The 55,845-nt window shown below is 71.6% G+C and carries 49 protein-coding genes, 3 tRNA genes, 2 other RNA genes and 6 pseudogenes (2 of these 60 cut by a window edge); 27 read left to right on the top strand and 33 right to left on the bottom strand.

The window, feature by feature from the left end; translation table 11 throughout:
• The 4 genes in view from DDW44_RS32785 to DDW44_RS14525 are tightly spaced (each overlapping or abutting the next) and all read right to left on the bottom strand, a layout consistent with a single transcriptional unit that may run on beyond the window.
• A protein-coding gene (locus tag DDW44_RS32785) for a hypothetical protein (protein ID WP_240800389.1) crosses the window boundary here: on the bottom strand, nt 1–100 show its 5' portion. It extends 74 nt beyond the left edge of the window; 100 of the gene's 174 nt are visible here — the first part of the coding sequence; its start codon is at nt 98–100; its stop codon lies beyond the left edge, outside the window.
• Entirely contained in the window at nt 97–240 is a 144-nt protein-coding gene (locus tag DDW44_RS32780) for a site-specific integrase (protein ID WP_244224038.1), read from the bottom strand. Before DDW44_RS32780 ends, DDW44_RS32785 begins: the two co-directional genes overlap by 4 nt.
• On the bottom strand, nt 228–557 hold the full coding sequence (locus DDW44_RS14530; protein WP_108906708.1) for a hypothetical protein: 330 nt from the start codon (nt 555–557) through the stop codon (nt 228–230). The genes DDW44_RS32780 and DDW44_RS14530 overlap by 13 nt, the downstream gene beginning before the upstream one ends.
• Nucleotides 557–757, bottom strand: a complete 201-nt coding sequence (locus tag DDW44_RS14525; RefSeq protein ID WP_240800387.1) for a hypothetical protein — start codon at nt 755–757, stop codon at nt 557–559. The genes DDW44_RS14530 and DDW44_RS14525 overlap by 1 nt, the downstream gene beginning before the upstream one ends.
• 123 nt (nt 758–880) lie before the next feature.
• Between DDW44_RS14525 and DDW44_RS14520 the strand changes: the two genes are divergently transcribed.
• Nucleotides 881–2,227, top strand: a complete 1,347-nt coding sequence (locus tag DDW44_RS14520) for an NsdA family TPR-like regulatory protein (RefSeq protein ID WP_108906706.1) — start codon at nt 881–883, stop codon at nt 2,225–2,227.
• Here DDW44_RS14520 and DDW44_RS14515 read toward each other — a convergent pair.
• Entirely contained in the window at nt 2,205–2,738 is a 534-nt protein-coding gene (locus tag DDW44_RS14515) for an NUDIX hydrolase (RefSeq protein WP_108906705.1), read from the bottom strand. The two genes, DDW44_RS14520 and DDW44_RS14515, sit on opposite strands and share 23 nt — an antisense overlap.
• Before the next feature lie 235 nt (nt 2,739–2,973).
• Between DDW44_RS14515 and DDW44_RS14510 the strand changes: the two genes are divergently transcribed.
• The 7 genes from DDW44_RS14510 (at nt 2,974) to DDW44_RS14480 (ending at nt 12,413) form a co-directional block, all read left to right on the top strand.
• Nucleotides 2,974–3,234, top strand: coding sequence for a DUF5959 family protein (locus tag DDW44_RS14510; protein ID WP_279634829.1), 261 nt, complete (start codon nt 2,974–2,976; stop codon nt 3,232–3,234).
• 706 nt (nt 3,235–3,940) lie between these two features.
• Complete coding sequence (locus DDW44_RS14505) at nt 3,941–4,846, top strand: DUF2797 domain-containing protein (RefSeq protein ID WP_108906704.1); 906 nt, start codon at nt 3,941–3,943, stop codon at nt 4,844–4,846.
• A gap of 197 nt (nt 4,847–5,043) precedes the next feature.
• The gene (locus tag DDW44_RS14500) at nt 5,044–6,081 is read left to right on the top strand and encodes an amidohydrolase family protein (protein ID WP_108906703.1); all 1,038 of its coding nucleotides are present in this window, start codon (nt 5,044–5,046) and stop codon (nt 6,079–6,081) included.
• A gap of 155 nt (nt 6,082–6,236) precedes the next feature.
• Nucleotides 6,237–6,977, top strand: a complete 741-nt coding sequence (locus tag DDW44_RS14495; protein ID WP_244224037.1) for a response regulator transcription factor — start codon at nt 6,237–6,239, stop codon at nt 6,975–6,977.
• Between the two features lie 165 nt (nt 6,978–7,142).
• Nucleotides 7,143–8,660: a sensor histidine kinase gene (locus DDW44_RS14490; protein WP_108906701.1), complete on the top strand. Its 1,518-nt coding sequence runs from the start codon at nt 7,143–7,145 to the stop codon at nt 8,658–8,660.
• Between the two features lie 25 nt (nt 8,661–8,685).
• Nucleotides 8,686–10,158, top strand: coding sequence for a bifunctional glycosyltransferase family 2/GtrA family protein (locus DDW44_RS14485; protein ID WP_108906700.1), 1,473 nt, complete (start codon nt 8,686–8,688; stop codon nt 10,156–10,158).
• On the top strand, nt 10,155–12,413 hold the full coding sequence (locus tag DDW44_RS14480; protein ID WP_108906699.1) for an ArnT family glycosyltransferase: 2,259 nt from the start codon (nt 10,155–10,157) through the stop codon (nt 12,411–12,413). The genes DDW44_RS14485 and DDW44_RS14480 overlap by 4 nt, the downstream gene beginning before the upstream one ends.
• Nucleotides 12,414–12,676: 263 nt before the next feature.
• On the opposite strand, the gene DDW44_RS14475 is transcribed toward DDW44_RS14480, so the two are convergent.
• Nucleotides 12,677–15,106, bottom strand: a complete 2,430-nt coding sequence (locus tag DDW44_RS14475) for an MFS transporter (RefSeq protein WP_483027313.1) — start codon at nt 15,104–15,106, stop codon at nt 12,677–12,679.
• A gap of 104 nt (nt 15,107–15,210) precedes the next feature.
• Nucleotides 15,211–15,660 (bottom strand): MarR family winged helix-turn-helix transcriptional regulator, encoded by a 450-nt coding sequence (locus DDW44_RS14470; protein ID WP_017946194.1) that lies wholly within the window; start codon nt 15,658–15,660, stop codon nt 15,211–15,213.
• A 225-nt stretch (nt 15,661–15,885) separates the two neighbouring features.
• Between DDW44_RS14470 and DDW44_RS14465 the strand changes: the two genes are divergently transcribed.
• On the top strand, nt 15,886–16,101 hold the full coding sequence (locus DDW44_RS14465) for a hypothetical protein (RefSeq protein ID WP_026282078.1): 216 nt from the start codon (nt 15,886–15,888) through the stop codon (nt 16,099–16,101).
• A gap of 226 nt (nt 16,102–16,327) precedes the next feature.
• On the opposite strand, the gene DDW44_RS14460 is transcribed toward DDW44_RS14465, so the two are convergent.
• The 4 genes from DDW44_RS14460 to DDW44_RS32070 all read right to left on the bottom strand — a co-directional run bounded on the left by DDW44_RS14460 (nt 16,328) and on the right by DDW44_RS32070 (nt 19,749).
• Nucleotides 16,328–16,609: a hypothetical protein gene (locus DDW44_RS14460; RefSeq protein WP_240800737.1), complete on the bottom strand. Its 282-nt coding sequence runs from the start codon at nt 16,607–16,609 to the stop codon at nt 16,328–16,330.
• 631 nt (nt 16,610–17,240) lie between these two features.
• Nucleotides 17,241–18,197, bottom strand: coding sequence for an RNA polymerase sigma factor SigF (locus DDW44_RS14455; RefSeq protein ID WP_108906697.1), 957 nt, complete (start codon nt 18,195–18,197; stop codon nt 17,241–17,243).
• 234 nt (nt 18,198–18,431) lie between these two features.
• Nucleotides 18,432–19,259, bottom strand: a complete 828-nt coding sequence (locus tag DDW44_RS14450) for an RNA polymerase sigma factor SigF (protein WP_411354573.1) — start codon at nt 19,257–19,259, stop codon at nt 18,432–18,434.
• Between the two features lie 328 nt (nt 19,260–19,587).
• Complete coding sequence (locus DDW44_RS32070) at nt 19,588–19,749, bottom strand: hypothetical protein (RefSeq protein ID WP_167455453.1); 162 nt, start codon at nt 19,747–19,749, stop codon at nt 19,588–19,590.
• Between the two features lie 248 nt (nt 19,750–19,997).
• Here DDW44_RS32070 and DDW44_RS14445 point away from each other — a divergent pair, with 248 nt between their 5' ends.
• Nucleotides 19,998–20,534 carry a hypothetical protein gene (locus DDW44_RS14445; RefSeq protein WP_240800738.1) on the top strand — a complete coding sequence of 179 codons (537 nt, stop codon included), beginning with the start codon at nt 19,998–20,000 and terminating at the stop codon, nt 20,532–20,534.
• A 78-nt stretch (nt 20,535–20,612) separates the two neighbouring features.
• On the opposite strand, the gene DDW44_RS14440 is transcribed toward DDW44_RS14445, so the two are convergent.
• From DDW44_RS14440 to DDW44_RS14425, 4 genes and pseudogenes are all read right to left on the bottom strand, one after another.
• Nucleotides 20,613–20,697, bottom strand: a tRNA-Ser gene (locus tag DDW44_RS14440).
• Nucleotides 20,698–20,931: 234 nt separating this feature from the next.
• Nucleotides 20,932–21,351: pseudogene (gene tadA / locus DDW44_RS14435) on the bottom strand (tRNA adenosine(34) deaminase TadA); the annotation flags it as partial.
• A 35-nt stretch (nt 21,352–21,386) separates the two neighbouring features.
• Nucleotides 21,387–21,902 carry a tRNA adenosine deaminase-associated protein gene (locus DDW44_RS14430; protein ID WP_018892642.1) on the bottom strand — a complete coding sequence of 172 codons (516 nt, stop codon included), beginning with the start codon at nt 21,900–21,902 and terminating at the stop codon, nt 21,387–21,389.
• Nucleotides 21,903–22,084: 182 nt separating this feature from the next.
• The gene (locus DDW44_RS14425; RefSeq protein ID WP_018892641.1) at nt 22,085–22,291 is read right to left on the bottom strand and encodes a hypothetical protein; all 207 of its coding nucleotides are present in this window, start codon (nt 22,289–22,291) and stop codon (nt 22,085–22,087) included.
• Nucleotides 22,292–22,378: 87 nt separating this feature from the next.
• Here DDW44_RS14425 and upp point away from each other — a divergent pair, with 87 nt between their 5' ends.
• Complete coding sequence (gene upp / locus DDW44_RS14420; RefSeq protein WP_017946167.1) at nt 22,379–23,014, top strand: uracil phosphoribosyltransferase; 636 nt, start codon at nt 22,379–22,381, stop codon at nt 23,012–23,014.
• A 126-nt stretch (nt 23,015–23,140) separates the two neighbouring features.
• Here upp and DDW44_RS14415 read toward each other — a convergent pair whose 3' ends face one another.
• Nucleotides 23,141–23,764, bottom strand: coding sequence for a LytR C-terminal domain-containing protein (locus DDW44_RS14415; protein ID WP_240800739.1), 624 nt, complete (start codon nt 23,762–23,764; stop codon nt 23,141–23,143).
• A 153-nt stretch (nt 23,765–23,917) separates the two neighbouring features.
• Nucleotides 23,918–24,214 carry a type II toxin-antitoxin system VapB family antitoxin gene (locus DDW44_RS14410; RefSeq protein ID WP_003999914.1) on the bottom strand — a complete coding sequence of 99 codons (297 nt, stop codon included), beginning with the start codon at nt 24,212–24,214 and terminating at the stop codon, nt 23,918–23,920.
• Nucleotides 24,215–24,323: 109 nt separating this feature from the next.
• Here DDW44_RS14410 and DDW44_RS14405 point away from each other — a divergent pair, with 109 nt between their 5' ends.
• Nucleotides 24,324–25,961: a helicase HerA-like domain-containing protein gene (locus tag DDW44_RS14405; protein WP_108906694.1), complete on the top strand. Its 1,638-nt coding sequence runs from the start codon at nt 24,324–24,326 to the stop codon at nt 25,959–25,961.
• Between the two features lie 294 nt (nt 25,962–26,255).
• Here the strand turns inward: DDW44_RS14405 and DDW44_RS14400 are convergent, their stop codons facing one another.
• The 4 genes from DDW44_RS14400 to DDW44_RS14385 all read right to left on the bottom strand — a co-directional run bounded on the left by DDW44_RS14400 (nt 26,256) and on the right by DDW44_RS14385 (nt 31,241).
• Nucleotides 26,256–27,797, bottom strand: coding sequence for a M28 family metallopeptidase (locus DDW44_RS14400; RefSeq protein ID WP_017946164.1), 1,542 nt, complete (start codon nt 27,795–27,797; stop codon nt 26,256–26,258).
• Between the two features lie 160 nt (nt 27,798–27,957).
• Nucleotides 27,958–28,539 carry an HhH-GPD-type base excision DNA repair protein gene (locus DDW44_RS14395; RefSeq protein ID WP_108906693.1) on the bottom strand — a complete coding sequence of 194 codons (582 nt, stop codon included), beginning with the start codon at nt 28,537–28,539 and terminating at the stop codon, nt 27,958–27,960.
• A 221-nt stretch (nt 28,540–28,760) separates the two neighbouring features.
• The gene (locus DDW44_RS14390) at nt 28,761–29,522 is read right to left on the bottom strand and encodes a class I SAM-dependent methyltransferase (RefSeq protein ID WP_018892639.1); all 762 of its coding nucleotides are present in this window, start codon (nt 29,520–29,522) and stop codon (nt 28,761–28,763) included.
• Nucleotides 29,523–29,924: 402 nt separating this feature from the next.
• On the bottom strand, nt 29,925–31,241 hold the full coding sequence (locus tag DDW44_RS14385) for a YncE family protein (protein ID WP_108906692.1): 1,317 nt from the start codon (nt 31,239–31,241) through the stop codon (nt 29,925–29,927).
• A 666-nt stretch (nt 31,242–31,907) separates the two neighbouring features.
• Here DDW44_RS14385 and DDW44_RS14380 point away from each other — a divergent pair.
• Nucleotides 31,908–33,143, top strand: coding sequence for an IS30 family transposase (locus DDW44_RS14380; RefSeq protein WP_206307367.1), 1,236 nt, complete (start codon nt 31,908–31,910; stop codon nt 33,141–33,143).
• A gap of 105 nt (nt 33,144–33,248) precedes the next feature.
• Here the strand turns inward: DDW44_RS14380 and DDW44_RS14375 are convergent, their stop codons facing one another.
• The gene (locus DDW44_RS14375) at nt 33,249–34,049 is read right to left on the bottom strand and encodes a CAP domain-containing protein (protein ID WP_108906690.1); all 801 of its coding nucleotides are present in this window, start codon (nt 34,047–34,049) and stop codon (nt 33,249–33,251) included.
• Nucleotides 34,050–35,176: 1,127 nt separating this feature from the next.
• Here DDW44_RS14375 and DDW44_RS14365 point away from each other — a divergent pair.
• Nucleotides 35,177–36,685: a DUF6777 domain-containing protein gene (locus DDW44_RS14365; RefSeq protein ID WP_108906689.1), complete on the top strand. Its 1,509-nt coding sequence runs from the start codon at nt 35,177–35,179 to the stop codon at nt 36,683–36,685.
• A 115-nt stretch (nt 36,686–36,800) separates the two neighbouring features.
• Nucleotides 36,801–37,514 carry a DUF899 domain-containing protein gene (locus tag DDW44_RS14360; protein WP_108906688.1) on the top strand — a complete coding sequence of 238 codons (714 nt, stop codon included), beginning with the start codon at nt 36,801–36,803 and terminating at the stop codon, nt 37,512–37,514.
• Nucleotides 37,515–37,736: 222 nt separating this feature from the next.
• Here the strand turns inward: DDW44_RS14360 and DDW44_RS14355 are convergent, their stop codons facing one another.
• Complete coding sequence (locus tag DDW44_RS14355) at nt 37,737–38,630, bottom strand: phosphorothioated DNA-binding restriction endonuclease (RefSeq protein ID WP_108906687.1); 894 nt, start codon at nt 38,628–38,630, stop codon at nt 37,737–37,739.
• Nucleotides 38,631–39,209: 579 nt separating this feature from the next.
• Between DDW44_RS14355 and DDW44_RS14350 the strand changes: the two genes are divergently transcribed.
• Together DDW44_RS14350 and DDW44_RS14345 are read left to right on the top strand one after the other, a co-directional pair.
• A complete protein-coding gene (locus tag DDW44_RS14350; RefSeq protein WP_108906686.1) occupies nt 39,210–41,243 on the top strand; it encodes a TerD family protein in 2,034 nt (677 codons plus the stop codon).
• 201 nt (nt 41,244–41,444) lie between these two features.
• Nucleotides 41,445–42,647, top strand: a complete 1,203-nt coding sequence (locus DDW44_RS14345) for a hypothetical protein (RefSeq protein ID WP_108906685.1) — start codon at nt 41,445–41,447, stop codon at nt 42,645–42,647.
• Between the two features lie 182 nt (nt 42,648–42,829).
• Here DDW44_RS14345 and DDW44_RS14340 read toward each other — a convergent pair.
• Together DDW44_RS14340 and DDW44_RS14330 are read right to left on the bottom strand one after the other, a co-directional pair.
• Nucleotides 42,830–43,036, bottom strand: a pseudogene (locus DDW44_RS14340) (ATP-binding protein); the annotation flags it as partial.
• Nucleotides 43,037–43,220: 184 nt separating this feature from the next.
• Nucleotides 43,221–43,308: transfer RNA gene (locus DDW44_RS14330), tRNA-Ser, on the bottom strand.
• A 72-nt stretch (nt 43,309–43,380) separates the two neighbouring features.
• On the opposite strand from DDW44_RS14330, the gene ffs (DDW44_RS14325) reads away from it, so the two are divergent.
• An RNA gene (gene ffs, locus DDW44_RS14325) (signal recognition particle sRNA small type) lies at nt 43,381–43,479 on the top strand.
• A 5-nt stretch (nt 43,480–43,484) separates the two neighbouring features.
• Nucleotides 43,485–45,203, top strand: a pseudogene (locus DDW44_RS14320) (DNA polymerase III subunit gamma and tau); the annotation flags it as partial.
• On the opposite strand, the pseudogene DDW44_RS33545 reads toward DDW44_RS14320, so the two are convergent.
• The 5 genes and pseudogenes from DDW44_RS33545 to DDW44_RS31670 form a co-directional block, all read right to left on the bottom strand.
• Nucleotides 45,162–45,827 (bottom strand): annotated as a pseudogene (locus DDW44_RS33545) (IS1634 family transposase); the annotation flags it as partial. The pseudogenes DDW44_RS14320 and DDW44_RS33545 sit on opposite strands and share 42 nt — an antisense overlap.
• Nucleotides 45,722–46,135 carry a hypothetical protein gene (locus DDW44_RS32770; protein WP_167455496.1) on the bottom strand — a complete coding sequence of 138 codons (414 nt, stop codon included), beginning with the start codon at nt 46,133–46,135 and terminating at the stop codon, nt 45,722–45,724. The gene DDW44_RS32770 and the pseudogene DDW44_RS33545, both read right to left, overlap by 106 nt.
• A gap of 346 nt (nt 46,136–46,481) precedes the next feature.
• A complete protein-coding gene (locus DDW44_RS32065; RefSeq protein WP_167455495.1) occupies nt 46,482–46,628 on the bottom strand; it encodes a hypothetical protein in 147 nt (48 codons plus the stop codon).
• Between the two features lie 55 nt (nt 46,629–46,683).
• Complete coding sequence (locus tag DDW44_RS14305; protein ID WP_146207018.1) at nt 46,684–46,920, bottom strand: hypothetical protein; 237 nt, start codon at nt 46,918–46,920, stop codon at nt 46,684–46,686.
• A gap of 354 nt (nt 46,921–47,274) precedes the next feature.
• Entirely contained in the window at nt 47,275–47,646 is a 372-nt protein-coding gene (locus tag DDW44_RS31670; RefSeq protein WP_146207017.1) for a hypothetical protein, read from the bottom strand.
• Between the two features lie 84 nt (nt 47,647–47,730).
• Here DDW44_RS31670 and DDW44_RS14300 point away from each other — a divergent pair, with 84 nt between their 5' ends.
• Nucleotides 47,731–48,204: a helix-turn-helix domain-containing protein gene (locus tag DDW44_RS14300; RefSeq protein ID WP_108906682.1), complete on the top strand. Its 474-nt coding sequence runs from the start codon at nt 47,731–47,733 to the stop codon at nt 48,202–48,204.
• 1,286 nt (nt 48,205–49,490) lie between these two features.
• Here the strand turns inward: DDW44_RS14300 and DDW44_RS32765 are convergent.
• The 3 genes and pseudogenes from DDW44_RS32765 to DDW44_RS14280 all read right to left on the bottom strand — a co-directional run.
• A pseudogene (locus DDW44_RS32765) lies at nt 49,491–49,583 on the bottom strand (IS5 family transposase); the annotation flags it as partial.
• A gap of 28 nt (nt 49,584–49,611) precedes the next feature.
• Complete coding sequence (locus DDW44_RS32760; RefSeq protein WP_244224036.1) at nt 49,612–50,124, bottom strand: transposase; 513 nt, start codon at nt 50,122–50,124, stop codon at nt 49,612–49,614.
• A 703-nt stretch (nt 50,125–50,827) separates the two neighbouring features.
• Nucleotides 50,828–50,911, bottom strand: a tRNA-Ser gene (locus DDW44_RS14280).
• 72 nt (nt 50,912–50,983) lie between these two features.
• Here DDW44_RS14280 and ffs (DDW44_RS14275) point away from each other — a divergent pair.
• The 7 genes and pseudogenes from ffs (DDW44_RS14275) to DDW44_RS14255 all read left to right on the top strand — a co-directional run.
• Nucleotides 50,984–51,080: signal recognition particle sRNA small type (ffs, locus tag DDW44_RS14275), an RNA gene on the top strand.
• A gap of 237 nt (nt 51,081–51,317) precedes the next feature.
• A complete protein-coding gene (locus DDW44_RS32755; RefSeq protein WP_244224035.1) occupies nt 51,318–51,638 on the top strand; it encodes a hypothetical protein in 321 nt (106 codons plus the stop codon).
• Nucleotides 51,541–51,750 (top strand): annotated as a pseudogene (locus DDW44_RS33205) (hypothetical protein); the annotation flags it as partial. The gene DDW44_RS32755 and the pseudogene DDW44_RS33205, both read left to right, overlap by 98 nt.
• A gap of 101 nt (nt 51,751–51,851) precedes the next feature.
• The gene (locus tag DDW44_RS32750; RefSeq protein WP_244224034.1) at nt 51,852–52,199 is read left to right on the top strand and encodes a hypothetical protein; all 348 of its coding nucleotides are present in this window, start codon (nt 51,852–51,854) and stop codon (nt 52,197–52,199) included.
• Nucleotides 52,200–52,957: 758 nt separating this feature from the next.
• Nucleotides 52,958–53,620 carry a hypothetical protein gene (locus DDW44_RS32745; RefSeq protein WP_108906681.1) on the top strand — a complete coding sequence of 221 codons (663 nt, stop codon included), beginning with the start codon at nt 52,958–52,960 and terminating at the stop codon, nt 53,618–53,620.
• Nucleotides 53,621–53,681: 61 nt separating this feature from the next.
• Nucleotides 53,682–54,935 (top strand): phosphoribosylamine--glycine ligase, encoded by a 1,254-nt coding sequence (gene purD / locus DDW44_RS14260; RefSeq protein WP_108906680.1) that lies wholly within the window; start codon nt 53,682–53,684, stop codon nt 54,933–54,935.
• A 597-nt stretch (nt 54,936–55,532) separates the two neighbouring features.
• On the top strand, nt 55,533–55,845 hold the 5' portion of the coding sequence (locus tag DDW44_RS14255) for a M48 family metalloprotease (RefSeq protein ID WP_108908836.1). It continues 1,418 nt past the right edge of the window; 313 of the gene's 1,731 nt are visible here — the first part of the coding sequence; its start codon is at nt 55,533–55,535; its stop codon lies off the right edge, out of view.

The raw sequence follows: 55,845 nt of genomic DNA, 5'->3' as shown, positions 1-55,845 counted from the left end.
CGACGCGGTCGAAGGCGTACCGCTGGGAGTCGAGCCGTACGAAGGTGTAGATGTCCATGGTCACGCGGATGGAGCTGTGGCCGAGGACTTCCATGATCATGCGGGCGTCGGCGCCCTGTTGTGGAGCAGTGAGGCGCACGTGTGGCGCAGGTCGTGGAAGCGGACCCTGCGGACGCCGGCGCGGAGGCACAGCGCCTCGAAGGAGCGGCTCAGGTACGGGCTCGCGATCAGCTGGTGCACGAGACCTCCTCCAGGGCGTCTTCCCAGGTGTGCTGTGCGGTGTGGTCGGCGAACAGACAGCAGCCCTCGCCGTCGGGCCCCGGGGCGGTCACCGGGCAGTCCGGCAGCACGACAAGTTCCGTCTCGTCCGTCCCGTGCCAGCGGAGCCACAGCGCGGTCCCGTATGCGCCGGCGTCGGTGAGGAGACCGAAGTGCTCACCCTCGTCGTGCGCGGACAGCTGGCACTGCACTGCCCTGTCGATGTACGGGGCGGCCGACTTCTCCCGCGCTTCCTGTGCCAGGTCGAGGGGCACCCGGCGCCAGTGCACGCACCGCATCACGGCACCATCCGGAAGGACGTGACGGCATTCCCGGTCTGCTGCGAGCACCGGGGGCAGACGCACGGCGGGTAGCGGCCCGGGTTCTCCGGCACCACCGGGTCTTCGCCCACGCGTACCTCCGTGAGAGGTCCCCACGTCTGGCCGGAGTCGCGGGAGACCCGCAACGTCATCCGTACGTCGTCCTGTCCGTTCGCCATGGCCAGGAGCATCGCGATCCGCGGGCCCGACCAGAAAGGCCAAGCGGATTACCCAACTTGGGTAACATCACCCTCGGTTGGCCAAGTGCAGCGATCCGTAGTCCTCATGCCGGAGCGTGCCCGATGCCCGAGCCATCTCGCTCGAAGGAACTCCCGGTCAGCCTGCTCACGGACCCAGTGATGATCGAGGCATGCCAGGCCAGAGACTTCGGCCGCATCTTTCAGCTGCTCAAGGCACGAGCAGGCATCTATCCGTCGATGATTGCGCGCCGATGCGACCTGACCCCGAGCCGCGTGGGCGAGGTGATCGCCGGACGGCGGCAGTTGCTGCACATGGGCGTGATCGAACGGATCTCGGACGGATTGCGTATCCCCGGACACATGCTCGGTCTTGCCCGTCGCTCCTGGGAGACACCACCCAGCCTGACGGTCACGCCCTGCGAACCGGCCGAGGTACCGGCCTCAACCGTCGAACCGCCGGCCGCCGGACTGCCGGGGGCGGATGTCGACAGCATCCTCGCCCTGGCAGCCGAGCGGGACCTCAGCGCCTCGACACTGGACGCGCTGCATTCGTCGATCGCGGACTACTGGCGCCGGGACGACGAGCACGGCGGCGAGACCTTACGGCCGGCGGTCGTCGGCCAGCTCCGCTACGTCGTCGACCTCCTCAAGGAGCAGCGTCCGGCTCTTTTACGGGACGGCCTGCACAGCATCGCGGCCGAACTGGCCCGGCTCACCGGATGGACCTACTTCGATGCCCGCCAGTACAACCAGGCACGCGCCTACTTCACCGAATCCCTCGGCCTGGCCAAGGCCATCGACGACCGCCAGTTCATGGCCAACGTCCTCGCCTGCATGAGCCTCCAGGCCACCTACCAGGACAAGCCCGGCGACGCCCTCGCACTTGTCACGGCCGCCCAGGACCAGGCCCGAGCCGCCGCGGGGACGACACCACGCGTGCTGGCCATGCTCGCGATGCGCGAAGCCTTCGCCCACGCCACCCTCGGCAACCACGGCGCGACTCACACCGCGATCTCGGAAGCCCACACCCAGTTCGGGCGGATCAGCACTGGTGATCCGGACCCGGCCTGGGTCGCCTACTTCGACGAGCCGAAGCTGATCGTGGACACCGGCATCGCGCACGGCCGCCTGGGCGAAGCAGCCCTCGCCGAACCCCTCATCGCGGACGCTCTACGCCGCGAGCACGCATCGAACCACCGAGGCCGTGCCTTCCACGCCTTCTGGCTCGCCCGCACCCAGCTCCAGCGCGGCAAACTCGATGAGGCGTGCCACACGGCCATGGACGCCTTGGCCCCGGCAGCGGCCGTCAGCTCGCAACGAGTCGCCGGCCACCTCCGGGAGTTCTACGAGCAGCTGGAGCCCTTCCGCCGGGAACCGGCTGCGGTGGTGTTCGAGTCCCGGCTCCGGGAAGTGCTGCCCCGTCAGGTCAGCGGACTGCCTCGTCCATGAGCACATAGAGCAGCCCGACCAAAGAACCACTGCTGACGATCTCGCGCCGGTCGATCATGCCCCGCACGTCGGCCAGCGGGATCCACTCGATCCGCTCCGACTCGTTCTTCTCGGTCGGCGGACCCTCGTACGTCGCCCCGTCGGCCCGGAAGACGTGGTGCTGGGAGTCGGTGATGCCATTCGCCGGCTCAGCGTAGATCAGCGGCTTGATCGGGCCGGGCAGCCAGCCGGTCTCTTCCAGCACCTCACGGGCCGCCGCCTCGGCCGGCGTCTCGCCCTCCTCGACCAGACCCATGGGCAGCTCCCACGCCCAGGCGTCCGTGATGAAGCGATGCCGCCACATCATCAGCACCTCGCGCCGCTCGTTGACGACAGCGGCCACGGCCAGGTGCCGGAGCTTGACGACGTGGTGCTCCCACCGGTTCCCGTCCGGTGTCTCAACGTCGGTGAGCCACAGGTTCACCCAGCTGTTCTGGTAGATCGGACGTTCCCCGTGGATCTTCCACTGCATTGCTGCGGCCCCTCTCGATCGGCCTCCAGCATCGCAGAACGAACCCCGAGGGCAGCAGAGTTCGGCGACTTAGCGTCGATCTGACCAATAGTAGGGGTCATCCCAGGTTCGAATCCTGCCGAGTGCACACAGATCGCAGCCCCCTCGGGATCATCCCGGAGGGGGCTTCGTCGTACCGTACGGCAACGAAGTACAGCAACCGTGTCAGTCCTGGGGGGACCCGTGACCGAGAGACATCCGGGCGTGGGGCTCGCTGCTGGACGCCGTCGAGGAAGACGAGTACGACGAGGAAGACGACTCGGTGTTCGCCGGAGACTGGCCGCCGGAAGGCCGCACCGCGTACCTCACCTTCGTGGCCGACGACCCGTACGTTGTCGAGGTTCGCGATGCGCCCAGCACACGGATATGTGTGCGCGTGCCCTTGGATCTCGGCGATGACTGGATCACCGAGGCGCGAGAGCGGCACGCGGCCGCCCGGCAGGCGCTGGGCGTGTAGGCGTGCCGCATGCGTGCCCGACGGGTGGGCGGGCCGTGGTCGGCGGCGGGTGCGGGGGAGAGCGCGGCGGCTCACCGTGACGCCTGTTCGCACTGGTCGAGCGTCCAGCGACTGCCGGCGCGGCGGTGGCTGCCAAGCTCACTCGAAGGACCGGGACTTGAGCCGACGGCACCGGCCTCATCCCGCGCCACGTCCTGTGGCATCATCACACCGCCGTGCGGGGAAGCAGGGGGAGCAGGGAGAAGGGGACCGTCCATGACTCAGGACCGGAACCGATCCTCTGTCGAGAACCCCGTTTGGATGGTCTTGGGGCTCATCGGACCCGGATGGTCGGCCGCCAGCACCTCCCACGCCTGGTGGGTCCGCCTCGGATCGCTGGTGCTCTGCGCCGCCTGGGCTACGCTCCTGCTCCGGCACGTGATCAACCGGCGCAGGAGGCGCAGGCCCCCGCTTCCCGACGTCCACGGCTGACGTCCCGGCTGACATCCACCGCGGACGCCCACGGCTGACATCGACGTCGGCGGACGGCGCTGCCGGGATGGGCCTACCGGGCCGGCACGACCCGTCGCCGCCCCTGGTTCGGTGGAAGGTGGGACCCCGGGCCCCGCCCCCTCCGTCCCGGTTCCCGGGTGCGCACGGTCGAGGGGCCCTGCGGAAGGCTTGGGATCCGGGGCTTCGTGTCGGGCGGGCAGGAGGAGTGCGGGGCATGGACGGCGAACGGTGGCGGTGCGGGGGGCTGAGCTGGGGGCGAGGGGCTCCCGAACTGCGGTGGGCGCGCGGTACCGAGACGAGGACGAGCAGGCTCGCCCACGCGCAGGAGATCGCCTTCCGGGCCGCCGGGGTGCGCAGGTGCGCCGGGGCGCGGGGGCATGTGTGCCCGCTCGGGGCCGCGGTGCCCGGCAGGAGTACCGGGGGGCAGTGCCCGGAGTGCGCGCGGCTGGACCGGGCGCATTCGGTGGCGGCCGACACCGTCGCCGACGATCCGCGCCCGTTCCGGGTCTATCTGGCCTGGTTCGGGCCCGGACTGGTGAAGGTCGGGATCACCGCCGAGGAACGGGGCACGGCCCGTCTGCTGGAGCAGGGTGCGGTGGTGTTCTGCTGGCTGGGCCGCGGACCGCTGATGGCCGCCCGCCGCACGGAGGAACTGCTGCGTGCGGCGCTCGGTGTGCCGGACCGGATCCCCTACGCGCGGAAGCGGGCGGTGCGCCCCGCGCTTCCGGCAGCCGCGGACGAGCGGGCCGCCGAGGTCGTCGAGTCGTACGCGCGAGCGGTGGAGCTGCCGGGGTGGCCCGAGGCGCTGGAGCGGACCGCGCTCGAGGTGGTGGACCACGTCCGGGTGTTCGGGCTGGACCGCGCGGTGCCCCCGGGGCCGGCGGGCGGGGGCCCGTCCGCTCTGCGGGTGGTGCGGGAACTGGTGGACGGCGGCTGTGTGGCCGGGCGGCTCGTCGCGGCGGCGGGTCCCGATCTGCTTCTGGGCGGTCACGACCGCCGGATGACGGTCCTCGACACCCGACTGCTGTCCGGCTGGGAGCTGGTCGCGGCCGACCCCCGTACCGCGCCGACCGTGCCGGTGGAGGAACTGCCGACGGGTGTCCAGGACGGGCTGTTCTGACCGGTGCCGAACCCGGTGCGGTTCGGGGGCTCGGTCCCGGTGCCGGCCCCCGTCGGGTACCGGTGCGCCGCAGTCCCGCCCGTCCCCCACTCGTCCCCCGCCCGTCCCCCACCCGCCAGAGGCCGTGGCCGTGACGGTGACCGCGTCCGGAAGCCGGGCCCTGGACAGCCCCCCGGCGCACGCCTGAGGGTGTGGGCATGAGCGATCACCCCGAGACGGAAGCGAACCGGCCCACCGCCCCGTGCTGTTCGCCGGATACCGCGGAGGCGGCCCGAGAAGGAACGGCGGCACCCACCGGGAGCCCGGCCCAGGACGGTCCCGAGGGTTTCGAGGGTTCCGAGGGCCCCGACGGTTCCGAGGGCCCCGAGGCCGTGGCGGTACGCGCCTTCTGGACGCGGTTGGGGCTGCCCGGGCTGATCGACGTGCACACCCACTTCATGCCCGAACGGGTCCTGGAGAAGGTGTGGGCGTACTTCGACTCCGCCGGACCGCTGACGGGCATGGCGTGGCCCATCACCTACCGCGAGGAGGAGGGCAGGCGGGTCGCGCTGCTCCGGGAGTTCGGGGTCAGGAGCTTCACCTCCATGCTGTATCCCCATAAGCCCGGCATGGCGGAGTGGCTCAACGGATGGGCCGCGGACTTCGCGGCCCGGACGCCCGACTGCCTGCGGACGGCGACCCTGTTCCCGGAGGAGGGGGTCGAGCGCTACGTCCGTGCGGCCGTCGAGGGCGGCGCCCGGGTCTTCAAGTCGCATGTCCAGGTGGGTGCGTACGACCCCGGCGACGCCCTTCTCGACCCGGTGTGGGGCCTGCTGGCCGAGGCGCGCGTACCGGTCGTGATGCACTGCGGCTCCGGGCCGGCGCCCGGCAAGCACACGGGACCCGGGCCGGTGGGGAGCATCCTCGCCCGTCATCCCCGGCTACCGCTGATCGTCGCCCACATGGGGATGCCGGAGTACACGGACTTCCTGGACCTCGCCGAGCGCCACGAGGAGGTCCGCCTGGACACCACGATGGCGTTCACCGACTTCAGCGAGCGCCTCAGCCCGTTCCCGGCGGCCGAGCGGGCCCGCCTGGCGGACCTGGGTGACCGCGTGCTGCTCGGGACGGACTTCCCCAACATCCCCTACCCCTATCTCCACCAGCTTCGGGCGCTGGAGCGGCTGGACATGGGCGACGACTGGCTGCGAGCGGTCTGCCACGGCAACGCGGCCGCGCTGTTCTCCGTCCCGTGACGCCTCTCGGGTTCTCCGTCCCCTGACCCCGCCCCGTGCCGGTTCTCGTTCTCCGTCCCCTGACGGTTCCGAGGTTCCCCGTCCCGTGCCGGTTCTCAGCGAATTCACAGGGAAGCGCAAGGTCACTCTCACCGCGGCGGCCCACAGTGGGCGGCATGACGACGAGTACGTCCCGGGGACGGACCGAACTGCGCAGGACCGACGGCAGCCCCGTACGGGTGCTCGTCGTGGACGACGAGTCCTCCCTCACCGAGCTGCTGTCGATGGCCCTCCGCTACGAGGGCTGGGAGGCGCGTAGCGCCGGTGACGGGGCGGGCGCCGTGAGCGCGGCGCGCGCCTTCCGGCCGGACGCCGTGATCCTCGACGTGATGCTGCCCGACATGGACGGGCTGACGCTCCTCGGCAGGCTGCGCCGCGAACTTCCGGACGTGCCGGTGCTGTGCCTGACGGCCAGGGACGCCGTCGAGGACCGGATCGCCGGTCTCACTGCGGGCGGTGACGACTACGTCACCAAGCCGTTCAGCCTGGAGGAGGTCGTGGCACGGCTGCGCGGGCTCATCCGGCGCTCGGGGAGGGCGGCCGCCGCGCGCGACGAGTCGCTGCTCGTCGTCGGCGACCTGACGCTGGACGAGGACAGCCACGAGGTGACCCGGGGCGGCACGTCGATCCACCTCACGGCGACGGAGTTCGAGCTGCTGCGCTATCTGATGCGCAACCCCCGGCGGGTGCTGAGCAAGGCGCAGATCCTGGACCGGGTCTGGTCGTACGACTTCGGCGGGCAGGCCAATGTGGTCGAGCTCTACATCTCCTATCTGCGGCGCAAGATCGACGCCGGGCGCACCCCGATGATCCACACCCGGCGTGGCGCGGGATATCTGATCAAGCCCGGTGAGTAGCAGGCGAGCGGGGGCGGCGGCCGCCCGTCGAGGAGCGTCGTCAGGCCCGCGCGACCGCCGGGCGGCCCGGAGCCCGCGGGGCCGGGCCACCGGGGTTCCCGGCCGACGCGGCGAGGCCGGTGGGGTGCGCGGCGGCGGGGCGCGGCCTGCCGGGAGGTGCCTCGGGTGAGCGGCGGATGGTCCCTGCGGACCAGGCTGGTCGTGTCCGCGGTGGCGCTCATCGCGGTGGTCGCGGCGGTCATCGGCACCGTGACCACGCTCGCGCTGCGCACCTATCTCTACGGGCAGAAGGACGAGCAGCTGCAGGGCGTCGCGCAGCGGGCTGCCGGGCCGCCGCCGGGCGAGCCGGGCGGCGGGCCGCGGTCGCCGGGGTCGCTGCGGTTCGTCACGGGCGGTGGCGCACCGCTCGGGACGGTCGGCGTGCAGGTCATGGTGGACGGTTCGCTCGGCGACGGGGCCGTCTCGGTCCAGCAGGAGTCGGACGCGCTGGGTCCGCGGGTCATGGACCGGCCGCTGACCGGGGCGGAGCGGGCCGCGCTCACGGCCGTTCCACGCGACCTGGAGCCGCACACCGTGGAGGTGCCGGGCCTCGGCGACTACCGCGTGGAGTACCGGCTGGGCGCCAACGGCGCGTTCCTCGTCGGCGTCCCCCTCGCCGAGGTCCACAGCACCCTGGGCACCCTCGTCGTCGTCGAGGTCTGTGTGACCGCCGCCGGGCTGGCCGCCGCCGGGCTGGCGGGCGGCACCATTGTCGGGGTCGCGCTGCGCCCGCTGCGGAGGGTCGCGGCGACCGCCACCCGGGTCTCCGAACTGCCCCTGCACAGCGGTGAGGTGGCGCTGCACGAGCGGGTGCCGGAGGCGGAGGCCGACCCCGGCACCGAGGTGGGCCGGGTCGGCGCCGCGCTCAACCGGATGCTCGACCACGTCCACTCGGCCCTGCACGCGCGGCAGGAGAGCGAGACCCGGGTGCGGCAGTTCGTGGCGGACGCCGGCCATGAGCTGCGGACCCCGCTGGCGTCCATCCGCGGCTACGCCGAGCTGACCCGGCGCGGGCGGGAGCGGCCCGGCCCCGACACCCGGCACGCGCTGGCCCGGATCGAGTCGGAGGCCACCCGGATGACGGGGCTGGTGGAGGATCTGCTGCTGCTGGCCCGGCTCGACGCGGGACGGCCCCTGGCGTACCGGAGCACCGATCTGTCCCCGCTGGTCGTGGACGCGGTGAGCGACGCCCGGGCCGCGGGCCCGGACCACGTCTGGCGCCTGGACCTGCCGGACGACCCCGCCGTGGTGCGGGCCGATCCCGAGCGGCTGCACCAGGTGCTGGTCAACCTGCTGGCGAACGCCCGCACCCACACTCCGCCGGGCACCACCGTCACCGCGGCCGTGCGGACGTCTCAGTGCCGGAGCGCGGTCGTACTGGAGGTCCGGGACGACGGTCCCGGCATTCCCCCCGGGCTGCTGCCGTATGTCTTCGAGCGCTTCGCGCGCGGCGACGCCTCGCGGTCCCGCCATGCCGGAAGCACCGGCCTCGGGCTGGCGATCGTGCACGCCGTGGTCACGGCGCACGGCGGGACGGTGGACGTGGCGAGCACGCCGGGACACACGGTCTTCTCCGTGCGGCTGGCGCTGGTGCCGGAGCCGGGCGACTCACAGACGGCGCACAGCGCCGGCACACGGCCGTGACAGTGGGCCCGCCGAGAGTCGGACCATGCGAACCGACACCCCGGCGGGCACCACCGCCACGGGCACCCTGCCGGCACGGGAGCATCTGCCCGTGGGCGCGGCCGGCACGCCCGTGCTCGATGTGGTCATCCCCGTCTTCAACGAGGAGAAGGACCTGGAGCCGTGCGTGCGCCGGCTCCACGACCATCTCGCCCGCACCTTCCCGTACGGCTTCCGGATCACCGTCGCGGACAACGCCAGCACCGACCGCACGCCCCGGGTCGCGGCGGCACTCGCGGCCTCGGTGCCGGGGGTGCGGGTGCGCCGGCTGGAGCAGAAGGGGCGCGGCCGTGCGCTGCGCACCGTGTGGGCGGAGTCCGACGCGCCCGTGCTGGCGTACATGGACGTGGACCTGTCCACCGACCTCAAGGCGCTGCTGCCGCTGGTCGCCCCGCTGATCTCCGGGCACTCGGACCTGGCGATCGGCTCGCGGCTCACCCGGTCGTCGCGGGTGGTGCGCGGGGCGAAGCGGGAGTTCGTCTCCCGTACGTACAACCTGATCCTGCGCGGCTCACTCGCCGCGCGCTTCTCCGACGCGCAGTGCGGGTTCAAGGCGATACGGCGGGACGTGGCCGAGCGCCTGCTGCCGATGGTCGAGGACACCGGCTGGTTCTTCGACACCGAGCTGCTGGTGCTGGCCGAGCGCGCCGGGCTGCGGATCCACGAGGTCCCCGTGGACTGGGTCGACGACCCGGACTCCAGCGTGCACATCGTCCGCACGGCCGTCGACGACCTGAAGGGCGTGCTGCGGGTCGGGCGGGCGCTGGCGGTGGGGGCACTGCCGCTGGACCGGCTCGCGCGGCCGTTCGGCGACGACCCGAGGGACGGCCGGATCACCGGAGTCCCCGGCGGGCTGGCCCGGCAACTGGTCGGCTTCTGCGCGGTCGGGGCGCTGTCGACGCTTCTCTATCTGCTCCTCTACTCGGTGTTCCGCGCCGGGGTGGGGCCGCAGCCGGCGAACGCCGCCGCACTGCTGCTCTCGGCGGTCGCCAACACGGCCGCGAACCGCAGGCTGACCTTCGGGGTGCGCGGGCGCGAGCGGGCGGTGCGCCACCAGGCCCAGGGGCTGGTGGTCTTCGGTATCGGCCTCGCCCTCACCAGCGGTTCCCTCGCCGCGCTGGACGCCGCCGCGGGCAGCCCCTCCCGCGGTACCGAGCTGGCCGTCCTGGTCGTGGCCAATCTCGCGGCCACCGTGCTGCGCTTCCTGCTCTACCGCGCCTGGGTCTTCCCCGACCGCCGGGACCTGCCGCGATCCGGGGCCGGGACGGCACCTGGCGACGGTACGCACAGCGCGGCCGGCGCGACCGGCGCGCTCGGCATGACCGGTACGCGCGGGGCGGCCGGCGTGACTTCCGACCACCGTACGGCCGGTCCGCACGGCGCGGCCGGCGTTCACGGCGTGCCCGGCATGACTTCCGACGACCGTACGACCGGCATGACCACGGGGGACCGACGATGACGACCGCACCGCACGACGACCACGCGCCCGCCGGGAACGCGGCACCGGGACCGCTGGGAGCGCCCGGGCCGCCCGGACCGCCCGCATCGCACGACGACCACGCGCCCGCCGGGAACGCACCGCCGGAGACCGGGCCGCGCCGCGGCCGGCCAACCCGGCCGCGCCGTGCCCGGGCCGCGGACCCGGCGTGGGCGCGGCCCGCGCTGATCGCCCTGCTGGTGCTGACCGGGGCGCTGTACCTGTACGACCTCAGCGCCTCCGGCTACGCCAACTCCTTCTACTCCGCGGCCGTGCAGGCGGGTAGCGAGAGCTGGAAGGCGTTCTTCTTCGGCTCGTCCGACGCCGCGAACTCCATCACCGTCGACAAGCCGCCCGCCGCCCTCTGGCCGATGGCGCTGTCGGTCCGGTTGTTCGGGCTGGGGTCCTGGCAGATCCTGGTGCCCGAAGTGCTGATGGGGGTGGGGGCGGTGGCCGTCCTCCACGCGGCGGTCCGCAGGCGCTTCGGCGCCGCGGCGGGGCTGATCGCGGGCGCGGTGCTGGCGCTGACGCCGGTCGCCGCCCTGATGTTCCGCTTCAACAATCCTGACGCGCTGCTGGCGCTGCTGACGACGGTGGCCGTGTACTGCGTGCTGCGCGCCCTCGAAGGGGCCCGCACGGGCTGGCTGGTGGCGGCGGGCACCGCCATCGGTTTCGCCTTCCTGACCAAGACCCTCCAGGCGTTCCTCGTCCTGCCGCCGCTCGCGCTGGTGTACGCGGTGTGCGCGCCCGCGCCGGTGCGGCGGAGGATCGGCCAACTCGCCCTCGCGGGACTGGCGCTGATCGTCTCCGGTGGCTGGTGGGTGGCGATCGTCGAACTGTGGCCGGCGTCCTCGCGCCCGTACATCGGCGGATCCCAGAGCAACAGCTTCCTCGAGCTCACCTTCGGCTACAACGGCCTCGGCCGTATCAACGGCAACGAGACCGGCAGCGTCGGAGGCGGCGGGCCCCGGGGCGGCGGCTGGGGTGAGACCGGTATCGGGCGGATGTTCGGCGACAGCGTCGGAGGCCAGATCTCCTGGCTGCTGCCCGCCGCACTGGTCCTGCTCGTCGCCGGCCTCGTGGTGACCCGCCGCGCGGGCAGGACCGACACCGCGCGGGCGGCGTTCCTCGTCTGGGGCGGGGCGCTGCTGACGACGCTCCTGGTCTTCAGCTTCATGGCCGGCATCTTCCACGAGTACTACACGGTGGCGCTCGCCCCGTACATCGCGGCACTCGTCGGCATGGGCACCACCGTGCTGTGGGAGGAGCGTGCGCACCCGGCGGCCCGTGCGGTGCTGGCGGGTGCGGTCGCGGTGACGGCCGTCTGGGCCTGGGTCCTGCTCGGCCGCACTCCGGACTTCGTGCCGTGGCTGCGCTGGACGGTGCTGGTCGGCGGGCTCGCGGCCGCACTGGGGCTGCTGTTCGCCGGACGGCTCGGGCGCGGGCTCGCGCTGGGCGCGGCGGGCCTCGGGCTCGCGGCGTCGCTGGCCGGCCCCGTGGCGTACACCTTGACCACGGTGGGCACCGGGCACCAGGGCTCACTGGTGGTCGCCGGGCCCGCGTCCGCGCGTGGCGGGCCCGGTGGCGGCCCCGGCCCCCGCGGCGACGGCGGTCCCGCGGCGGAGGGCGGTCTCGCGGCGGGCGGCGGCGGGATGATGCCGCCCGGTGCGGGGGACGGCCAGGGCCAGGGGCCGGGGCAGGGCCAGGGTGCGGGTCAGGGTCAGGGACCCAGGCAGGGTATGGGCCAGGGCCAGGGCCAGGGCCAAGGCCAGGGCATGGGACCGGGTCAGGGTCAGGGCGGGCAGCCCGGCGGTGGCCAGGGCCGTCTGACAGGGGGCGAGGGCCCGGCCGGCGCCGGCCGGGCAGGGGGGCTGCTCGACGGTCCGGAGGTGGGTTCCGCCGTCGTCTCCCGGCTGACCGAGAACGCCTCCGCCTACACCTGGGTGGCCGCGGCCGTCGGCTCCCAGAACGCCGCCTCCTACCAACTCGCCACGGAGCTGCCCGTCATGCCGATCGGCGGATTCAACGGCAGCGACCCGTCCCCGACGCTCGCCCGCTTCCAGCAGTACGTGGCCGACGGGGAGATCCACTGGTTCATCGACGGCGGGGAGGGCGGCGGCCGGGGCCGGGGCCCCGGTGGTGGAAGCTCCGAGGAGATCCGGGAGTGGGTCACGGCGAACTTCACCCAGGTCACCGTGGGGGGTACCACCCTGTACGACCTCACCTCGCCGCAGTAGCGCCGTACGGAGCACCCCGGCGGTCCCACCGGGAGGCCGCCCATGGCGACCGCTTCACCGCAGGACGCGGAAGCCGGCTGCCGGACCGCAGGCCGGCGGCGGTGGCGGGCGGAGCGGGAGCCATCGGCCGGGGCGGGCGCCGGTCGCGCGAGCGGAAGCCGCAGGCCGGAACCGGAGCCGCTCGAAGGGGGCGGCGGGCCGTCCCCTGCCCGCCGCCCCGGCCCGGGCGCCGCCTCCGCTGGGAGCGCCGCCCGGGGGTCCGGTCACTCGTCCGCGTGGACGAGTGCGATGTCGTGGCCGTGCACACCGCCGCCGGTCACGGTGAGCGTGCCCGCCACCGGTGGGTAGCCGGTCGCGATGACCGTGTACGCGCCTGCGTCGAGGTCGGTGAAGGCGTACCCGCCGTCGTCGCCGGTGGCCGCGGTCGCGACCGTGTTCCCCGCCGCGTCGACGAGCGTCACCCGGGCGTCGGCCAGCGGGCTCCCGGCGTCCCCGGCCCGGACGGTGCCGCGGACCACGGCGCCGGTGCGCAGGGCCACCTCGAGCCGGGTGACGCCCCCGCCGATCTCCGCGGGGAGGGCCAGCGGCCGGAAGCCGGGGGCGCTCACGGTGACGGTCACCCCGCCGGGCGCCAGCCCAGTGAAGGCGAAGCCCCCGTCCGGGCCGGAGGTGCCGGTGGCCGGCACGTCCCCGCGTACATCGGTGACGACGACCATCGCGCCCTCGACCGCCGCGCCGTCCTCCGCCGCGACCACGGTGCCGTTCAGCCCGCTCGTACCGGCGAGGAGGATGTCGCGGTTCAGGGGCTCGTCCCCGACGACCACCGTGGACGCCTGCGGCTGCAGGCCGTCGGCCGAGGCGATCAGGACGTACGGGCCCGAGCCCGGCGTGTCCAGGGTGTACGAGCCGTCCGTCCGCGCCACCGCGTGGGCCGGTTCCCGGCCCTCGGGCGAGATCAGGGTGACGGCGGCCCGTCCGACGGGCGCTCCCTGCGAGCCGCGCACCACACCGCGCACGGCGGTCCCGCCGGCCATGGCGACCGGTGTCCCCGCAGGGGCGGTGCCACCGGATTCCGGTGAGGGCGCGGCTGGGGCGACTGCTGGGGCGACGGCCGGGGCGACGGCCGGAGCAGCGGACGAAGGGGTGGAGGGAGCAGCGGCCGGGGCGGCGGACGGGTTCGCGGGGGCGCCCTTGAGCGCGCTCCTGAGCGGCACCTCCCTGATGAACAGGGTCACCAGGAACGCCAGCAGCGCGAACGGGGCCGAGTACAGGAACACGTCCGCGACCCCGTGCCCGTACGCGCTCTCGATCACGGTGCGGACCGGGGCGGGCAGCGCGTCCAGGTCGGGGATGCCTCCGCCGCCGGTGCCGCCGTGGCCCATCGACGCGCCGCGCGGCCCGAGTTCGGCGAGGCCGTCCTCGACGTAGCGGGTGACGCGGTCGGCGAGCACCGCGCCCAGGGCGGAGACGCCCACGGCGCCGCCCAGCGACCGGAAGAAGGTGACGACCGACGAGGCGGCGCCCAGGTCCCGCGAGGCCACCTGGTTCTGGGTGCAGAGCACCAGGTTCTGCATCATCATCCCGAGGCCGAGACCCATGACGGCCATGGAGACGGCGATGCGCCAGTACTCGGTGTCGTAGCGGATCGTGCCCAGCAGTCCGAGTCCACCGGTGACCAGGACACCGCCGCTGACCAGCCATGCCTTCCACTTGCCGGTCTTGGTGATGACCAGGCCGCTGACCGTCGAGGAGACGAACAGCCCCGCGATCATGGGGATGGTCATGACGCCGGACATCGTGGGCGACTCACCCCGGGCCAGCTGGAAGTACTGGCTGAAGAAGACCGTGCCGGCGAACATCGCGACACCCACGAAGAGCGAGGCCAGCGAGGCCAGCGTGATGGTCCGGTTGCGGAACAGCCGCAGCGGGATGAGCGGCTCGCTCGCCCGGGACTCGACGATCAGGAAGACCAGGCCCAGGGCCACCGCCCCGCCGGTCATGGCGTACGTCTGCCAGGACAGCCAGGGGTACTTGTCACCCGCGAAGGTGACCCAGATCAGCAGCAGCGAGACCGCGGCACTGATGAACAGGGCGCCCGCCCAGTCGACCTTGACCTCGCGCTTCACCACGGGCAGCTTCAGGGTCTTCTGCAGCACGAGCAGCGCGATCAGCGCGAACGGCACACCGGCGTAGAAGCACCAGCGCCAGCCGAGCCACTCGGTGTCGGTGATGACGCCGCCCAGCAGCGGGCCGCCGACCGTGGCGACGGCGAACGTCGCCCCCAGGTAGCCGCTGTAGCGGCCGCGCTCCCGCGGGGAGATCATCGCCGCCATGATCACCTGCGCCAGGGCGGTGAGGCCGCCGACGCCGATGCCCTGCACCACGCGGCAGGCGATGAGCGTGCCGGTGTCCTGCGCGAGCCCGGCCACCACCGAACCCGCGACGTAGATGAGCAGGGCCGTCTGCACCAGCAGCTTCTTGCTGAAGAGGTCGGCGAGCTTGCCCCAGAGCGGGGTGGTCGCGGTCATCGCCAGCAGGGCCGCCGTGACCACCCAGGTGTAGGCGGACTGGCCGCCGCCCAGGTCGGAGATGATCTCGGGCAGGGCGTTGGAGACGATGGTCGAGGACAGGATGGCGACGAACATGCCGAGCAGCAGCCCGGACAGCGCCTCCATGATCTGCCGGTGCGTCATCGGCGCGCCGCCCTCGGAGGCGGAGGTCCTCTCGTGCTCGGCGTGGCCGCCCCGCACACCGGCCGGTGTGGTCGTAGCCATGTACGTCGTCGTCTCCTTGTCTCCTAGGCGGGCGTGCGGGAGGTCCGGCAGTCCCCGACCGATGCGCGGAGGCGGGCCAGCAGCGCGTTGAGCCGTGCGACGTCTTCGTCGGACCAGTCCTCGAGGTGGTGGGCGAACAGGTCGGTCGTGCGCCGGCGGAGTTCGTCGAGCTGGGCCAGCCCCGCGGGGGTGAGCCGCAGGATGCGCGAGCGTCCGTCGTCCGGGTCGGGGGAGCGCTCTATCCAGCCGCACCGGGCGACGTGCGCCACATGACGGCTGGTGACGGACATGTCGACCGCCAGAAGCTCCGCGAGCCGGCTGATCCGCATCTCCCCGTGTCGGTCCAGGAGCGCCAGCACGGCGGCGGAACCGGACGGGCACTCTGCGGGCAGCAGGCGCGCGATGCTCCTCCTCACGGCACCCATGGCGCTGATCTGGCGGGCCAGCTCCTCGTACCGACTCCGTTCGGCCATGCACACCCCCCCCGTCTTGTTGCTTAGGGCAACCATAGAAGCAGTTGGTTGCTACAGGCAAACGAAAGCGGGTGCGTGCGGGGTAAAGAAACCTCCAAGGCTGTGCGTGCGCGACGTCATGATCCGGCCGCGCCGGCGGGGGAAGTAGGACATCGTGCGGGCATGTCGCGGGTGCGGCCGACCGGGACTTGGGCGGCTCACCCGGGTTCGCTAGGGTCCTGACCCATGGCACACAACCCCCAAGCGCCCCAGGGCCCCGAGGGCCACGACCCCGCGGGCAGCACGCAGATGTTCCGCGCCTTCGTCGACGAGGGCGGCCCCCAGCACGGAGGCCGCGGCGCCGCGGCGCCCGCGCCGGCCGGACCCCGGGTCGGGCTGATGGTCGGGATCGTGGCGGCCGTCGCGATCCTCGGCACGGTCGTCTGGCTCGCCCTCGGCTGACCCTCCGGAACCGGCCGCGCGAGGTCCGTCCGGCCGGGACGGGGGCGCGCGGTCCGGCCGGGACGGGTGCTCCGCGCGGCGGTTGCGGTCACGGGTACTCCGTCCGGCGTCCGGCCGGGACGGGGGCGCGCGGTCCGGCCGGGACGGGTGCTCCGCGCGGCGGTTGCGGTCACGGGTACTCCGTCCGGCGTCCGGCCGGGACGGGTGCTCCGCGCGGCGGCTACCGCTACGGGTGCTCCGCGCGCACGTCCCGCGTCTCGACGCGCATGCCCAGCGGCACGCGCCAGGAGTCCACGCACACCCGGTAGGCCGTCGTCCTCGCCGCACCCGCGGCGATGGGCGACGGGAGCTTCCGGGTGGAATCGATCGTCGCCCAGTCGGTGCCGAGCACGCCGATGATGTGCGTGCCGAACACCACGGTGCCCGAACGCACCGCTGTGCCACCGTCGTTGCGGAACTCCACGGTGACGTTCTCGCACCACCGCTCGTCCGCGGGTGACCTCCTCACCTCCGCGACCACCAGCACGGCGGGGCCGGGCGCCGGTTGCGGCGATGGTTTCGGCGGCTGATCCGGTGGCGGATCCGGTGCGGGGGGCGTCGGCCGGCTCGTGCCGGGCGGTGCGCTCCCCCCTCCCGGCGGCCCCGGCTCCGGCCCGCCGCCCGTTCCCCCTCCGGGCCTCAACGCGCCAGGGATCCCGGGCGCGTTGGGGACCCCCGAGCTCTCCGTCCCGGTCCCCGCGCCCGGCGTGCCCGGGCCGGTGCCGGCCCTGCCGGCCGCCGGACCGCCGGGAGGCGGCGCCGAACCGGACGGCCGATCGGATGTGTCGTCGTCGAGGGGCACGAGCACGACGTCCCCGGACGGCGGCACGGCGCCCTCCGGCCCGTGCCCGCCGGCTCCTATCGCCGCGTACCCGTCGCCCCGGTCGTCGGATCCGGAGGCCGAGAGCACCCCGCCGAGGCAGAGTGCGACCCCCGCCAGCCCGTAGCCGACCCGTCGCCGTGGCCGTGGCCGTCGCCGCCGTCGCATCGGCACAGTCTGTCCGACGCCCGGGCGGAGCGGAACCCCGCCACGGGAAGCGGTGGTCGACCGCGCGGCCGGCGGCACGCCCGCGGGGGCGCGCCGCCCCACGGGCGGCGCGTCAGTCGGCGATCAGGCCCTCGCGCAGCTGCGCCAGCGTCCGGGTGAGCAGCCGGGAGACGTGCATCTGGGAGATGCCGACCTCCTCGCCGATCTGCGACTGCGTCATGTTGGCGAAGAAGCGCAGCATGATGATCTGGCGTTCGCGCGGGGGGAGTTTGGCCAGCAGCGGCTTCAGGGACTCGCGGTACTCGACGCCTTCCAGCGCGCCGTCCTCGTAGCCCAGGCGGTCCGCGAGGGAGCCCTCGCCGCCGTCGTCCTCGGGTGACGGGGAGTCCAGCGAGGACGCCGTGTACGCGTTGCCCACGGCGAGGCCGTCGACCACGTCCTCCTCCGACACGCCCAGTACCGCGGCGAGTTCGGGCACCGTCGGGGAGCGGTCCAGCTTCTGGGCCAGGTCGTCGCTGGCCTTCGTCAGCGCGAGCCGCAGCTCCTGGAGCCGGCGCGGAACGCGCACCGACCAACTGGTGTCCCGGAAGAAGCGCTTGATCTCGCCGACCACGGTCGGCATGGCGAACGTCGGGAACTCCACGCCGCGTTCGCAGTCGAAGCGGTCGATCGCCTTGATGAGGCCGATCGTGCCGACCTGGACGATGTCCTCCATCGGCTCGTTGCGGCTGCGGAAGCGTGCCGCCGCGTAGCGCACCAGAGGCAGGTTGAGCTCGATCAGCGTGTCGCGTACATACGTACGCTCGGGGCTGTCCTCGTCGAGGGCGGCCAGCCGCAGGAAGAGCGAGCGCGACAGGGTGCGGGTGTCGAGGGCCCCGGTGGCTTCCGTGGCCTCGGCGGCCTCGGCCGGCAGATCCATGGACACGTCCATGGACGCGGGCGCGGACATGTCCATGGACACGTCCACGGGCGTGGGCGCGGGCATCGGTTCGGGCGCCGGGAGCGCGTCGGTCGAGGGAGCGCTCTGCGTGAGCGTGAGCACCTTCGAGCTGCCCTGTTCTGCGGACATGCCACCCCCTGGAGGTCGCGGACGGTCGCGTCGGCCGCGACCATCGGAGGAACGCAGCCTCCACCTGAATACCGGAGGCGGGGCCGCGGCAAACGCGGTTCCGGCAGAATGTCACATGTCGGCAACACGCTGTAGTGACATGTCGACAACGGAGCGTCAGATCAGCGCAGGAAAAAGGGGGTATACGGCATTCGTCCCCCTCGAAATGGGCTGAAAGGGGTCTACCCGATTCGGTTACGCCTCGATCCTGTTTGCGGATCTCAGTCGTGCGAAGCTGCGGGCGAGGAGCCTTGACACATGCATCTGCGAGACTCCGAGCTCGGCGCTGATCTGGGACTGCGTCAGATTGCTGTAGTAGCGCAGCAGCAGGATCCGCTGTTCGCGCTCGGGCAGTTGTACGAGGAGATGGCGTACGAGGTCGCGGTGCTCGACCCCGGCGAGCGCGGGATCCTCGTAGCCCAGCCGGTCCAGCAGGCCGGGGAGGCCGTCGCCCTCCTGTGCGGCCTCCAGTGACGTCGCGTGGTACGACCGGCCCGCCTCGATGCAGGCGAGGACCTCGTCCTCGGAGATCTTGAGCCGCTCGGCGATCTCGGCCGTCGTGGGGGACCGCCCGTGCGCCGTGGTCAGGTCCTCCGTCGCGCCGTTGACCTGCACCCACAGCTCGTGCAGCCGACGCGGCACGTGCACGGTCCGGACGTTGTCGCGGAAGTACCGCTTGATCTCGCCGACCACGGTCGGCATGGCGAACGTCGGGAACTGCACGCCCCGCTCGGGGTCGAAGCGGTCGATCGCGTTGATGAGGCCGATCGTGCCGACCTGGACCACGTCCTCCATCGGCTCGTTGCGGCTGCGGAAACGTGCCGCCGCGTACCGGACCAGCGGCAGGTTGGCCTCGATCAGCGCGGCCCGGACGCGGGTGTGCTCGGGTGTGCCCGGTTCCAGGTCCTTCATCTGGGCGAAGAGCACCTGGGTCAGTGCCCTGGTGTCCGCGCCCCGGCTCTGCTTGGTCCGGCCCTCGCTCTCGTTCTGGGGCGGCACTTGAGGCGCAGTACTGGCCGGCACGGTCACGCCACCCCTTCACGGGTCGAACGGCGTCAACCCCAAGGGTCAACGCCGGGTCAACTCATCCATCAAAAGCGGTCATAGCATCACAACACAGGTCCACTGTGTTCAAGCACCCCATAACGTCGTGTTGGGAGCAAGTTGGTGCATAAGTGAAAAAGCCCCGCACCTCTACGGTGGGGGCTGAAAGGCCTCAGGGAGGGGGCGGCTCGGTGGCCGCGCGGGGTGATCACCCGGGTGGTGACGTCCCGCACCGCCGACCGGCGGCGTCCGGGTGGGGCACGGGGAGGCCGCCGGATCGGCGGTGCCGTACCCGGAACCACCGGAACTAGTTGACGAGCTCCGACATGAACTCCCCGACGCCCTGCGCGGCGCTCGATATGCCCTCGAAGCCCACCCCGACGAGTTCGGCCGCCCGGTCCGGGGAGGTGATGATCGTGTACAGCACGAAGACGACGACCACATAGAGAGCGATCTTCTTCGCTTGCACCACTAGTCCCTGCCTCCCCTGCGGTACCTCCGCGGACGCGTGAGTCTAACCGAGCGATCAGAAGCGGAGGACCCCTCTGCCGGGGTCGTCCGTACGGCCGTGAGGGGCGCCCTCACCAGCGGTGGCGGGGCAGGGCCGGCGGTCTTGCCGGAACCTCGCAATCCCGGACGCCGGTGTCTGCCGGGAGGGGCACTCCTCCGGCGACGCCCCAAGGGCCAGGCTTCTGGCATCCGGCGAGAGGGGGGTGCGTGCCTGTGCCGACCGGCTACAAGGTCCATGTGGGGGTGTCCCTGTTCCTGGCGGGGCCGGCCGCGACCGCGGTGGTGCTGACCCTGCTGCCAGGAAGGCCGGTGGTGCCCGAGGCCGCCGCCTTCACCCTGTTCGGGCTGATGTTCCCGTTGTTCTGGGGCGCGGTGCTGCGCTGCCACCGCGTGGGCCTGCCCACCCGGGGCCCGGACTTCCTCCTCGCGCTGTGGCTCACCCCCCGGTGGCTGCGGGCTGCGGCGGGAGCCCTCGTCGCCGTCGTCGTGCTGTGCGTCGCCATCGGTGGAGCTCCGGCCGCCGGGCAGCCGGAGCGCACCGCGGAGGGCTACTACCTCACCCATCGCGGCGGCCGGGAGCCGGTGAGCCGAGCCGTGTACGAGTCCGCACTCAAGTCGGGTGTGCGATGGTTCGACGCCGGAGCGACCTTCTTCCTCGCCGTGTCCGCCGTGACGGTCGCCGCTGCCCATCGGGCCGAGGAGGAGACCCTGGCCGGCCGGCGGGGGGCTCGGGGCGACGCGTGAGACCGCCGGAGGGCGGCGGAAACGAGACGCAAGATCACGAAAGGGCGGCCCCATCGGGACCGCCCTCTCGTCTGTGAGCGGTAGCGGAGGGATTTGAACCCTCGGTGACTTGCGCCACACTCGCTTTCGAGGCGAGCTCCTTCGGCCGCTCGGACACGCTACCGGGAGAGAGCTTAGCCCAAGGTGTGCCGTGCTCTGAAATCGGTATCGGTCAGCGCCCCGGAAGGCCGTTGCCCAGCCCCTCTCCGGAGGCCTGAGAGCCGGAGGTCTCCGAACCGGGGGCCTGAGAGCCCGGCGTCTGCGGGTCTGGTGTCCGCGGGCCGGGGGCCTGAGAGCCCGGCGCCTGCGGGTCTGGCGTCTGCGGGCCGGTGGTCTCCGCGGCACCCCCGCGCGCGCCCCGGAAGAACGCCGTGAGCTGCCGCGCGCACTCGGCCTCCAGCACTCCGTGAATCACCTCCGGGCGGTGGTTGAGGCGCCGGTCCCGCACCACGTCCCAGAGCGAGCCCGCCGCGCCCGCCTTCTCGTCGCGGGCGCCGTAGACCACCCGGTCCACCCGGGACAGCACCAGCGCACCCGCGCACATCGTGCACGGCTCCAGCGTGACGACGAGGGTGCAGCCGGTCAGCCGCCAGCTGCCGAGCGCGGCGGCCGCCCGCCGGAGCGCGAGGACCTCCGCGTGACCGGTGGGGTCACCGGTGAGCTCGCGCTCGTTGTGGCCGGTCGCCAGGACCGCGCCGTCCTCGGCCAGCACGACGGCGCCGACCGGGACGTCCCCGGTCAGCGGCGCGCGTGCGGCCTCCTCGAGCGCGAGCCGCATCGGCGCCTCCCACGGCGCCCGCACGGGGTCCGTCACTAGCGGACGGCCTCCAGGATCTCGGAGGCGCCGAGGGTGTCGGCGATCTCGGTCAGCGCCTCGGAGCTGAGCGCGCAGAGCTCCTTCGCGGACATCCCGAGGTCGGCGAGCAGATCCGAGTCGCCGAGCGGCCCGGCCGGGACCGTCTCGGAGTCCTCGGACGGCTCCTCCTCGCTCTCCGGTTCGCCGTCCTCCGTGCCGTCGAGGTCGAGCGATTCCAGCTCGTCATCCTCCTCGTCCTTGCCGAGCAGCTCGTCCGTGAGCATCGCCCCGTAGGAGGAGCGTGCTGCCGAGGCGGCGTCCGAGACGAAGACACGAGGATCGTCCTCGCCGTCCACCCGGACGATGCCGAACCATGTGTCTTCCTGCTCGATGAAGGCGAGCACCGTGTCCTCGTTCACCGAGGCATCGCGGGCCAAGTCGGCCAGATCCGACAGGGACTCCACATCGTCGAGCTCTGTGTCGCTCGCTACCCACCCGTCTTCGGTGCGCGCGAGCAGTGCGGCGAAGTACACCGTGACTCTCCCACTGATCAGAGTAGTGACGACCGACGGAGCGCTGCTCGTGCCCCGCCCACTCGGAATCGTGGCAGAAACAGCGGCTTCGCGAGAGGTCTTCCGGCCTTGCGTCGTGCACGCGTTCAGTGAGAGGGCCCACCGAACGGCGCCGTACGGGTCCGTCCAGGGGACACCGAGGCTCACCAGCGGAAGGAGCGCATGCGCATCGCCTGGCGCATCCGGGCCGCGCGGGCGCGCCGGGGCTGGACGCGGTCACGCAGGGCCTTCGCCTCGTGCAGTTCGCGGAGGAACTGGGCGCGCCGCCGCCTTCGCTCGGCGTCGGACTCCTCCTGCTCCTGCCGCGGTTCCCGCCGCTGCTCCCGGTCCTGCTGATCCCGCTCCGGCATCGGCCACACCACCTCGGCGCTGGAAGGCTACGTCCCACCTTCCCTCCGGAGGCCGCGCCCACGCCAGCCCCGGATACTGTTGGATCCATGCGGATCCACGTCGTCGACCACCCTCTGGTGGCGCACAAGCTCACCACCCTGCGCGACCGGCGCACCGACTCCCCCACCTTCCGGCGCCTCGCCGACGAGCTGGTGACCCTGCTCGCGTACGAGGCCACGCGTGATGTGCGCACCGAGCAGATCGACATCCGGACGCCGGTGGCGGCGACCACGGGCGTGAAGCTCTCCCGCCCCCGGCCCTTGGTGGTGCCGATCCTGCGGGCCGGCCTCGGCATGCTCGACGGGATGGTCCGGCTGCTGCCGACCGCCGAGGTGGGCTTCCTCGGCATGATCCGCAACGAGGAGACCCTGGAGGCGTCGACGTACGCGACGCGTATGCCGGAGGACCTCTCGGGCCGCCAGGTGTACGTGCTCGACCCGATGCTCGCCACCGGCGGCACGCTGGTCGCTGCGATCCAGGAGCTGATCAAGCGCGGCGCCGACGATGTGACGGCGGTCGTGCTGCTGGCGGCGCCGGAGGGCGTCGAGGTGATGGAGCGCGAGCTCGCGGGCACTCCGGTGACCGTGGTGACGGCCTCCGTCGACGAGCGGCTCAACGAGCAGGGCTACATCGTTCCCGGCCTGGGTGACGCGGGGGACCGGATGTACGGCGCGGCCGAGTAGGGCAGTCCGGGGGGTACGCGGCCGGGAGTCGCCCGGCCGTACCCGCCGTACCCGCCGTGCCCGGGGCGCGCTCCACTCGGGCCCCGGACGTCGGGCCCCGGACGTCGGGCCCGCCTGCCGTCCGGTTCAGCCGCACTCGCCCGGCGCGGGCGAGGGCTCGGTCAGCGCGGCCATCGCCTTGTCCGCGACCGGCTTGGTGTTCAGTGCCTTGAAGGCCGTGCCGATGATCAGATCGACGTCGGCCGAGGTGCGGGCGTCGGCCTTGACCTGGGCGCCGGTGAGCTGGGTGCCCAGCACGCTGAACGGCCCCTCGTACGCCCCCGGCGCACCCAGCAGCAGCCCGGCGCCGGGGACCTTCTTGTCGTACTCCGGCGAGGCGTTGCCCACCTTGCCGATGTTGAAGCCGCGCTTCTGCAACTCGTCGGCGGTGGCCTTGGCCAGTCCGCTGCGCGGGGTGGCGTTGTAGACGTTGACGGTGATCTGGGCGGGCCTCGGCGGCGCCGGCGCGGCGGACGGTGCGGACCTGGGCTTGCACGCCGCAGCCCGGCTCTTGGCGGCGGCCTTCCCGGTATCGCCCGAGAAGGCGTCGATGAGCTGCAGCGTTCCCCACCCGCCGAGGCCGAGGACGGCCACGGCTGCGACGGCTGCGAGCACGACCTTGCGGCGGCGACGAGGGCGGCGCATACGCGGATACGCATTGCCCGTGATGCGGTACTTTCCGCCCATGCCTGGGGGAGTGAGCATGCTCATGGGCGCAGCGTAATGCGGTCCGGTGGCTATGCCTACTTAACGATCATCCGCTTGCGTCCGTATGGACGTGAAGCTGCGCCTTACGGGTCGCGGGGGCTGCGCCTTACGGGGGCTCAGGGGCCCGAACGGGTCGCCCGCGGCGGCCGGTCCGGGTCAGTCCAGCTCCAGTACGCGGGCGTGCAGCACCTGCCGCTGCTGGAGTGCCGCGCGCACGGCGCGGTGCAGCCCGTCCTCGAGGTAGAGGTCGCCCTGCCACTTCACGACATGGGCGAAGAGGTCGCCGTAGAAGGTCGAGTCCTCGGCGAGGAGGGTCTCGAGGTCCAGCTGGCCCTTGGTGGTCACGAGCTGATCGAGGCGGACCGGGCGCGGCGCGACATCCGCCCACTGCCGGGTGCTTTCCCGGCCGTGGTCGGGATACGGCCGCCCGTTGCCGATGCGCTTGAAGATCACACGGAAAGCCTACCGGGCAAGCGGCGGTCGGCGCAGCCAGGCCGTGCCGGTGGGATGCTGGGCAAAACCCCGCAAAAGCCTCGCAAACCCGGAAGATGGGGGCCGTGTCATGACTGAGCCCGAGCAGCCGACCCCGCCCGCGGGCCCGGCCGGGGCGGCGGATCTCACCGACGAGACGCGGAAGATCGCCTCCGGTTACGCCTTCCCCGGGCCCGCCCTCGAGCTGGGTGCCCTGCTCCACGACGGCCGCTGCCTGCCCGGGGCGCCGGTCAGGATCCCGCTCGGCATGCTCAACCGCCACGGTCTGGTCGCCGGTGCGACCGGCACGGGCAAGACCAAGACGCTCCAGCTGCTCGCGGAGCAGCTGTCGGCGAACGGCGTCCCCGTCTTCCTCGCCGACATGAAGGGCGACCTCTCGGGGATCGCCGCGCCCGGCCGGGGCGGGGAGAAGGTGGTGGAGCGAGCCGCGCAGGTGGGCCAGGAGTGGCGCGCCGGAGGATTCCCCGCGGAGTTCTACGCGCTGGGCGGCATCGGCCGCGGCGTCCCGGTCCGCGCGACCGTCACGGACTTCGGGCCGGTGCTGCTCTCCAAGGTGCTCCAGCTCAACCGGACGCAGGAGCAGTCCCTCGGCCTGATCTTCCACTACGCCGATGCCAAGGGCCTCGAACTGGTGGACCTGAAGGATCTGCGGGCCGTGGTCGCGTTCCTGGTGTCGGACACCGGGAAGCCGGAGCTGAAGGGCATCGGCGGGCTGTCCACCGCCACCGCCGGAGTGATCCTCCGGGCCATCACGCTCTTCGAGCAGCAGGGGGCGAGCGACTTCTTCGGCGAGCCGGAGTTCGACACGGGCGAGCTGCTGCGGACGGCGCCCGACGGGCGCGGGGTGGTGTCCGTACTGGAACTCCCGGGGGTGCAGGACAGGCCGCAGCTCTTCTCGACGTTCCTGATGTGGCTGCTCGCGGATCTGTACGCGGATCTGCCGGAGGTCGGCGACCTCGGCAGGCCGAAGCTGGTGTTCTTCTTCGACGAGGCGCACCTGCTGTTCGACGGTGCCTCCAAGGCCTTCCTGGAGGCGGTCACCCGGACGGTGCGCCTGATCCGCTCGAAGGGCGTGGGGATCTTCTTCGTGACGCAGACCCCCGATGACGTGCCCGGCGAGGTGCTGGGGCAGCTCGGCAACCGGGTGCAGCACGCACTGCGGGCGTTCACCCCGGACGACGCCAAGGCGCTGAAGGCGACGGTGCGGACCTTTCCGGACTCCGCATACGACCTGGAGGAGGTCCTCACCTCGCTGGGCACGGGAGAGGCCGTCGTCACGGTGCTGAACGAGTCGGGCGCGCCGACCCCCGTCGCGGTCACACGGCTGCGGGCGCCGCAGTCGCTGATGGGTCCGCTCGGCGACGCCGGGCTGGACGCGGCGGCGAGGGCCTCCGCGCTGTACGCGCGCTACGCACAGGCCGTGGACCGGGAGTCGGCGTACGAGAAGCTGACGGCGGAGCAGCGGGCGGCCGAGGAGTCGGCGTTGCGTGCGGCGCGGGAGGCGGAGGCGGCGCGGGAGGCGCGGGAGGCGGAGGATGCGGCCCGCCGTGCGGAACCCGAGGCCCGCGCCCCGGGGCGGGACGGGTCCCCGGCCGGACAGGGGATGGGCAGCGGACTGTTCACGTCCCTGGCCCGCTCGGTCGGCACCCAGCTGGGGCGGGAGATCTCCCGCTCCCTGTTCGGCACGGCCCGCAGGCGTCGCCGGTAGCGCGGAGCGGGGGCGGACGGGCCGGGGGCCCGAGGAAGCCGGACGGGGGCCGGACGCGGGCGGACGAGCGCCGGCCGGAGGAGGCCGCACGGGGGTCGGGCGAGCGGGTGGCGGCCCTCGGGCGGCCGGGACGGCGTGGTGCCGGTGGAGGAGCGGCCCGGCGCCGGCGGGGCTCGGTGGAGCCGCGCCGGCGGCGGGAGCGAGGGCCCGCCCCGCAGGTGGTGCGGGGCGGGTCCGGGGACGGAGTCCCACTGCGTGCGGTGCCGCTACGCGGTGACCGCTACGCGGTGACCGCTACTCGGTGACCTCGTGGTCGTGGCCGTCGTGCAGACCGCCACCGCTGCCCGTGTCGCCGTCCGTGGGGACGGTGACGACCGGCTTGCGCAGCGAGCTCAGGTCGTGCGCGTAGGTGCCGGTGGCGTTGGCGATGACGTCGATGTTGACGTCGAACGCCTTCATGTTGACGTTCTTGATGTCGTCGCACTTGGCGTGGTAGCAAGCGTCGTAGGCGACGCCCGCCGTGCCGCCGAACTTCTCGACCTGCGCGGCGGACTTGATGCCCTCGGCGCCGGTGAACGTGCCGCCGGACGGGATACCGGCCTCGACGAACGGGCCGTAGTCGGAGCGGCCCGTGAAGTCCGTGCCCTCGTGGGGTGCGCCGACGCGGTCCATGAACTCGTTGATGTCGCGCTCCAGCTGGGCCGAGCCCTCCGGACCGGCCGGCGCGCCGACGCCGTCGGAGTTGTCGCCGTCGTAGACGAACAGCCCGTAGTTCGGCGACGCGATCATGTCGAAGTTCAGGTAGAGCTTGATCTCCTTCTTGCCCAGGTCGCTCAGGTTCGCGACGTAGTGCTCGGAGCCCAGCAGACCGTTCTCCTCGGCGCCCCACCAGGCGAACCGCACCTTGTTCGCGGGCCGCTTCTCCGCCTTGGCGAACTCCAGGGCGACCTCGAGCAGACCGGCCGAGCCGGAGCCGTTGTCGTTGATGCCGGGGCCGGCCGTCACGGAGTCGAGGTGGGCGCCCAGCATCACGGTGTTGGCGGCGTTTCCGCGCCGCGTCTCCGCGATGACGTTGCGCGTGGTGCGCTTCTCCTGGAGCTGACGGATCTCGAAGTCGATGCTCACCGGGCCCTTGGCCAGGTCCTCGGCCAGCTTGGCGCCCTCGTCCTGGGTGATGCCGCCGGTCGGGATCTTTCCGGCCTCGGGACCGCCGAGGGTGCCGGCGAGTGATCCCGCGGTGTTGTTGTAGATGATCGCGCCGATCGCGCCCGCCTCGGCCGCGTTCTGCTGCTTGAGGGCGAATGTGCAGCCACCACGCCGGATCAGCGCCACCTTGCCGGTGAAGGTGCCGGAGGCGAAGTCCGCGGGCTCGCAGCCCGTGGTGCCGTCGGCGTCCACGGGGACGGCGGCGAGATCCGCCCGGACACCGCCCACGGGTGTCGACTTGGTGTACGTCATCGCCGATATCGCGATGTCGCGCGGCGCGGGGGAGACCACCGACAGCTTCTCGGCCTGGGTCTCGGTGTAGATGAAGTCGAAGTTCTGGTACGAGACGTCGTACCCGGCCTTCTTCAGCTGCTGGTACACGTACGCGGCGGAGGCGTCGTACCCCAGCGAACCGGCGGCACGGTGACCGCCGGTGCTGTCGGCTATCTGCTGGAACTTCTGCAGGTGCTTGAAGGCGTCCTTGGCGGACGACTCGCGGACCAGCTTCTTGGAGAGCTTGGCCGCTTGCTTGGCCGCTTGCCTGGCGGGGTCGTGCCGGTCGGCGGTTGCGGGCGAGGCGGATGCCAGCAGGAGCGGGGTCGCGAGTGCGGCTGCGGCCACGGTGGCCACTGCTCTGCGATGGGTTGCGTTCACAGAGGTCCTTCCCGGTGCGAACGAGGTTGAGGGGAAGCTAGCGATCTCTGAGTGTTCTGTGAACACATGTGCCGCAACTCACGCGAGATTTAGCGCCAATGACGGCAACTCGTACGTCTTCGGGCGTACTTGTGCGTCATTTGGCCGCCTTCGCCGCGCGCTTCAGCTCCTGCTTGTGCGCACGGACCTTGGCCAGCGACTCCGGGCCCGTGATGTCCGCGGCCGAACGGTGGGCGTCCTCCTCGCCGTACGCCCCCGCGGCCTCCCGCCACCCCTGGGGTGTCACACCGTACTGCTTGCCCAGCAGGGCGAGGAAGATCTGGGCCTTCTGCTTGCCGAAGCCGGGCAGGGCGTGCAGCCGGCCGAGTACCTCCTTGCCCGACGGCGCGTCCTTCCACAGCGCCGTCGGGTCGCCGTCGTACTCGTCCACCAGGTACTGGCACAGCTGATGGATCCGCTTCGCCATCGACCCCGGATAGCGGTGCACGGCGGGCTTCTGCGACAGCAGGGCGGCGAACCCCTCGGGGTCCAGCGCGGCGATCTCATGGGCGTCCAGGTCGTTCTTTCCGAGGCGCTCGGCGATCGTGAAGGGGCCAGTGAAGGCCCATTCCATCGGGACCTGCTGGTCCAGCAGCATGCCGATCATGAGGGCGAGCGGGCTGCGCCCGAGGAGCTCGTCGGCCTCGGGCTGCTGGGCGAGATGGATCTCGGGACTCATCCCCCGATGATCCCTCCCGTCGGGGCGTGCCGCACCTCCGCGGTGGCCCCGCGGGGCTTCCGCGGAGGCGCCCGAGGGGGCCGGAGAGCACCCGGCGGGGCACTTCGCCCAGGGGGCCTGAGTGTGTCCAAGGGCGGCCGAGTGTGTCCAAGGGCGGCCGAGTGTCCAAGGGGGGCCGAGGGAGCCCGGCAGGGCACTTCGCGAGGGGCCCGGCGGGCGGCTCAGCCGGGCTTGCGGGCCTCGATCAGGAAGCGGGTCGTACGGGCGACGAAGGGGCCTTCCGTCTCGATCCGGTCGTGCAGCTCACGGAGCCGGTCGCGGTGCCGGGCCACGGTGAAGCCCGGCACCAGCCACACCACCTTCCGCAGGAAGTAGATCACCGCTCCGATGTCGAAGAACTCGGTCCGCAGCGTCTCCGCACGCAGGTCGACGACCTCCAGCCCGGCCGCCTCGGCGGCCTCACGGGCGTCGTCGGGACGGCGGGCCCGGCGCACCTCCTCCGGCTGGGGCCCGAGGAAGTACTCGACCAGCTCGAAGACACTGGCCGGACCGACCTGCTGCGAGAGGTACGTGCCACCGGGCCGCAGGACCCGCGCGATCTCCTCCCACCAGACCCGCACCGGATGCCGGCTGACGACCAGGTCGAAGGCTTCGGCGCCGAAGGGCAGCGGGGGCTCGTCGCGGTCCGCCACGACCGCCGCCCCCAGCGGATGGAGCAGCCGGGTGGCCTGCTCCACGTTCGGCGGCCAGCCCTCGGTCGCCACCGTCAGCGGCGGCAGCTTCGGCGCGCCGGCGAGCACCTCCCCGCCGCCGGTCTGGATGTCGAGGGCGGCCGACGCCCGTGCCAGCCGGTCGCTCATCAGCCGCTGGTAGCCCCAGGACGGGCGCTGCTCCGTCGCCCGCCCGTCGAGCCAGGAGAAGTCCCAGCCCGCCACGGACACGGATTCGGCCTCCGCCACCAGATGGTCGAACGTGCGGGTCATGAACCGATGGTGCCGCCCTCCCCGGGGAGCCGCCACTCCTTTGGCCGGGGCCTGCCGGGGGCCGCTCGGGGCAGGCGGCCGCCGGAACAGGGTCCCGTGGCCCGCGAACCGGGGGCGAGTCGAGCCGGGGCGAGTCGAGCCGAGCGGCCCGGCCGAACCCGGGGCTGCCCCGAATCCAGGGCCTGGCCGGATCCGGGGCCTGGTCGAATCCGGGGCCTGGCCGATCCAGGAGCCGAACCCGGGGCCGGAGGGGCACCGTCCTGCCGCCGCACCCATGTGCCCGTCTTCCGGTCCCCGCGCCCCCGCCCGTGCCCCTCGCCTGGCCCCCCTGCCGCCGCCCGTGCCCTGCCGGCGGGCCTGGCGCACCCTGCTGAGCCCGTCGGACCCGGCCCGGTTCCGGGACTACTCCCGCACGGCCGTCCGGGACGATTCCCGCGCGGCCGAGGGCCCCGTCCAGTCGGCCGCCACCTTGCCGAGCCGCACGCGCTGGGGATGGTCGCCGACCGGCACGCTCGCCACCTTCCGGCCGGTGGCGAAGTCGATCGCGGTGACCGAGTCCGATCCGCTCTCGGAGACCACGCAGGACCTGCCGTCCCCGCTCACCGTGGCCCAGTACGGCTTCGACGCCGGGACCAGCGGACCCTCCTCGAGGGTCGCGCGGTCGACCACCGTCGCGTAGTCGTCCATCGTTCCCGCGACGCAGATCTTGTCGCCCCCTGGGCTCATCGAGATGCCGTGGTGGCGGGAGTCGTTGACCCAGGTCGTACGGTCCTCGCTGGTCGCCGGATTCTTCGGGAGGGTCTTCGCGCGGGTGATCCGGTCGGCGGCCACGTCGTACTCCAGGAAGCCGTTGAAGAAGGACACCTGGAAGTAGAGCGTGGACTCGTCGGGGGTGAAGGCCACGGGCCGCACCGCGTCCGAGAGGTCCTTGCGGCCGAAGGCGTCCAGCCGCTGACGCATGTCGATGACCTTGACGGTGCGGTACGTCTTCGCGTCGGCGACGGTGATCTTGCGGTCGCCCTTGGTGAAGTCCCAGAAGGGGTCGTCCAGCGCCGTGTTGACCTCGCCGATGGCACTGTTCCAGATCCGTTTGCCGCCGTCGGTGAAGACGTTCTCGTGCGGCTTGTCGCCGGTGGTGAACGAACCCGTCTCCCGGCCGGTCCGGATGTCCAGGACGTGCACCCGGTTGGACGTCGACGCGGAGACCGCGACGCGGGTCCCGTCCGGGGAGACCGCCATGTGATCGGAGCGGTAACCCGACACCGGGAAACGCCAGTTGAGCCGTCCGGTGGCCACGTCGACGGAGACGACGTCGGCGAAACTCGGACGGGACACCACGACGGCCGATCCGTCCGGTGTCGAGTACATGTCGTCGACGAACTGGTCGTGGCCCTCGCCGACCGACCACCGGATGCCGAGGAAGTAGGCGAGCTTCAGCGGGTTGAGGTGGATCTCCAGCATCCGCTGGTCCTTGTCCGGGATCACGTTGATCCGGCCGATCCTGGCGAGGGAGCCGGAGGGCTCCAGGACGTCGGTGGTGCCGTCCCAGTTGTTGCCGACGAACAGCACCTCGCGCAGAGCGGACGAGCCGGGAGCGGCGGTGGCCGCGGTCGGCGCCGGCGCGGGCGGCGGCGCGGGTGCCGCGGACGCCGGGACGGCGGCGGTGATCGAGAGGGCGACGGCGACACCGGCAAGGGTCGGGGGAAGTGCTGTCTTCACGGCGCGCTCCTGGGGTGTGGGGCAGGAGGGAGACAGGGTCTTACCGGCGGTAAGGTACTGGTGGGTCACATGGACGGCCAGAGGTCCGGCAGGACTTTCCCCGGCGCTTCGGGTGCTCGCCGGTGCCGGCGGAGGTCCTCCCGCCCGGGTCGCCCGTCTCCCGGGCCGTCGCCGGCCGTCACCTCCCCCGCGACCAGTGCGCCGCCCTCGCGCGGCCGGGCGGCCGTCCGCATCCCAGGTCGCGCCGGTCTCAGCAGCACGGAGGGTGCGGTACGTGCGAGGGCTCGCCGGTAGGCATCGGGGCCGGACGCCCTGTGCGCGTCGCGCCGTGCTCCTCCTGCCGTCCGCGGTCCGCGGTGCTCCTCCCGCCGTCCGCCGCCGGCCCGCGCCGCCGTCGTACCCCGGGCCCCCGCAGCGGCCCGGGGGCCGGACACGGCGAAGGCCCCGGCCGAGCGGCTTGGGTTCTGACGGTCCTCGCAACACCCGCGATCTGTGGGAGTTGCGAGGACCGTGGCCGTTGGACGCGATGATCTTGCGGGGTTGAGGGAGCGTTTCCTTGCGCGGCTGGATGCCGTGGGGAACGTGACCGTGGTGGCGCGTGAGCTGGGGGTGAACCGGAACACCGCCTTCGGCTGGGCCCGGAAAGCCGGATGGAACTCGGTGCGCCTGCCGCGGCGGCACCCCGGGCGCGACAAGTACGAGCGGCTTCGGGCCGCCGGTGTCGCACGCCGGGTCGCGGCCCGGCAGGTCGGTGTGAACGAGCGCACGGCCAAGGACTGGGACTGGGGCGTCAAGAAGACCGCCACGACGCGCACCTATGCCGACGGGCGGCGTGTCGACTACACGGCGGGGACCGTCACGATGTGCGGTGTGACCACGCCACCGGTGGGCCTGACGGCCCTGGAGAAGCAGCTCAACCCGCGATTCTTGACGCTCGCCGAGCGCGAGAAGATCCGCGATCTGCGCGCGGCGGGTCAGTCGCTGCGGGCGATCGGGCGTGCTCTGGGACGGCCGGCGAGCACGGTCAAGCGGGAGATCGACGCGAACTCGGGCCGCGAGGGCTACCAGCCCTACGCGGCCCACCGGGCGGCGGCAGCGCGCAGGCCCCGGCCCAAGGATCGCAAGCTGCTGCGCGAGGGACGGCTGCGCCGCTTCGTCCAGGACCACCTGCGCAGGCGGTGGTCACCGGAACAGATCTGCCACGCTCTGGTAAAGGAACATCCCGACGACGAGAGCATGCGGGTGAGCGTGGAAACGATCTACCAGGCGCTGTATTTCCAGGCCCGCGGCGGCCTGAAACGGGAAGTGCAGGCAGCCATCCGCTCCGGCCGGACCCGCCGCAAACCACGCCGGGACCCCGAGCGGCGCACTCCCCGGTTCATCGACCCGATGGTGATGATCAGCGACCGGCCCGCCGCCGTCGAGGACCGGGCCGTGCCCGGGCACTGGGAAGGCGACCTGATCATCGGCGCAGGCGGGCGCTCCGCGATCGCCACCCTGGTCGAACGGAGCACCCGTTACACCATGCTGGTCCACCTGTCGGGCGGAGCCCACGACGCCGAGACCGTCCGTGACGGGCTCGTCCGCACCATCCAGACCCTGCCCGCCCACCTGCGCGGCTCTCTCACCTGGGACCAGGGCAGCGAGATGGCACGCCACAAGCAGTTCACCATGGCCACCGACATGCCCGTCTACTTCTGCGACCCGGCCTCGCCCTGGCAACGCGGCTCGAACGAGAACACCAACGGGCTGCTGCGGCAGTACTTCCCGAAAGGCACCGACCTGAGCCTGCACAGTCCCGAAGACCTCGAACACGTCGCCCAGGAACTCAACGGCCGCCCACGCAAGACGCTCGGCTGGGATACCCCAGCCGAGCGTCTACGTGATCTACTCACCACCTGAAACCAAGTGGTGTTGCGACGACCCCTTGAACCCAAGACGCGCCGGGGCCTTCGAAGGCCGCGGTGGGGGTCCGTTCGCGGGAGGGGCGAACGGCCGCGGGCGTGGTCAGCGAGCGGTGCCGAAGTTCTGGGTCCAGTAGTTCCCCGGCTGGGCGAGACCGACGCCGATCTCCTTGAACTCGCAGTTCAGGATGTTCTTCTTGTGACCCGGGCTGGACATCCAGCCCGCCATGACCTTCTCGGGGGTCTCGTAGCCGTAGGCGACGTTCTCGCCGTACGTGCTCCAGTTGTAACCGGCGCGGGTGATCCGGGTGCCCGGGTTCGAGCCGTCGGACCCCGTGTGGGACATGTTGCGGTGGGCGGCCATGTCCTTGCTGTGGTCCTGGGCGGCCTTGGTCAGCTTGGCGTTGACACTCACGGGAGAGCAACCGGCCTTGCCGCGCTCGCTGTTGACGAGCTGCACGACGCGCGCGACGGCGCCGGAGGCGGGAGCGGAGGACGCGGGTGCGCTCGGGGAGGCCGCGGGCTTGGGTGCGGCCGGCTTCGGCGCGGGGGCGGCGGGCTTCGGCGCGGCCGGCGCGGGGGCGGCGGGGGCGGGGGCCTGCGGTGCCGGCGGGGCGGGTTCCGAGCCGCCGGGCTCTGCTGCACCCGGTGCCGAACCGGGCTGCTCGCCGCCGGGCTCACCGCCGTGCTTCTTCTTCCAGTCCCAGCCGCCCCGCTGCCAGGGAGACTCGTCCGAGGCGTTCTGCCACTCCCCCCAGGACCGGCCGTCACGGCTCTCCAGGCGCTTTTGGCCTTCCTGCGGGTCCAGACAGGCCATGGCTACGGAGGGCACAGCCACGGCGCCCAGGGCGACCGCGGCGATCGTTATCTTCCGGTAGTGCGTCTTCCTGCGGTGCTTCCTCATGCATGACCTCACTCGGTTCTCGCGGAGCGCCCCCGGGGAACGGTCGACCCGGCACTGGTCCTGTGCTGAGCTGCGGAGACGCCTTTGCGCGCCGCCATTCTTAGAAGCGCCGTGCGGCCGGAGCAACGGGCGCCGTTACTATCCCGGCTCGTAGGGCGGAAGGCCTCTTGAAATGCGCTTGCGGGCGTGCTCGCCGCAATTCCGGAACTCCGCGTTCCTCTGTTGACCCGTCAGAAACCGCTGGATCGGACGCAGGCGGGCGGAACCGGCGAGCCGGTCGAATACCCCCACGGCTCGCGAGGGACATGTCTCTCTCAAAGTGGACAAGTCCCATTTGTCCAGCCCCTGGCTTTCTACTAATCGGGCTCCCTAGTGCCCGATTCGCCGTGACGGATGTCACGGAATAGCCCGATCGTTCCTGGAACCGCGGCGCCCCCGGCCGAGTCGCGGGGTGGGCGGGGTTCCCGGTGCGAGCGCCCCGCGGGCCGGTTCCCGGCGTGCGGACGACGGCCGGACCGGCAGGCGGATCGACGGGGTGATCGACGGGGTGATCGACGGGCGGCCGGTCCGTGCCGGCGTCGGGCGGCCCTGCCCGTAAAGCCGCTGCCGGTAAAGCCCCTGCTGCCTGTCAATCCGCCGTCTGTCAAGCCACGAAATCGAGCGGCATGACGTGAATGTGACGATCGGGCTTTCCTGGGGACAGGAGCCGGTGCCCAGAACGCCGGTCTCTCGCAATGGGCGTGCCGTTCGCGCCGCCGTCCGGGCGCCGCAGCGGGCAACTCCCGAGATCCACCCTTACCGCATCAGAAGCCCATAATGGGATGAGGAGGGCGAATGATGATCAGCATCATTTCCCCGACGTCCCCGAATCTGGGGAGACTGCCGTGACGTCAGAGCTTCCTCCGTCCGAGCGCCCCACACGACCGACGGGCCCCCCGTCCGGCCCGCTGACCGGTCGGCCGTCCGACGAGCTGGAACAACCCCAGCCGCCCGGATCGCCGCCGCCCGGCGCCCCGCCCCCGCCCGGTCCTCCGAGTGGTCCGCCCGCGGCGGGCGGACCCGACGAGCCGGGCCCGGGCCGCGGAAAGCCGCCGATCTGGCGGCGGGGCCGGCGTCGGCTGACCCTGGTGAGCGCCGGCGCGGCCGTCGTGGTGGCCATGGCGGTGATCCTCTCGATCTCCCTCATCGGAGGCGGATCCCGGGGAGGCGGGGAGATCTTTCTCCAGACCGCCGCGGCGGCCGGCCGTGACCCGTTCACCCCCTCGGCGGCCACGGACACCAGGAGCGCCGCGGCCCCGTCCGGCCCCAGCGCGTCGAGGATCGGGTCACGCACCGTGGCCGTCAGCGGTGCGCATCCCGGTCTGTACGGGGGTACGAAGAACGTCGCGAGCTGCGATGTGGAGAAGCAGATCACGTATCTCACGGAGAACGAGAGCAAGGGAAGCGCGTTCGCGGGTGCCCTGCGCATCCCGCAGGCCGAAGTGCCCGCGTACCTGAGGTCGCTGACCCCGGTTCGGCTGGTCTGGGACACCCGGGTCACCAATCACGGGTACCGGGACGGCAGGGCGACCGCGTACCAGGCAGTCCTCCAGGCCGGCACGGCGGTCCTCGTCGATGGCCGCGGCGTCCCGCGTGTGCGCTGCGCCTGCGGCAACCCGCTGGCCCCCGCCGTCGCGGTCCAGGGGGAGCAGAAGTACAAGGGCGAGAAGTGGACGGCGTTCCGCTCGTCCACCATCGTCGCGGTGGTCCCGGCGCCCAAGCCGATGAAGGCCGTCACGATGTTCGACCCGGAGAGCAAGGCGTGGTTCGAGCGCCCGAACGGAGACATCCAGGGTCGGAGCGATCACCCGATTCCCCCTCCCAAGGGCCAGCAGCCGAACGCGGCCTTCCCCGTACTGCCTGATCCTTCCACCGACTCCGCGGACGAGTTCCCGGAGGGGGATGACCGGGATACGCAGGACGATCGGACGGACGAGGAAGAGGAACACGGCGACGAGGAGCAGAAGAAGGACGAGGACGAGAAGCACAAGGACGACGACCAGAAGAAGGACGAGGACGAGAAGCACAAGGACGACGACCAGAAGAAGGACGACGAGCAGAAGAAGGACGAGGACGAGAAGCACAAGGACGACGACCAGAAGAAGGACGACGAGCAGAAGAAGGAGGAAGACGAGAAGCGGAAGGAGCACGAAGAGCAGGAGGAGCAGAAGAAGAAGGACGAGAAGCAGAAGGAGCAGGAGGAGCAGAAGAAGAAGGAGCAGGAGGAGCAGAAGAAGAAGGACGAGAAGCAGAAGGAGCAGGAGGAGCAGAAGAAGAAGGACGAGAAGGACGAGAAGGACGAGAAGCAGAAGGACCAGCCGGTGGCGCCCGACCCGGACCAGCCGCCATCGCCGGTGGAGCCCGAGAAGCCGGTGGAGCCCCAGCAGGATGAGAAGCAGCCGGTCGAACCCGAGCCTCAGCGGCCGCAGCCCCCCAAGACCGAGGAACCGGCCGAGCCGCAGCCCCCGGAGCAGCCCCCGGAACAGCCACAGGAACAGCCACAGGAACAGCCACAGGAACAGCCACAGGAACAGCCACAGGAGCAGCCGCAGGAGCCTGCGCCGGAGCAGCCCCAGCAGAAGCTGCGGAACCCGTAGCGTGCGCCCCTGACACCGCGGCCGACCCTGGACGCAGGGACGTGCGAGGCAGTTCCCGAACCACACACTGGGTCCCGCGAAGGAAGCCGGACCGATCCGGAAGGCGGATGCCACCATGGACACACCCCCGGTCGTCTCGCCGCAGGAATGGGAGTCCGCGCGGCAGCGATTGCTCGTCGAGGAGAAGCGGTTGACCCGCGCCCGTGACGAACTGGCCGCCAGGCGACGACGAATGCCGTGGCTGCCGGTGGAGAAGCGGTACGAGTTCGAGGGCCCCGACGGCAAGGTGAGCTTGCTCGACCTGTTCCAGGGGCGCCGGCAGCTGGTCGTCTACCGTGCCTTCTTCGAGCCCGGTGTGTTCGGCTGGCCCGATCACGCCTGCCGGGGGTGCTCCATGGTGGCCGACCATGTGGGCCACCTCGCTCATCTGAACGCTCGCGACACCACTCTCGTCTTCGTCTCGCGCGCGCCGCAGCCGGACATCGAGCGGGTGAAGACGCGGATGGGCTGGACCATGCCCTGGTACACCATCGCCGGAGACTTCGACGCCGACTTCGGTGTGGACGAGTGGCACGGTACGAACGCCTTCATCCGCGAGGGCGACCGCGTGTTCCGCACCTACTTCGTCAACAACCGCGGCGACGAGGCGCTGGGAAGCACCTGGAGCTATCTCGACATGACCGCTCTCGGGCGGCAGGAGACGTGGGAGGACTCGCCCGAGGGCTATCCCCAGACCCCGCCGTACGCGTGGTGGAACTGGCACGACGAGTACGGCGACGCCGCCGAGCCGGCGCCCGAGTGGGTGGCCAGGACCCGCCGGGCCGAGTGAGGGGCGCCGGCCGGGACCCCGCGGGTCTCGTCGACCCCGTGGGCCTCGTCCCCTGTGGTCCTCATCGCCCCCGCCGGTCTCATCGCCTCCCCGCGGGTGTCGTCCTGCCCGGGCGCGGCGCGGGCCTCGGTTCCCGTCGCCCTACCCGTCGCCGAGCGGGAGACCACGTGCCATGTGCCACCGCGCCCCACCGGCGGGTCCGGCCGGACCGCGACGCGGCGTTCAGGCGGCCGTGGCAGGGCGGGGGCCGTCGCGGAAGACCTGCTTGGCGTGCCAGGAACGGTGCGCCTCCGCGACGGGACGGGCACCCGGCCGAGGTCCGATGAGCGGACGGCCGGCGAGGGCTGTGACGTGCTCGCGGGCGGCAGGGCTGCGTCCGACGAAGCGCTCCGAGACCAGGACGTCGTGGCTGTCGCCGATACCGAGGACACCCTTGTCGAAGAGCCTGTGGTGCAGCGAGCACAGGCACAGCCCGTTGTCGACGTCGTCCGGGCCGTCGAAGGCCCACCAGCGCACATGCGCGGCTTCGAGCCCGACCGGCACCGCCCCGAGGCTGCCGTCGTAGCCGCAGAAGGCGCACTGGTACTCGTAGGCCGTCAGGACCCGCTCACGCATCGACGGATCCCGCTGCCTGCGGATGGGCGAGAGCAGCACGGTGTCCGCGGGCTCGAGCTCCAGCCCGACGGACTCGCACAGTTCGGTGTGGAGAGAGGGCGGAAAGCTCAGGTCGAGCAGGATCCGTGCCAACCGCCCGAGCAGCGCCGGGTCACGCCGCAGCGCCGCCCGCAGGTCCGGCGCCAGCCGCCCCGCGGCCCCCGTCGCCCGCAGCTCGCGCACCGCACTGCCGGGGCTGCCCGGTCCGCGGTCGGTGCGCACCTCCCACACCCCGTCGCTCTCCAGATGGTGGAACGGGTAGGCGGGGGTGGTCCTGTTGGGCGGACCGTACTCGGCCAGCAGCCCCTTCAGGTCCTGCTCCACAGCGCTGTACCGCAGCTCGCCGTCGGCATCCCGCTGGTACCGGCCGAGGGCGTAGAGGAACAGCAAGGGCTTGTGCGGTGCGCGCGTCCCGTTCCTGTTCCACTGCCTCAGCTTCGCGGCGCGCTCGAGCCAGTCCATGACCGGCGATCGTAGTGGCGTCGCGCCGGTCCGGGACGGGCCCGGGAGGCATCGGCTCGGGCGGCTTCGCCGTCCGTCGCCCCCGGCAGCTCCCACAGGGGTGGTGGGGTGCAGGGCTGTGTGCGGGGCGTTCACCTGCGTTCACGTGCGTTCACCGGCGTTCCTGGGCGGCCGGCCGGTCGGCGCGGGGAAGACTTCGATCCCGCCTGAACGGCCGTGAACGCCGGTGAATGAGACGGCGTATGAGACGGCGTATGAGGCGGTGAATGAGACGGGGAGTGAGGCGGTGAATGAGACGGGGAGTGAGGCGGGGAGCGAGGCGGCGGGACTGCGTCGGCAGATCCGCGGGCGATGCTCCTCGATCCACGTCCGGCGCGTGCCCTCCGGTCGGGCCGGCGTGCCTGGTGGAAGCTGCCCTGTTGATCCTTGCTTCTCGCTGCTTGTTGTTTCGGGATGCCCCACGGTCCCGTTGCCGGGCACTACAGTCGTTCGTTGTGCCGTACGTCACATGGTAGCGGCGCGGGGTGCGGGCCTGGCTGGGGGCAGCCGAGTGCCCGAGTTGCGAGTTCTGGGGGGTTCATGCACGAGATGATCAAAGGCTCGAACGTGGCGCTGGCGGCCCTGAGTGAGAACACCGGCTCGGTGATCGCGAGTTTGAGCTGGGTCAGCCCGACCGGTGAAGGCGATGCGGACGTGTCCGTCCTGCTGCTGGATGGGAACGGCAAGGTACGCAGCGACGACGACTTCTACTTCTACAACAACCCGGTTGCCGCTGACGGGAGTGTGCAACTACTGGGGAAGACACCGACGGAGAGCGGCGACGAGGACCGGATCAGCTTCGACCTGACCGCGGTCCCGTCCGTCATCGACCGGATCGTCGTGGCGGCGAGCCGCTACGAGGGGGCTGGTTTCGGAGAGCTGGAAGATCTGAAGGTGACCTTGGCCGACGGGGGCGGTGAGAGTCTCCTCGGGTTCGCGATCGATGACGCCGGCACGGAGAGCGCATTCATCTTCGGTGAGTTGTACCGGCGTGGGGCAGAGTGGAAGTTCCGTGCTGTCGGTCAGGGTTACGACACCGGCCTGGCCGGTCTGGCCTCGGACTTCGGCGTCGACATCGAGGACGACGCGGGCGCAGAGCAAGCGCTGAGCGGCACGGAGGGTGGCGACCAGGCTGATACGGCGGTTCCGGCTCCGGCCGCTGAGCGGGAACCGCAGGTGACGCCAGGCCTCGTTCCGTCTCCCCGCCCGCCCGCCGACGAGGGCGGGTCGAGGAAGGCGGCACGGCCTCGTACAGCGAAGAAGAAGGTCACCGTGCCCAGGGTGGCCAGGAAGTCTCTGGCGGACAATGAGTCCTGGAAGCAGGCCAGGCTCTTTCCGGTTTCGGTGCTCAAGAGCGACCGGGACCGGGAAATGCGCGCGACGTCGGTACTCCTGTCGGTGATGGCGCAGGTGCCGGAGTTCGGCCGGAGACTCACGGCGGCGTTCGGAGCACCGTCAGGCCGTATGGAGACGTTCACCGAGGTCTCCCTGCCGCACGGCGACACACCGCGACGCCCCGACGGGGTCATCCGTGTCGAGCGGGCCGGCAAGCTGTGGACCGCGCTGGTGGAGACCAAGACCAACGGCAACAGCCTCAAGCCCGAGCAGGTGAAGGCATACGCGGACATCGCCGCACGCCGTGGCTACGAGGCCGTGATCACGCTGTCGAACGACGTCGCGCTGGAGGGCAGCCCGCTCGTCGACGTCAAGATCGACGGCCGGCGCAAGCACAAGGTGGCTCTCCGGCACCTGTCCTGGGCCGAAGTCACCCACCAGGCACAGATGCTGATCCGGCACGAGGGCGTCGGGGACAAGGCACATGCCTGGCTGCTCCAGGAACTGCTGTACTACCTGCGGCACGAGAACTCCGGCTGTCACGGTTTCCAGAACATGGGGGCGGCCTGGGTACCGGTACGCAACGGAATCGACGACGAAACCCTGTGCCAGGGCGATCCGCGTGCCCTGGACGTGGTCGAGAGCTGGGAACGGCTCATCCGTCAGATCTGCCTCAGCCTCGGCGGCGAACTCGGGCAGAAGGTCCTGCCCGTCCAGCGCGCCAAGCGTGGAGCCGATCCGAAAGCACGCCGCGGCCGCCTGGCCGACCAGCTCTGCCTCGACGGCAGACTTCACGCGGAGCTCAGGATCGAGGGCGCACCCGGAATCCTGGTGATCAGCGCCGACCTGCGCACCGGCAAGCTCCGCACCTCCATCGAGATCCCCGCACCCGAGCAGGGCTATCCGTTGAGCTGGGCCAAACGCCTCATCCGCCGCCTGGCCGAGGCGCCGGCGGACCTCCACATCGAGACCCTGGTCGAAGGAGAAGCAGGGGGGCCGCGGGGCACGCTGGAACGGCTCCGCCCGGAGCCGGCGGACATGCTGCCGAAGAACAACGACACCCCCGTCACCGGCTTCCGCCTCTCCCTGTTCAAAGGCATGGGAAGCAGCCGCGGGAACGCCGAATCGGGCTTCATCCGTAGCGTCGACGACGCCGTGCACCGCTTCTACACCGCCGTGGTAGTCCACCTGGACCGCCCGGCACCCCGGCAGGTCTCTGCTCGGTACGCGCCGAACTGAGCGTGGCTGACAGCTCGTTCCGGCACGGTGGTGGCACGGGCCGACCCTCTCGCGATTCAGCGGGTGATGGGGCCATGTCCTCGGGGCGGTGGCGGAGACCGGGGCGACGGTCGTCCCGCTCGCGCTGACGCCGGGGGTGAGATGTTCGATCCGTTACCGGGATCCCTACAACGATCCGTACATGCGTCCGGTCGTACTCATGTGATCAATTCTGCTTCGCGTATCGCTTCCGCCCTCGTCGTCGCCTCACTGCTGCTGACCGCCTGCAGCGGGAGCGACGGCGAGGGTGCTGCGCCGCCCGCCGAGCACCCCGTGTTCTCTCTGCCGGTGGACGAACAGCCGTACCAGACCATGCGAGTGACCCAGCAATCCGGCAGTGCCGCCTTCCACCAGACACTGACGTTCACTGCGAAGCAGGGCGACGCCGTCCTCACCACCGCCGGGCGGCTCGACTTCAGTGGCGGCCGGGCGGACGGCACGCACACCTGGACGATTCCTCACGGTCTCCCCGCGACGACCAAGGACATCCTCCAGGGCGCCACATGGGGCGAGGGCAGCGCCTCCGCGCGTGTTGCGCTCACCCCGGAGTCCGTCCTTCACCGGTCGGGCGAGGGCGACTACTGGCTGCGCTACGACCCCGACCGGTTGATCGACGAGACCGACTCGATCTCCCGGTTCCACGGCATGGAGTCGCCCTTCGGAGGCACACTGCTCGAAGTGATCACGGCTCTGCACCGCATCAAGGGGCAGCCGGTGACCGGAGGCGGCCGCCGCTTCACCGCCCACATCGTGCCGCGCAGCGCCACGGAGAGCCTGCTGCCCGGCGACCTGCACCGCCGCATGCGGGCGGTGGGACCCGCGGAGTCCGCCGGAACACCTGTGCCGCTGACCCTGACCACGGACGCGAAGGGCCTGATCACTCAGGTCGAAGCCGATCTCTCCGCCCTGCTGAAGGGGGGTGACGGCGGGCTGCCGGGTGTGACCGCGCTGCGGGTCCGGCTCGTCCTCACAGGGCACGGGCGGACGACCCCGGCCCTGCCACCCGGGTCCGACGTCGTCCTCGACGCGGACAAGGCCGTGCTGCCCCGCTATTCCGCGGCGGCCGGTGACTGTGTGGACTTCAGCACCGGTACGCGCCGCGCCGCCCTGGTCGTCAAGGTTTCCTGCACCGGACCTCACGACGCGCGCATCTACGCGCAGGTCAAGCTGAAGGGGGCGTACACCGGTGAGAGGGACGCGAAGAGACGGGCGATGGAGGCCTGCGGGAGCGCCTACCGGAGTGCTCGGTCCGCGTGGACCTCGGACTCCGTGGACCCCGGCGAGTACTGGGGCGTCTGGCCGAAGGAGGAGCACTGGGACAGCCCCCGCGAGCGGGTCGCGACCTGCTATGTCCTGTCCCGCTAGCACGGCCGCGGCCGGGTGGCTCGATCATTCACGACCGTGCGGCTCCTGAGCACGAGCCGTTCGGCCCGGTGCGAACGAGTGCATCCTGAGCTGCGGCGGAGCCGCGCGGATGCCTCCGTGTGAACGGGCCCGGACGGAGGAGAATGCAATCAGAGCAGCAACCACGGGAGTCCAGCCGCTGATCACGCCCTGCGCCAGGCGCCGATCAGTTCTCCGGGTCCGTATGCCGCCTGGAGCCCGGAACAGGTGCTCCCGCTGCGCGAGACCGCTACGAGCGGTACCGGCTCGCCGGTGATCGCGGCCCGGTGCTTCTGCAGCGCGGCCAGGTCGTCGTCGAACGCGGAGCCCTCCAGCCAATTGACCGACCCGAGGAAGAGCAGTTCCTTGGAGCGGCATGTATGCGGGCCCGGTACATGCACGTGACCGGGACGCTGCTGCGGAAGGTCGCCCAGCAAGTCGGCGATGCGCTCTGGGAGCTGCCGAAGTCCAACTGAGACGGAAACTGAGACGGACAACGTCGAAGGGCCCCACCGCGAACGGTGGGGCCCTTCGACATCGTGCCCGGTGAGGCACTGGCGGAGGATACGAGATTCGAACTCGTGAGGGGTTGCCCCCAACACGCTTTCCAAGCGTGCGCCCTAGGCCTCTAGGCGAATCCTCCGCCGGAAACATTACATGACGCGAAGGAGTGCTCGCGAACTCGTTCCCCGCCCCCACCATCGGGTAGTCTGTGCGCAGCCCCTCACGTGGCGCTATCTGACTGAACTCCCCCAGGGCCGGAAGGCAGCAAGGGTAGGTCGGCTCTGGCGGGTGCGTGGGGGGCGCTTTGCGTTCCGTGTGCGGCGGCGGTCGCCGTGGGGTACGAACGCCGATCCCGGCCGGTGCCCGAGGCTCCGCGCCCGGCCCCGTGGCCCCGCAACCGCCGGACCGGCGGTTCCCCGGTGGCCGCCGTGGTTGTCGGTGGGCCCCGATAACCTCGTATGCGTGTCGTCCCTCGCGCTGTACCGCCGCTACCGTCCCGAGACCTTCGCCGAGGTCATCGGGCAGGAGCATGTCACCGACCCGCTGCAGCAGGCGCTGCGGAACAACCGGGTCAATCACGCGTACCTGTTCAGCGGGCCCCGCGGATGCGGAAAGACGACCAGTGCCCGGATCCTCGCGCGCTGCCTGAACTGTGAGCAGGGCCCCACCCCCACCCCTTGCGGGGAGTGCCCGTCCTGCCGGGACCTGGCGCGCAACGGACCGGGGTCGATCGACGTCATCGAGATCGACGCCGCGTCGCACGGTGGCGTGGACGACGCCCGTGAGCTGCGGGAGAAGGCGTTCTTCGGCCCCGCGTCGAGCCGGTACAAGATCTACATCATCGACGAGGCGCACATGGTCACCCCGGCGGGCTTCAACGCCCTGCTGAAGGTGGTCGAGGAGCCGCCGGAGCACCTCAAGTTCATCTTCGCGACGACCGAGCCCGAGAAGGTCATCGGAACGATCCGGTCCCGTACGCACCACTACCCGTTCCGCCTCGTGCCGCCCGGAACCCTGCGGGAGTACCTGGGCGAGGTGTGCGGCAAGGAGCGGATCCCCGTCGAGGACGGGGTCCTTCCGCTGGTCGTGCGGGCCGGCGCCGGTTCGGTGCGTGACTCGATGTCGGTCATGGACCAGCTGCTGGCGGGTGCGGCCGAGGACGGTGTGACGTACGCCATGGCGACGGCCCTGCTGGGGTACACCGACGGATCGCTGCTGGACTCGGTGGTGGACGCCTTCGCCTCGGGCGACGGCGCCGCGGCGTTCGAGGTCGTGGACCGGGTCATCGAGGGCGGCAACGACCCGCGTCGTTTCGTCGCGGATCTGCTGGAGCGGCTGCGGGACCTGGTGATCCTCGCCGCGGTGCCGGACGCCGCCGAGAAGGGGCTCATCGACGGGCCCGCGGACGTGGTCGAGCGGATGCAGGCCCAGGCGCAGGTGTTCGGCGCCGCCGAGCTCAGCCGCGCCGCGGACCTCGTCAACTCCGGCCTGACGGAGATGCGCGGCGCCACCTCGCCCCGCCTGCAGCTGGAGCTGATCTGCGCCCGGGTGCTGCTGCCCGCGGCCTTCGACGACGAGCGGTCCCTGCAGGCCAGGCTCGACCGGCTGGAGCGTGGCGCGGCCGCGGCGTTCACCGCGCAGGGGTCCGGGCCGGCGATGGGCTACGTGCCCGGGCCGGGGGCTCATGCGCCGATGGTTCCGGGTGGTGGGCCCGCCGCCGCGCGTGCGGCCGTACGGGGCGGGGGAGCGTCCGGCGCCGAGCCGCAGCCGGGCCAGCCCGTCCCGTCCCAGTCCACGCGACCCCAGCCCGCACAGACTCCCCGGCAGACCGCCGAGGCGGAGCCCGCGCCGACCGAGGCCCCGCGATCCCCGGCTCCGTCCGCGGAACCCGCCCAGGAGGCCACCGCACCGCGGCCCGGCGCCTGGCCGGGAGCGGCGGCCCCCGGGTCCGGTGCCCAGGCCGCCGCCCGGCCGGGTGCCTGGCCCTCGGCCGCCGCCGCCGTTGTCCAGGGTGTCCAGGACGTACGGGCCGAAGCGGTCCGTGGTCAGCCACTCCCAGGGGTACAGCTTGAAGCAGCTGCGGATGAAGCGGAGCCGTTCGTCGACGAAGCGGCCCGACAGCCGGTCCCAGCCGATCTGCTCCACGGACAGCGCCTCGGTGGTGAGACCCGCCTGCTGGGCGGTCTCGCGCAGATAGGCGACCGTCATCAGGTCCTCGCCCAGCTCGTCGCCGTCGGAGTGCACGAAGTGTTCGGCGACGCGGATCAGCAGCAGTGCGAGCCAGCACAGCAGCACGTGGGCGCGGATGCGGTGTTCGAGACGGTGAAAGACCGGTCGTAGTTCCAGCACCGTTTTCAGATCACGAAATCCGCGCTCGGCTTCCAGGAGAGCCTTGTAGCCGACCGCGATCTCCTCGGCACTCAGGTGCGGATCGGAGCTGGTCAGCAGGTACTTGCCGTCGAGACGCTCCTCGGCCTTGACCTTGGCGCGGTCGATGGCCAGCCGTCCGTTCTTGGACGTTCTCAACCACCGCTTCAGGGTGGGGTGTTCGATCAGCGCGCACTCGGCGCGCACGTGGGCGGCCTCCGCCCGCTCCCGCGCCTTGGCTGTGGTCGCGCGCTTGGCGTCACGTTCACGCTGGGACCGGATCCGCTCCAGTTCGGCCTCGATCCGCTTGATGGCCTCCTCGCGATGGCGACGGTCGCGTTCCTCCTGGCAGGGTTGTGGCAGATGACGAAGCGCCGGCCCGGGGCCTGGTCGAGCTTGACTTCCTTGACGCGCAGGTTGTCGCGGACGCTCTGGTAGCGGCCCTGCCGGGCGAGCGCGGCCTCGGCCAGGTCGCCTCCGTCACGCATGCGCATCCCGGCGATGTAGTGGCCGCCGGCGCGGGTGAGGTAGGCGAGATTGTCCCGGAGGAGAAGCCGCGGTCGACCACGGTGATCACGCGCCAGCTTCCAGTCGCGCATGTCGTCCTGACCTGCGGCAGGATCGCTGGTCGCTGGGCCGCCGGCCAGCACCAACACGGACCGGGACGCCCTCTTTGTGACAGCAGTCGATGGTGATCTGCGGCAGGTCGTCGCGGTGGTCCTTGCTCTTGCCGTAGGCGCGAACGGGGTTTCGCCCTCGTCGGGTTCGTCGCGTTCGAAGTAGGTATTGGTGGAGGGTCGAAAGAACAGCAGTCGACTTCGAGGTTGAGGAGGTTGGCGACCGCGAAGAACACCGCTTCCTGCACTTCAGCCTGGGCGTCGGCCTCCACCAGCAGGTCCATGGCCCGGTATGCCTGGTTCTCGTCCATGGCCTCCAGGCCGGGTATCACCGCGTCGCGGCCGGCCACTCGGCCGCGACAGCTTGGAGGCCGGGGCGATGGCCGGTTGGCGGCCATGCGAACAGCACGCGCTCGACGTCGGTGCGGAACCGGCGCGCGCCGAGGATCTTCTTCAGGGCGGCGTCGATCTCCAACTGCCGCCACAGGCCCTGCAGAAGCCAGACCGCCCCGAGCGGGCGCGCGAGCCGGTCACCTGCAGGCCGCGCCGGCCGCCGGAGCGGCCGCGTCAGCGCCGTCCTCGCCCAGGTAGCGGTTGATCGAGGCGACCAGACGGCGCAGGCCGTCGGTGTCGAGCTGGTCCTCGCGGCCGAAATTGTGCACCACCTCGGCCTGCGTAGTGCCGCCCACCCGCCGGTTGTGCGCGAGCTGAACATAGCGAACCGTCGTGCCGTTCTTGTTCTTCCGCTGGGTGGTCCGCAAGTACATGCCCACAGCATCAACGATCACAGCAAGAAGATCAATACCTCATGACTAGGCGTGTGCCCACGCGATTCACGCGACGCGCATGCACCGAAACACCGTGACCTGCGCAGACACTGATCGACAGACCCGTATGTGCCTACGAACTGCGGAACTCAGGTAGTGGGATAGACGTCGGCGTCCGGGTAGGCGGCGCTGATCTGGAACCCCAGCCAGGTGGCAGCGGAGGTAGGAGGACGACGACACGTCCTCGAGCGGTGACAAACACACCGCCATTGCCGTCCGGGACCACCTCGACCGGATGACCGGCGAACTGGGCCCGGATGGCCTCGACCGCTCGGTGATCGCCGAAGGAGGCGCTCACGAGTTGTCGTCCGGGGGCACGGCCAGGAACTCCTGGTTCGGGTGAACCGGATCTGCTCGTCGTCGTCGACGACCTCGTAGCGCCCGTTCCCCTGCTTGACCGACAGCTGGAAGCCAGTGTCGACGGTAGCCCTGGGCGATCGCTGCTGCTTGATCCCCAGGCCAGTGAATCACGGCCGGGCGGATCACGGGCTGGTTGTTCACGGTGATCGTGACCTCGACGGGGCGGCGCTTGTCCTGGCCGACCGTCGGCTCGATGGCGGTGTCCGTGTCCATCGGCGTTCCTCTTTTCTGGTGGTACGATGCCGCCTGGCTCAGGCGGCACGCCTGCGTTTCGAGATCTTCACATCGTTTTGAGATGTCGAACACTCGTGATCACGCTAACACGGAGGTGTTTGAGATGTCGAACACTGATAGAAAGGAGGCACACCCCACACCAAGAGGAGGAGGGCGATGGCCAGGACCCGCGTGAACGTGGCCGCTCTGTACGCGGCCCTCGACGCCGCGCGGACCACGAGAGGACTCTCGTGGGCGACAGTTGCTGGAGAGGTGGGCGTCAGCCCTTCGACCATGACCCGGCTAGCCAATGGCCACCGACCGGACGTGGACGCCTTCGCCGCCCTCGTGCAGTGGCTCTCCCTGCCGGCCGAGAACTTCATGATCGATCCGGGCACCGACGTCGAGGGCAAGCCCACCGCCGAGCCGGAGCTGCTGGTGCAACTCGCCCCGCTCCTGCGCGCCCGAAGCGACCTGGGTGAAGAAGACGTGCGGTACCTGGAAGAGGTGATCGAGCGGCAATGCGTCGGTTCTCCTCCGACCGCGACTCCCCTGTGGGTGAGCATGGGATCTCGGTGGGCCAAGAAGGCGCTCGAAGAACTGGCACTCGAGGAACGTCGACGGATCGGAGTCGACTCCACGAGCCCCTAGACCTCACGCGCCTGACCGACGAGTGGGGTATCCGCGTGTACGCCTGAGCGACCTCGCCGCTCATGGTTCTCACAGGCGGCGCTGGAGTACTTCGGTTCCGCCGGTGCAGGAAAGTGGTCCGCTGCCCTGGTCCCGGCAGGGACAGGCTGCTTCATCCTCGTGAACTCCTCGCATACACCGCAGCGGCGCCGATCGAACATCGCGCACGAGATGGGCACTCCTTCTTGAGCACGAGTTCAGTGTGTTCTGTCAGCGATGGCGGGTGCCGCAACTGGACCCGGCGATGAAGGTGAAGGAGCAGGAAGACACACGACCTCTCGCGGAGCTCCTGATCCCAAGTCCGCCGCAATCAGGCCGCGTTCGACAACCTTGCCGATGACGAAGTCGCTCAGCGCTTCGATGTGAGCATCGAGTTCGCACGAATGCGCCTGAACGCCTCGGGTGCCAGGAAGATCGCAACACGGTCCAGAGCCAAACGCCGGTAGGTGGGCCCACGCTGCATCTCGAACCGGACGCCTCGGTCTCACTAGCTGTTCTTCAACCGATCAGGTGTCTGAGCTGCATGTTTGCGGTTTGTGATCTTCGTGGGCGGGTGTGCAGGGTGGTGGTGTCTTCGTTGCCGAGCCCGGAGGTTCTGCTGTGCCCACGCCCGCCGCTGTCATGACGCGCCGACTGCGCGCCTTCGAAGCCCGTGCGTCGAGCTCCGGCAGCGGATCACCGCTCTGGAGGAGGAAGCGGCCCAGTGGACAGGGAGATCGCCCGCTGGCGTATCGCAGCGAGATCGGGACGAGGTCGAACAGGAACTGCGGGTGATGCCGGTGTGGCTGCTGTTTCCTGCAGCCCGTCCGACAACAGGGAGGCGCCGGCCGACGCGGAGGTAGGGAGCCCTGCCGGCGCAGGTCCCGGCCTGGAACCGGAGCCGGAGGTGAGTCGGTATGTGCCGCAAACGGCAGGAGGACTGCCGATCCCAGCAGGCTGCCCGCCTCTACTCGAAGATCGTCGAGTTCGTGAGGGAAGCGCAGGAACCGGTGCGGGCTCGGGAGGTGGCCCAGGATTGTTCGGTGAGGGGGCCGGTCGCAGTCGCAGGAGGGTGTGCGCTGTCAGCTCAAGCGCTCGTCCAGCGGGACTGGCTGACCAGCGCCGACGGCCGGGAGTCACCGCGGCAGGATGACGGGCGCTCACACCGCCGGGCCCGTCCGCGCGGCCTCGTGGTCCGCGCGGCCAGGCGGCGGGTCATGAGGTGACCATGGCCCACTTCACGTAGCTCTCGTGGCGGCGGCGGTGCGCTCGTAATCACGCACCAGGCGACGGCAGTTCACCAGCCAGGCGAACGTGCGCTCGACCACCCAACGTCTCGGGATCACCACGAAGCCGGCTCTGTCGTCGCCGGGCGGGACACCTCGACCTTCATGCCGAGGGCGTGCAGGGCCCAATCACCAGGGCGCCCGCATAGCCGCTGTCGGCCCACACCAGACGCACCCGCGTGAACAGGGAACGCACCCGTTCCAGGAGGGCCACACCCGCGTCGCGGTCCTGCAGGTCCGCGGCGGTGACCATCACCACCAGCAGCAGACCCAGACAGTCCACGGCGAGTGACGCTTGGAACCCGACACATTCTTCGCCCGTCGTACCCGCGCGCTCCCCGGTCAGGGTGGAGGCGCCGCGCAGGGACTGGGAATCGACGATCGCCGCACTCGCTCGGGATCGTCCGCCCTCCACGATGCGTACCTGCTCCCGCAGCCTCTCGTGCAGCACGTCCAGGAGCTCGTCCGTGTGCCAGCGATGCTGGAATGCGTAGACGGCCGACCAGGGCGGGAAGTCGGGCGGCATCGCCCTCCACTCGATGCCGTTGTCGACGAAGTACCGCACCGCATCGATCATTTCGCGGTGGCAGAAACCCCCGGGTTGCCCCGCGGCCACACAGCCAGCCCGGCACAGGCATCCCCGCCGGACGATCTGCCATTCCTCGTCCGTCAGATCGTCGCGTAGACGCGGCCGCAGCGGCCGGTCACCGGCATTGCGTACAAGTGAGCGAGACAGTCACACTCCGCGGCGAACCGCAGGTCGGGCAACGGACGATCGGACAGGACGACGGTAGCGTTCTGCATGACGGGGCTTTGTTCCTCGCGTGGCTGGCTTAGACAACCGACACGCTATGAACAGGGCCCCGTTCCCATGCCCACTCCCGCACTCCGTCACCTTATCCAGGACAACCGTACGGGACGTCATCGAACGCCCGACGGTAAGAAACAGCTAGTGACTACCAGTGGTGTGGCCCAAGCATGTCAGAGGGCGCCGTCAGATCGGCCGGATCAGCGGCCCTCGGTCGAGGTCCCAGCACGGGTGGCTATCCGTGGCGGCGGGCGGTCAGCGCGACACAACCTGCACCCTGCTGCTCCACCTGACCGGACTACGAAACCCGGTCCCGGTGTGGCACACGAGCTGGGCGACGACCCTTCGGGTTTCCACGATTTCGCAGGCCCGCTCGGTGCCCGAGCGCTTGTCCGACCTTGCGGTCCGGTATCCGGCAGGTTCCCTGACTGAGACCAAAACTGAGACCACGGAACGACGAAGGTCCCGGCCGCAGTGCGGTCGGGACCTTCGTTTCGGCTGGTCAGCCGTGGGGAGGATACGAGATTCGAACTCGTGAGGGGTTGCCCCAACACGCTTTCCAAGCGTGCGCCCTAGGCCTCTAGGCGAATCCTCCGCCGGAAACATTACATGACGCGGAGGAGTGGTCGCGAACTCGTTCCCCGCCCTCACCATCAGGTAGTCTGTGCGCAGCCCCTCACGTGCGCTATCTGACTGAACTCCCCCAGGGCCGGAAGGCAGCAAGGGTAGGTCGGCTCTGGCGGGTGCGTGGGGGCGCTTGCGTTCCGGTGCGGTGGTCGCCGCGCCGTCGTCGTACTTCCGGACGTTCCGGACGCCGAATCCGGGCCGGCCCGCACGCAGCTCCGGGCCGGTGCCTGCCCCGCGACCGGCCCGGGGAGGAGTACGACCCTGGAGTTCGGGGCGGCTGTCTGCGGCTCCCGGGCCCGTGGCCACGTCGCTAGCGGACCGGTGGTTCCCGGTGGCCGCCGTGGTTGTCGGCGGGCCCCGATAACCTCGTATGCGTGTCGTCCCTCGCGCTTGTACGCCGCTACCGTCCCGAGTCCTTCGCCGAGGTCAGCGGGCAGGAGCATGTCACCGACCCGCTGCAGCAGGCGCTGCGGAACAACCGGGTCAATCACGCGTATCTGTTCAGCGGGCCCCGCGGATGCGGGAAGACGACCAGCGCCCGCATCCTCGCTCGCTGCCTCAACTGTGAGCAGGGCCCCACTCCCACCCCTGCGGCGAGTGCCTGTCCTGTCGGGACCTGGCGCGCACGGGCCGGGTTCGATCGACGTCATCGAGATCGACGCCGCGTCGCACGGTGGTGTGGACGACGCCCGTGAGCTGCGGGAGAAGGCGTTCTTCGGTCCCGCGTCGAGCCGGTACAAGATCTACATCATCGACGAGGCGCACATGGTCACCTCGGCGGGCTTCAACGCCCTGCTGAAGGTGGTCGAGGAGCCGCCGGAGCACCTCAAGTTCATCTTCGCGACGACCGAACCCGAGAAGGTCATCGGACGATCCGGTCGCGTACGCACCACTATCCGTTCCGCCTCGTGCCCCGGGCACTCTCCGGGAGTACTGGCGAGGTGTGCGGCAAGGAGCGGATCCCGGTCGAGGACGGGGTCCTTCCGCTGGTCGTGCGGGCCGGCGCGGGTTCGGTGCGTGACTCCATGTCGGTCATGGACCAGCTGCTGGCCGGTGCGGCGGACGACGGTGTGACGTACGCCATGGCGACCGGCCCTGCTCGGGTACACCGACGGATCGCTGCTGGACTCGGTCGTGGACGCCTTCGCCTCGGGCGACGGCGCCGCGCGTTCGAGGTCGTGGACCGGGTCGTCGAGGGCGGCAACGACCCTCGTCGTTTCGTCGCGGACCTGCTGGAGCGCTGCGTGACCTGGTGATCCTCGCCGCGGTGCCGGACGCGGCAGGGAAGGGCTCATCGACGGGCCCGCCGACGTGGTGGAGCGGATGCAGGCCAGGCCAGGCATTCGGCGCCGCCGAACTCAGCCGCGCCGCGGACCTCGTCAACACCGGTCTGACGGAGATGCGGCGGCGCCACCTCGCCCCGGCTGCAACTGGGCTGATCTGCGCCCGGGTGCTGCTGCCCGCGGCCTTCGACGACGAGCGGGTCCCTGCAGGCCCGCTCGATCGGCTGGAGCGCGGTGCGGCCGCGGCGTTCACGGCGCAGGGTTCCGGGCCGGCGATGGGCTATGTGCCCGGGCCGGAGGCTCATGCGCGATGGTTCCGGGCGGCGGGCCCGCCGCCGCGCGTGCGGCAGTGCGGGTGGGGAAGCGCCCGGCGCCGAGCCTTCAGCCCGTCCGACCGGAGCCGGGCCAGCCGTCCGCCGCAGTCCGCGCCGCCGCAGTCCGCGCAGGCTTCCCGGCAGACCGCGAGGCGGGGCCCGCCCCGGCGAGACCCCGCGATCTCCGTCTCCGGCCCCCGCGCAGGAGGCCACCGCCCCTCGGCCCGGCGCATGGCCGGGAGCGGCGGCCCCCGGCTCGGGTGCCCCGCCGCCCGGCGGGAGCCTGGCCCTCGGCTGCCGCGCCCGGCCAGGGCGCCGCCCTCAGCGGCGCCCGCGGGCCCGGCCCCGCGCCCGCGGACCGGCTCCCGCCGCCCAGCCCCAGGCCGTCGCCCCGCCGCGGCCCAGGGAGCCGCCCAGGTGCGCACCATGTGGCCCCAGATCCTGGACGCGGTCAAGAACCGCCGTCGCTTCACCTGGATCCTGCTCAGCCAGAACGCCCAGGTGGCGGGCTTCGACGGCACCACCCTCCAGCTCGGCTTCATCAACGCCGGAGCGAGGGACAACTTCGCGAGCAGCGGCAGCGAGGACGTACTGCGGCAGGCGCTCGCCGAGCAGTTCAACGTGCAGTGGAAGATCGAGGCGATCATCGATCCGTCGGGCGGTGCCGGTCAGCCCCCGTCCGGTCCGGGCGGATCGTCCGGCGGCTACGGCGGCGGCCAAGGAGGGTACGGCGGCGGCCAGGGAGGGTTCGGCGGCCGGCCCGCCCAGTCCCCTCCCGTCCCCGCATCGTCCGCACCCCGGACCTCGCCGGCTCCGCAGCAGTCCCCGCACCCGGCGACCCCTTCCTCCCCGCCCCCGGCGGGCGGGGACGGCGGTGGGGCCCCGCAGCAGAGCCCGTCCGCCGCGGACTCCGCCGGGGCCGGCGCCCGGCAGGCCCCGCCGTCGCCGCCCCCCGTGGCGCTCGAGGACGACATCCCGGAGGAGGACGATCCGGACCTGGTCGACTCGGCGCTGTCCGGTCACGACCTGATCGTGCGGGAGCTCGGCGCGACCGTTGTGGAGGAATACACAAACGAGTAGGAGGGCCCGTCTCGGTGGCCCGCACAAGGCCACCGTGAGCGAGCGGGCTACCCTGGCTGCCGTGAAGGTCCTCGTCATCGGCGGCGGCGCCCGCGAACACGCCCTGTGCCGCGCTCTCTCCCTCGACCCCGACGTCTCCGCGCTGCACTGCGCCCCCGGCAACGCCGGCATCGCGGATGCCGCCGAGCTGCACCCGGTGGACGCCCTCGACGGCGACGCCGTGGCCGCGCTCGCCGGCAGGCTGGAGGCCGATCTGGTCGTCGTCGGCCCCGAGGCGCCGCTCGTCGCCGGTGTCGCCGACGCCGTACGGGCCGCCGGCATCCCCTGCTTCGGCCCCTCCCGTGAAGCGGCCCGGCTCGAGGGCTCCAAGGCCTTCGCCAAGGAGGTGATGGCCGCGGCGAACGTCCCCACGGCGCGCAGCTACGTCTGCACCACCCCGGAGGAGGTCGACGAGGCCCTGGACGCGTTCGGCGCGCCGTACGTGGTCAAGGACGACGGGCTCGCCGCGGGCAAGGGCGTCGTCGTGACCGCCGACCTGGAGCAGGCCCGGGAGCACGCGCTGGCCTGCGGCCGTGTGGTGATCGAGGAGTACCTGGACGGCCCCGAGGTCTCGCTCTTCGCCATCACCGACGGCGAGACGGTGCTGCCGCTCCAGCCGGCACAGGACTTCAAGCGCGCGCTGGACGGCGACGAGGGGCCGAACACGGGGGGCATGGGGGCGTACTCACCGCTTCCGTGGGCCGACCCCAAGCTGGTCGACGAGGTCATGGACACGGTGCTCCAGCCCACCGTGGACGAGCTCCGCCGCCGGGGTACGCCCTTCGCGGGCCTGCTGTACGCGGGTCTGGCGATCACCAGCCGCGGTGTACGCGTGATCGAGTTCAACGCCCGTTTCGGCGACCCCGAGACCCAGGTGGTGCTCGCCAGGCTCAAGACCCCGCTCGCGAGCGTCCTGCTGAACGCGGCGAAAGGCACCCTCGCCGACGAGCCCCCGCTGAACTGGCGCGGCGACTCCGCCGTGACCGTGGTCATCGCGTCCCGCGACTATCCGGCCACCCCCCGCACCGGCGACCCGATCGGCGGACTCGACGAGGTGGCCGCGCAGGACGCGCCGCACGCGTACGTCCTGCACGCCGGGACCAGGCGGGAAGGCGACGCGATCGTCAGCGCGGGCGGCCGGGTGCTCTCGGTGACCGCGACCGGTGAGGACCTGACCCAGGCCCGCGACCGCGCCTACGCCGCGGTGGGCCGCATTCGGCTGGACGGCTCGCACCACCGCACGGACATCGCCGCGAAGGCCGCCGGCCACCCCTGACGGCGGCACTGCGCCGCCCCGCCCGCCCGGGGCACGGGTGGGCGGAGTCGCGGTCCGTGGCCGCGGGCGGCAGCCGCCGAACCGGCCGGACCCCTCCGCGGCCCGCGCTCCTCCGCGGCCCGGCAGCCGTCACGGTCCTGGCGTCGGGTCCCGGTGTCGGTCCTGGTGTAGCGGTCGCGCCGTCCGGTGCCGCCGCACCGTCCCGCCGTCCGCGCTCACCCGCCCCCGGCCGCCCCCGGCCGCCCGGGGCGTGGCGGGGCCGACCCGTCCGGCGTACCGCCTCCTCGCGGCCCGTTCGTCCGACCGCCGCGCGGCCGTCCCCCATCGGGCGGTGCCCGGGCCCCTGCCCGGTCCCACCCCGCCCGTTCGGTGAGGTCCGGGGCTCTGCAAGCCCTCGGCCCGTGATGTCAGCAGCTTTACCCAAAGGCATTCCATCGAGTGACCGATGCCCCATCCGGATGACGGCTGCGAAAGCCCCAACTAGGGTGCGGCGCAAGCGTTCCGGCACTTGGCCCACCGGCATTGCGATGTCTGCGGCGGGTGCCACAGTGGGGGAGTGAGCAACGCCGCCGCAGGGCAGAGGGGGTGAGTCCGGACGTGTCCGGAACCGTCGTCGGTGAGGAGGCGGGCGCGCTGGCCGCGCGTTCCCGTGCCCTCGCCGTGCTGCGGGTGCGCAGCAGGGCACTGGCCCTGGTGCTGCTGCCCGCCGCCGTCGCCGTCGTGCTGCTCGTCGGCGAGGTCACCGGCCGCATCGGCGGTGGCCTCTGGGACGTCGCGCGCTGGGCGGTGACCTCGGCCGCCGTGGTCGTGCTGCTCGCGGGCGCCGCGGTGGCCGCCGTCATAGCCCGCGCCAAGCCCGCCGTCAGCCCCACGGTGCCGCTGGCCCTGGCCGCGGCTCCCGACCTGTACC

Origin of the sequence: Streptomyces tirandamycinicus (assembly GCF_003097515.1) — a bacterium.
In the GTDB taxonomy this organism is placed as follows: domain Bacteria; phylum Actinomycetota; class Actinomycetes; order Streptomycetales; family Streptomycetaceae; genus Streptomyces; species Streptomyces tirandamycinicus.
The sequence above is the reverse complement of the archived record's forward strand: the minus strand, read 5'-3'. Positions and strand labels throughout refer to the sequence as shown.

What these genes read in the sequence shown, in the direction of transcription:
- DDW44_RS14530 (WP_108906708.1), bottom strand. Translation starts at nt 557, where the DNA reads ATGCGGTGCGTGCACTGGCGCCGGGTGCCCCTCGACCTGGCACAGGAA.
- DDW44_RS14525 (WP_240800387.1), bottom strand. Translation starts at nt 757, where the DNA reads ATGGCGAACGGACAGGACGACGTACGGATGACGTTGCGGGTCTCCCGC.
- DDW44_RS14520 (WP_108906706.1), top strand. Translation starts at nt 881, where the DNA reads ATGCCCGAGCCATCTCGCTCGAAGGAACTCCCGGTCAGCCTGCTCACG.
- DDW44_RS14515 (WP_108906705.1), bottom strand. Translation starts at nt 2,738, where the DNA reads ATGCAGTGGAAGATCCACGGGGAACGTCCGATCTACCAGAACAGCTGG.
- DDW44_RS14505 (WP_108906704.1), top strand. Translation starts at nt 3,941, where the DNA reads ATGGACGGCGAACGGTGGCGGTGCGGGGGGCTGAGCTGGGGGCGAGGG.
- DDW44_RS14500 (WP_108906703.1), top strand. Translation starts at nt 5,044, where the DNA reads ATGAGCGATCACCCCGAGACGGAAGCGAACCGGCCCACCGCCCCGTGC.
- DDW44_RS14495 (WP_244224037.1), top strand. Translation starts at nt 6,237, where the DNA reads ATGACGACGAGTACGTCCCGGGGACGGACCGAACTGCGCAGGACCGAC.
- DDW44_RS14485 (WP_108906700.1), top strand. Translation starts at nt 8,686, where the DNA reads ATGCGAACCGACACCCCGGCGGGCACCACCGCCACGGGCACCCTGCCG.
- DDW44_RS14480 (WP_108906699.1), top strand. Translation starts at nt 10,155, where the DNA reads ATGACGACCGCACCGCACGACGACCACGCGCCCGCCGGGAACGCGGCA.
- DDW44_RS14475 (WP_483027313.1), bottom strand. Translation starts at nt 15,106, where the DNA reads ATGACGCACCGGCAGATCATGGAGGCGCTGTCCGGGCTGCTGCTCGGC.
- DDW44_RS14470 (WP_017946194.1), bottom strand. Translation starts at nt 15,660, where the DNA reads ATGGCCGAACGGAGTCGGTACGAGGAGCTGGCCCGCCAGATCAGCGCC.
- DDW44_RS14465 (WP_026282078.1), top strand. Translation starts at nt 15,886, where the DNA reads ATGGCACACAACCCCCAAGCGCCCCAGGGCCCCGAGGGCCACGACCCC.
- DDW44_RS14455 (WP_108906697.1), bottom strand. Translation starts at nt 18,197, where the DNA reads ATGTCCGCAGAACAGGGCAGCTCGAAGGTGCTCACGCTCACGCAGAGC.
- DDW44_RS14425 (WP_018892641.1), bottom strand. Translation starts at nt 22,291, where the DNA reads ATGCCGGAGCGGGATCAGCAGGACCGGGAGCAGCGGCGGGAACCGCGG.
- upp (WP_017946167.1), top strand. Translation starts at nt 22,379, where the DNA reads ATGCGGATCCACGTCGTCGACCACCCTCTGGTGGCGCACAAGCTCACC.
- DDW44_RS14415 (WP_240800739.1), bottom strand. Translation starts at nt 23,764, where the DNA reads ATGAGCATGCTCACTCCCCCAGGCATGGGCGGAAAGTACCGCATCACG.
- DDW44_RS14405 (WP_108906694.1), top strand. Translation starts at nt 24,324, where the DNA reads ATGACTGAGCCCGAGCAGCCGACCCCGCCCGCGGGCCCGGCCGGGGCG.
- DDW44_RS14395 (WP_108906693.1), bottom strand. Translation starts at nt 28,539, where the DNA reads ATGAGTCCCGAGATCCATCTCGCCCAGCAGCCCGAGGCCGACGAGCTC.
- DDW44_RS14390 (WP_018892639.1), bottom strand. Translation starts at nt 29,522, where the DNA reads ATGACCCGCACGTTCGACCATCTGGTGGCGGAGGCCGAATCCGTGTCC.
- DDW44_RS14375 (WP_108906690.1), bottom strand. Translation starts at nt 34,049, where the DNA reads ATGAGGAAGCACCGCAGGAAGACGCACTACCGGAAGATAACGATCGCC.
- DDW44_RS14360 (WP_108906688.1), top strand. Translation starts at nt 36,801, where the DNA reads ATGGACACACCCCCGGTCGTCTCGCCGCAGGAATGGGAGTCCGCGCGG.
- DDW44_RS14355 (WP_108906687.1), bottom strand. Translation starts at nt 38,630, where the DNA reads ATGGACTGGCTCGAGCGCGCCGCGAAGCTGAGGCAGTGGAACAGGAAC.
- DDW44_RS14350 (WP_108906686.1), top strand. Translation starts at nt 39,210, where the DNA reads ATGCACGAGATGATCAAAGGCTCGAACGTGGCGCTGGCGGCCCTGAGT.
- DDW44_RS32770 (WP_167455496.1), bottom strand. Translation starts at nt 46,135, where the DNA reads ATGCGCGACTGGAAGCTGGCGCGTGATCACCGTGGTCGACCGCGGCTT.
- DDW44_RS14305 (WP_146207018.1), bottom strand. Translation starts at nt 46,920, where the DNA reads ATGTACTTGCGGACCACCCAGCGGAAGAACAAGAACGGCACGACGGTT.
- DDW44_RS14300 (WP_108906682.1), top strand. Translation starts at nt 47,731, where the DNA reads ATGGCCAGGACCCGCGTGAACGTGGCCGCTCTGTACGCGGCCCTCGAC.